This window comes from Corynebacterium haematomassiliense (assembly GCF_013978595.1).
In the GTDB taxonomy this organism is placed as follows: Bacteria; Actinomycetota; Actinomycetes; order Mycobacteriales; family Mycobacteriaceae; genus Corynebacterium; species Corynebacterium lehmanniae.
Map to the genome: position 1 here is coordinate 1 of NZ_JACDTZ010000002.1, position 55,667 is coordinate 55,667.

The 55,667-nt window shown below is 67.0% G+C and carries 55 protein-coding genes and 2 pseudogenes (1 of these 57 running past the window's edge); 40 read left to right on the forward strand and 17 right to left on the reverse strand.

The window, feature by feature from the left end:
• Positions 1–97 precede the first annotated feature (97 nt).
• A complete protein-coding gene (locus tag H0193_RS09285) occupies positions 98–562 on the reverse strand; it encodes an SRPBCC family protein (RefSeq protein ID WP_181889682.1) in 465 nt (154 codons plus the stop codon).
• A 265-nt stretch (positions 563–827) separates the two neighbouring features.
• On the opposite strand from H0193_RS09285, the gene H0193_RS09290 reads away from it, so the two are divergent.
• The 7 genes from H0193_RS09290 (at position 828) to H0193_RS09320 (ending at position 7,156) form a co-directional block, all read left to right on the forward strand.
• Positions 828–1,601, forward strand: a complete 774-nt coding sequence (locus H0193_RS09290) for a succinate dehydrogenase cytochrome b subunit (RefSeq protein ID WP_181889683.1) — start codon at positions 828–830, stop codon at positions 1,599–1,601.
• A 21-nt stretch (positions 1,602–1,622) separates the two neighbouring features.
• A complete protein-coding gene (locus tag H0193_RS09295; protein ID WP_181889684.1) occupies positions 1,623–3,701 on the forward strand; it encodes a fumarate reductase/succinate dehydrogenase flavoprotein subunit in 2,079 nt (692 codons plus the stop codon).
• Positions 3,701–4,450, forward strand: a complete 750-nt coding sequence (locus H0193_RS09300; protein WP_181889685.1) for a succinate dehydrogenase/fumarate reductase iron-sulfur subunit — start codon at positions 3,701–3,703, stop codon at positions 4,448–4,450. Before H0193_RS09295 ends, H0193_RS09300 begins: the two co-directional genes overlap by 1 nt.
• Before the next feature lie 87 nt (positions 4,451–4,537).
• Positions 4,538–4,906 carry a hypothetical protein gene (locus H0193_RS09305; RefSeq protein WP_181889686.1) on the forward strand — a complete coding sequence of 123 codons (369 nt, stop codon included), beginning with the start codon at positions 4,538–4,540 and terminating at the stop codon, positions 4,904–4,906.
• An 89-nt stretch (positions 4,907–4,995) separates the two neighbouring features.
• A complete protein-coding gene (locus H0193_RS09310) occupies positions 4,996–6,279 on the forward strand; it encodes a DUF445 domain-containing protein (protein WP_181889687.1) in 1,284 nt (427 codons plus the stop codon).
• A gap of 14 nt (positions 6,280–6,293) precedes the next feature.
• Positions 6,294–6,836, forward strand: coding sequence for a CGLAU_01105 family protein (locus H0193_RS09315; RefSeq protein ID WP_181889688.1), 543 nt, complete (start codon positions 6,294–6,296; stop codon positions 6,834–6,836).
• Between the two features lie 44 nt (positions 6,837–6,880).
• The gene (locus H0193_RS09320; protein WP_181890039.1) at positions 6,881–7,156 is read left to right on the forward strand and encodes a DUF2516 family protein; all 276 of its coding nucleotides are present in this window, start codon (positions 6,881–6,883) and stop codon (positions 7,154–7,156) included.
• An 18-nt stretch (positions 7,157–7,174) separates the two neighbouring features.
• Here the strand turns inward: H0193_RS09320 and H0193_RS09325 are convergent, their stop codons facing one another.
• The 3 genes from H0193_RS09325 to H0193_RS09335 are packed head-to-tail and all read right to left on the reverse strand — an operon-like array spanning position 7,175 to position 9,277.
• Positions 7,175–7,966, reverse strand: a complete 792-nt coding sequence (locus H0193_RS09325) for an LmeA family phospholipid-binding protein (protein ID WP_181889689.1) — start codon at positions 7,964–7,966, stop codon at positions 7,175–7,177.
• Between the two features lie 10 nt (positions 7,967–7,976).
• Positions 7,977–8,786 carry a class I SAM-dependent methyltransferase gene (locus H0193_RS09330; RefSeq protein WP_181890040.1) on the reverse strand — a complete coding sequence of 270 codons (810 nt, stop codon included), beginning with the start codon at positions 8,784–8,786 and terminating at the stop codon, positions 7,977–7,979.
• Positions 8,786–9,277 carry a DUF2505 domain-containing protein gene (locus tag H0193_RS09335; protein ID WP_034997073.1) on the reverse strand — a complete coding sequence of 164 codons (492 nt, stop codon included), beginning with the start codon at positions 9,275–9,277 and terminating at the stop codon, positions 8,786–8,788. The genes H0193_RS09330 and H0193_RS09335 overlap by 1 nt, the downstream gene beginning before the upstream one ends.
• A gap of 24 nt (positions 9,278–9,301) precedes the next feature.
• Here H0193_RS09335 and H0193_RS09340 point away from each other — a divergent pair, with 24 nt between their 5' ends.
• A complete protein-coding gene (locus H0193_RS09340; protein ID WP_338026644.1) occupies positions 9,302–10,303 on the forward strand; it encodes a UDP-N-acetylmuramate dehydrogenase in 1,002 nt (333 codons plus the stop codon).
• 63 nt (positions 10,304–10,366) lie between these two features.
• Here the strand turns inward: H0193_RS09340 and H0193_RS09345 are convergent, their stop codons facing one another.
• Both H0193_RS09345 and H0193_RS09350 read right to left on the reverse strand, forming a co-directional pair.
• Complete coding sequence (locus H0193_RS09345; RefSeq protein WP_181889690.1) at positions 10,367–12,103, reverse strand: long-chain-fatty-acid--CoA ligase; 1,737 nt, start codon at positions 12,101–12,103, stop codon at positions 10,367–10,369.
• 33 nt (positions 12,104–12,136) lie between these two features.
• Positions 12,137–13,831, reverse strand: coding sequence for a long-chain-fatty-acid--CoA ligase (locus H0193_RS09350; protein WP_181889691.1), 1,695 nt, complete (start codon positions 13,829–13,831; stop codon positions 12,137–12,139).
• Positions 13,832–13,974: 143 nt separating this feature from the next.
• On the opposite strand from H0193_RS09350, the gene H0193_RS09355 reads away from it, so the two are divergent.
• Both H0193_RS09355 and mshA read left to right on the forward strand, forming a co-directional pair.
• Positions 13,975–14,961, forward strand: a complete 987-nt coding sequence (locus H0193_RS09355; protein WP_181889692.1) for a MinD/ParA family ATP-binding protein — start codon at positions 13,975–13,977, stop codon at positions 14,959–14,961.
• A gap of 148 nt (positions 14,962–15,109) precedes the next feature.
• Positions 15,110–16,372, forward strand: coding sequence for a D-inositol-3-phosphate glycosyltransferase (gene mshA, locus H0193_RS09360; protein ID WP_181889693.1), 1,263 nt, complete (start codon positions 15,110–15,112; stop codon positions 16,370–16,372).
• Here the strand turns inward: mshA and H0193_RS09365 are convergent, their stop codons facing one another.
• The 3 genes from H0193_RS09365 to H0193_RS09375 are packed head-to-tail and all read right to left on the reverse strand — an operon-like array spanning position 16,373 to position 19,818.
• Positions 16,373–17,470 carry a chymotrypsin family serine protease gene (locus H0193_RS09365; RefSeq protein ID WP_181889694.1) on the reverse strand — a complete coding sequence of 366 codons (1,098 nt, stop codon included), beginning with the start codon at positions 17,468–17,470 and terminating at the stop codon, positions 16,373–16,375. It lies immediately after the preceding gene.
• Between the two features lie 58 nt (positions 17,471–17,528).
• Positions 17,529–18,641 carry a chymotrypsin family serine protease gene (locus H0193_RS09370; protein WP_181889695.1) on the reverse strand — a complete coding sequence of 371 codons (1,113 nt, stop codon included), beginning with the start codon at positions 18,639–18,641 and terminating at the stop codon, positions 17,529–17,531.
• A gap of 52 nt (positions 18,642–18,693) precedes the next feature.
• On the reverse strand, positions 18,694–19,818 hold the full coding sequence (locus H0193_RS09375) for a chymotrypsin family serine protease (protein ID WP_181889696.1): 1,125 nt from the start codon (positions 19,816–19,818) through the stop codon (positions 18,694–18,696).
• A 66-nt stretch (positions 19,819–19,884) separates the two neighbouring features.
• On the opposite strand from H0193_RS09375, the gene H0193_RS09380 reads away from it, so the two are divergent.
• The 3 genes from H0193_RS09380 to H0193_RS09390 are packed head-to-tail and all read left to right on the forward strand — an operon-like array spanning position 19,885 to position 22,507.
• Positions 19,885–20,631, forward strand: coding sequence for a phosphoglyceromutase (locus tag H0193_RS09380; protein WP_181889697.1), 747 nt, complete (start codon positions 19,885–19,887; stop codon positions 20,629–20,631).
• A gap of 15 nt (positions 20,632–20,646) precedes the next feature.
• Positions 20,647–21,816 (forward strand): ATP-binding protein, encoded by a 1,170-nt coding sequence (locus H0193_RS09385; RefSeq protein WP_181889698.1) that lies wholly within the window; start codon positions 20,647–20,649, stop codon positions 21,814–21,816.
• Position 21,817: 1 nt separating this feature from the next.
• Positions 21,818–22,507, forward strand: coding sequence for a response regulator transcription factor (locus H0193_RS09390; RefSeq protein ID WP_181889699.1), 690 nt, complete (start codon positions 21,818–21,820; stop codon positions 22,505–22,507).
• A gap of 6 nt (positions 22,508–22,513) precedes the next feature.
• Here the strand turns inward: H0193_RS09390 and H0193_RS09395 are convergent, their stop codons facing one another.
• Positions 22,514–23,428, reverse strand: coding sequence for a DUF3109 family protein (locus H0193_RS09395; RefSeq protein WP_181889700.1), 915 nt, complete (start codon positions 23,426–23,428; stop codon positions 22,514–22,516).
• Positions 23,429–23,461: 33 nt separating this feature from the next.
• On the opposite strand from H0193_RS09395, the gene H0193_RS09400 reads away from it, so the two are divergent.
• The 5 genes and pseudogenes from H0193_RS09400 (at position 23,462) to H0193_RS09420 (ending at position 26,939) form a co-directional block, all read left to right on the forward strand.
• Positions 23,462–24,427, forward strand: a complete 966-nt coding sequence (locus H0193_RS09400) for a Ppx/GppA family phosphatase (protein ID WP_181889701.1) — start codon at positions 23,462–23,464, stop codon at positions 24,425–24,427.
• Positions 24,427–25,419 (forward strand): hypothetical protein, encoded by a 993-nt coding sequence (locus tag H0193_RS09405; protein ID WP_181889702.1) that lies wholly within the window; start codon positions 24,427–24,429, stop codon positions 25,417–25,419. Before H0193_RS09400 ends, H0193_RS09405 begins: the two co-directional genes overlap by 1 nt.
• Positions 25,420–25,436: 17 nt before the next feature.
• Positions 25,437–26,258: pseudogene (proC, locus tag H0193_RS09410) on the forward strand (pyrroline-5-carboxylate reductase); the annotation flags it as partial.
• 177 nt (positions 26,259–26,435) lie between these two features.
• Positions 26,436–26,627 carry a helix-turn-helix domain-containing protein gene (locus H0193_RS09415; RefSeq protein WP_034997092.1) on the forward strand — a complete coding sequence of 64 codons (192 nt, stop codon included), beginning with the start codon at positions 26,436–26,438 and terminating at the stop codon, positions 26,625–26,627.
• Positions 26,628–26,837: 210 nt separating this feature from the next.
• Positions 26,838–26,939 carry a 30S ribosomal protein bS22 gene (locus tag H0193_RS09420; protein WP_003855542.1) on the forward strand — a complete coding sequence of 34 codons (102 nt, stop codon included), beginning with the start codon at positions 26,838–26,840 and terminating at the stop codon, positions 26,937–26,939.
• 190 nt (positions 26,940–27,129) lie between these two features.
• On the opposite strand, the gene H0193_RS09425 is transcribed toward H0193_RS09420, so the two are convergent.
• On the reverse strand, positions 27,130–28,137 hold the full coding sequence (locus H0193_RS09425) for an HAD family hydrolase (RefSeq protein ID WP_181889704.1): 1,008 nt from the start codon (positions 28,135–28,137) through the stop codon (positions 27,130–27,132).
• An 84-nt stretch (positions 28,138–28,221) separates the two neighbouring features.
• On the opposite strand from H0193_RS09425, the gene H0193_RS09430 reads away from it, so the two are divergent.
• From H0193_RS09430 to H0193_RS09475, 10 genes are all read left to right on the forward strand, one after another.
• Positions 28,222–28,458, forward strand: coding sequence for a glutaredoxin family protein (locus H0193_RS09430; protein WP_070475288.1), 237 nt, complete (start codon positions 28,222–28,224; stop codon positions 28,456–28,458).
• A 45-nt stretch (positions 28,459–28,503) separates the two neighbouring features.
• Positions 28,504–29,829 carry a glutamyl-tRNA reductase gene (locus tag H0193_RS09435; protein ID WP_181889705.1) on the forward strand — a complete coding sequence of 442 codons (1,326 nt, stop codon included), beginning with the start codon at positions 28,504–28,506 and terminating at the stop codon, positions 29,827–29,829.
• The gene (gene hemC / locus H0193_RS09440) at positions 29,830–30,711 is read left to right on the forward strand and encodes a hydroxymethylbilane synthase (protein WP_181889706.1); all 882 of its coding nucleotides are present in this window, start codon (positions 29,830–29,832) and stop codon (positions 30,709–30,711) included.
• A gap of 352 nt (positions 30,712–31,063) precedes the next feature.
• Positions 31,064–32,800: a uroporphyrinogen-III synthase gene (locus H0193_RS09445; protein ID WP_181889707.1), complete on the forward strand. Its 1,737-nt coding sequence runs from the start codon at positions 31,064–31,066 to the stop codon at positions 32,798–32,800.
• A 48-nt stretch (positions 32,801–32,848) separates the two neighbouring features.
• A complete protein-coding gene (gene hemB, locus H0193_RS09450; RefSeq protein ID WP_370642067.1) occupies positions 32,849–33,850 on the forward strand; it encodes a porphobilinogen synthase in 1,002 nt (333 codons plus the stop codon).
• A gap of 10 nt (positions 33,851–33,860) precedes the next feature.
• On the forward strand, positions 33,861–34,466 hold the full coding sequence (locus tag H0193_RS09455; protein WP_181889709.1) for a hypothetical protein: 606 nt from the start codon (positions 33,861–33,863) through the stop codon (positions 34,464–34,466).
• A gap of 3 nt (positions 34,467–34,469) precedes the next feature.
• The gene (locus H0193_RS09460; RefSeq protein ID WP_181889710.1) at positions 34,470–34,991 is read left to right on the forward strand and encodes a hypothetical protein; all 522 of its coding nucleotides are present in this window, start codon (positions 34,470–34,472) and stop codon (positions 34,989–34,991) included.
• On the forward strand, positions 34,988–37,594 hold the full coding sequence (locus H0193_RS09465; protein ID WP_181889711.1) for a heavy metal translocating P-type ATPase: 2,607 nt from the start codon (positions 34,988–34,990) through the stop codon (positions 37,592–37,594). Before H0193_RS09460 ends, H0193_RS09465 begins: the two co-directional genes overlap by 4 nt.
• Before the next feature lie 11 nt (positions 37,595–37,605).
• Entirely contained in the window at positions 37,606–38,655 is a 1,050-nt protein-coding gene (gene hemE, locus H0193_RS09470; RefSeq protein ID WP_181889712.1) for a uroporphyrinogen decarboxylase, read from the forward strand.
• Positions 38,655–40,091, forward strand: a complete 1,437-nt coding sequence (locus tag H0193_RS09475) for a protoporphyrinogen oxidase (RefSeq protein WP_181889713.1) — start codon at positions 38,655–38,657, stop codon at positions 40,089–40,091. Before hemE ends, H0193_RS09475 begins: the two co-directional genes overlap by 1 nt.
• Here the strand turns inward: H0193_RS09475 and H0193_RS09480 are convergent.
• The gene (locus H0193_RS09480; protein ID WP_181889714.1) at positions 40,088–40,234 is read right to left on the reverse strand and encodes a hypothetical protein; all 147 of its coding nucleotides are present in this window, start codon (positions 40,232–40,234) and stop codon (positions 40,088–40,090) included. The two genes, H0193_RS09475 and H0193_RS09480, sit on opposite strands and share 4 nt — an antisense overlap.
• Positions 40,235–40,332: 98 nt before the next feature.
• Here H0193_RS09480 and H0193_RS09485 point away from each other — a divergent pair, with 98 nt between their 5' ends.
• A complete protein-coding gene (locus H0193_RS09485; protein WP_181889715.1) occupies positions 40,333–41,106 on the forward strand; it encodes a DedA family protein in 774 nt (257 codons plus the stop codon).
• Positions 41,107–41,306: 200 nt separating this feature from the next.
• On the opposite strand, the gene H0193_RS09490 is transcribed toward H0193_RS09485, so the two are convergent.
• The gene (locus H0193_RS09490) at positions 41,307–42,143 is read right to left on the reverse strand and encodes an NAD(P)-dependent oxidoreductase (RefSeq protein WP_181889716.1); all 837 of its coding nucleotides are present in this window, start codon (positions 42,141–42,143) and stop codon (positions 41,307–41,309) included.
• A gap of 20 nt (positions 42,144–42,163) precedes the next feature.
• On the opposite strand from H0193_RS09490, the gene hemL reads away from it, so the two are divergent.
• The 8 genes and pseudogenes from hemL to H0193_RS12390 form a co-directional block, all read left to right on the forward strand.
• Positions 42,164–43,489, forward strand: coding sequence for a glutamate-1-semialdehyde 2,1-aminomutase (gene hemL / locus H0193_RS09495; RefSeq protein WP_181889717.1), 1,326 nt, complete (start codon positions 42,164–42,166; stop codon positions 43,487–43,489).
• The gene (locus H0193_RS09500; protein ID WP_181889718.1) at positions 43,490–44,092 is read left to right on the forward strand and encodes a histidine phosphatase family protein; all 603 of its coding nucleotides are present in this window, start codon (positions 43,490–43,492) and stop codon (positions 44,090–44,092) included. It begins immediately after the preceding gene.
• Positions 44,093–44,100: 8 nt separating this feature from the next.
• Positions 44,101–44,673 (forward strand): TlpA family protein disulfide reductase, encoded by a 573-nt coding sequence (locus H0193_RS09505; protein WP_070475275.1) that lies wholly within the window; start codon positions 44,101–44,103, stop codon positions 44,671–44,673.
• A complete protein-coding gene (locus tag H0193_RS09510) occupies positions 44,674–45,447 on the forward strand; it encodes a cytochrome c biogenesis protein CcdA (RefSeq protein WP_181889719.1) in 774 nt (257 codons plus the stop codon). It abuts the gene before it with no gap.
• Positions 45,448–47,097 (forward strand): cytochrome c biogenesis protein ResB, encoded by a 1,650-nt coding sequence (gene resB, locus H0193_RS09515; protein WP_181889720.1) that lies wholly within the window; start codon positions 45,448–45,450, stop codon positions 47,095–47,097.
• A 30-nt stretch (positions 47,098–47,127) separates the two neighbouring features.
• Positions 47,128–48,105 carry a c-type cytochrome biogenesis protein CcsB gene (gene ccsB, locus H0193_RS09520; protein ID WP_181889721.1) on the forward strand — a complete coding sequence of 326 codons (978 nt, stop codon included), beginning with the start codon at positions 47,128–47,130 and terminating at the stop codon, positions 48,103–48,105.
• A complete protein-coding gene (gene galE, locus H0193_RS09525) occupies positions 48,105–49,124 on the forward strand; it encodes a UDP-glucose 4-epimerase GalE (protein WP_181889722.1) in 1,020 nt (339 codons plus the stop codon). Before ccsB ends, galE begins: the two co-directional genes overlap by 1 nt.
• Positions 49,121–49,366: pseudogene (locus H0193_RS12390) on the forward strand (helix-turn-helix domain-containing protein); the annotation flags it as partial. The gene galE and the pseudogene H0193_RS12390, both read left to right, overlap by 4 nt.
• Before the next feature lie 324 nt (positions 49,367–49,690).
• Here H0193_RS12390 and H0193_RS09535 read toward each other — a convergent pair.
• Positions 49,691–49,963: a hypothetical protein gene (locus H0193_RS09535; protein ID WP_181889724.1), complete on the reverse strand. Its 273-nt coding sequence runs from the start codon at positions 49,961–49,963 to the stop codon at positions 49,691–49,693.
• Positions 49,964–50,003: 40 nt separating this feature from the next.
• On the opposite strand from H0193_RS09535, the gene H0193_RS09540 reads away from it, so the two are divergent.
• Positions 50,004–50,315, forward strand: coding sequence for a DUF4229 domain-containing protein (locus H0193_RS09540; protein ID WP_083290284.1), 312 nt, complete (start codon positions 50,004–50,006; stop codon positions 50,313–50,315).
• A gap of 24 nt (positions 50,316–50,339) precedes the next feature.
• Here H0193_RS09540 and H0193_RS09545 read toward each other — a convergent pair whose 3' ends face one another.
• Genes H0193_RS09545 through H0193_RS09555 form a run of 3 tightly spaced genes read right to left on the reverse strand, consistent with a single transcriptional unit; the run spans position 50,340 to position 53,113 of the window.
• Positions 50,340–51,101: an ATP-binding cassette domain-containing protein gene (locus H0193_RS09545; RefSeq protein ID WP_181889725.1), complete on the reverse strand. Its 762-nt coding sequence runs from the start codon at positions 51,099–51,101 to the stop codon at positions 50,340–50,342.
• Entirely contained in the window at positions 51,102–52,118 is a 1,017-nt protein-coding gene (locus tag H0193_RS09550; RefSeq protein ID WP_085956873.1) for an ABC transporter permease, read from the reverse strand.
• Positions 52,115–53,113, reverse strand: a complete 999-nt coding sequence (locus tag H0193_RS09555) for a substrate-binding domain-containing protein (RefSeq protein WP_181889726.1) — start codon at positions 53,111–53,113, stop codon at positions 52,115–52,117. Before H0193_RS09555 ends, H0193_RS09550 begins: the two co-directional genes overlap by 4 nt.
• A gap of 252 nt (positions 53,114–53,365) precedes the next feature.
• Here H0193_RS09555 and H0193_RS09560 point away from each other — a divergent pair, with 252 nt between their 5' ends.
• Together H0193_RS09560 and H0193_RS09565 are read left to right on the forward strand one after the other, a co-directional pair.
• Positions 53,366–55,018: an ABC-F family ATP-binding cassette domain-containing protein gene (locus H0193_RS09560; protein ID WP_070475266.1), complete on the forward strand. Its 1,653-nt coding sequence runs from the start codon at positions 53,366–53,368 to the stop codon at positions 55,016–55,018.
• Positions 55,015–55,667: the 5' portion of an MFS transporter gene (locus tag H0193_RS09565; RefSeq protein ID WP_181889727.1), read on the forward strand. Its footprint extends 589 nt past the window's final position; only the first 653 of its 1,242 coding nucleotides appear in the window; it begins with the start codon at positions 55,015–55,017; its stop codon lies off the right edge, out of view. Before H0193_RS09560 ends, H0193_RS09565 begins: the two co-directional genes overlap by 4 nt.

Genomic DNA, 55,667 nt, shown 5'->3' on the forward strand with positions numbered 1-55,667 from the left:
GTCTCGGGCGGGGCGGGGGCGTCGCGGGCATGCGAAAGGCGGCCGGCCGGGCGCTGGGTCCGGCGGGCCGCCTTTGGTGACGTCGAGAAGCGAAGGCTTATGCGCCTGCGACTGCCTCTGCGAGGGAGTCGAGGGACTTGGCCAGGAAGTCGTCGTCGAACTTCTCGGTCATGGCGAGGAGGTTCTCCTCCAGCTCATCGCGCTGGTAGGTGAGGGTGACGCTGGTGTTGTCAGCGTCGATCGGCTCGAGCTCGTAGAGCCACTTCGCGCCGACCTTCACCTCTGCGGTGGTGTTCTCCACGTTCTTCCAGCCGATGATGCGGTCGTCCTGGATGGCGAAGACCTCGTTGACGGTCTGGTAGTCGCCGTCCTCCTTGGTCATGTTCATGGTGAAGGTGTCGCCGACGTTCTTCAGGCGCTCGCCCTGGTCCGCGGAGACGACCATGCCGGAGTTGTCCGTCTCGGCGTGGCGCTCGGGGTTGGAGAGGATGTCGAAAATCTCGGCTGCGGGAGCGTCGATCTGGCGGGTTGCTTTGTTTTCAGTGTTCTTGTCGATAGCCATGGCAGCCAGGGTACCGATTTTCGGCTCATAGGGTCGCGCTGGAAGTAAGGGTGAACTAACCAACCAATGATTGACACTTAAAGGGGTGGAGAATGTGGGGTCTAAGGTGGATCGGCAATGCGGTGACGAAGGTCACATTCAATGTGGTGCGCTGGATGAAGGGCTCAAGTGGGGGTTGAGGCTAGGGGGTGTCTCGGGCAACCTGGCAATCCGGTGTGTATGAGCGGGGGCTATCTCTTAGAGTATTAGCGACACTGGAGGTGCCATGACTGTACAAAACGCAGACCGTGAAGCCATTCGTCACGGAAAAATTACTGAGAAGCCGCTGCGCGAGCGGCCGTCCTACCCCACGTGGGCCGTCAAGCTGACCATGGCGATCACTGGCCTGATCTTCGGCCTGTTCGTCCTCGGCCACATGGTGGGCAACCTGAAGATCTTCATGCCGCTGAACGCCGACGGCTCCGCGCCGATCGACGACTACGGCGAGTTCCTGCGCACGATCGGCGAGCCGCTGTTCCCACGCGAGGGCTTCCTGTGGATTCTCCGCATCATCCTGCTGGCCTGCCTGGTGCTGCACGTGTGGGGCGCATTCACCCTGCGCGCCCGCTCCAACGCGTCCCGCGGCCGCTTCAAGCGCACCAACCTGATGGGCGGGTGGCAGTCCACCGCCACGAAGTCGATGATCTGGACCGGCATCATCCTGCTGCTGTTCATCATCTTCCACCTGCTGGACCTGACTCTCGGCCAGGCTGTCGCCTCCGACGAGTTCGTCCAGGGTGCGGTGCGCAACAACCTGCTCGCCACCTTTGCCCCGGGCCGCTGGTGGGTCACGCTGGTGTACGTGGTTGCCAACCTGGCGCTGCTGCTGCACCTGACGCACGGTATCTACCTTGCGGTGTCCGACCTCGGTTGGCTGGGCAAGCGCGGCGAGGGCCTGATGGTCATCCTCGCGTACATCCTCCCGTTCATCGTTGTCGCAGGCAACGTTGTCATGCCGCTCGCCATCGCGTTCGGCTGGGTCCCGGATTTTTCCAGGTAACGGCTTTTTAGGAGAACAACTATGACTACCTCTATTTCCGGTCTTTCCGGGGCCCAGGGTTCCAACGGCGGGGAGCAGACCTCCGCTGAGGCACAGGGCCCGCAGAGCACCGGCGGCTTCCGCCAGCCCGAGTCTGCAGCTGCAGGCGTGACCCCGGGCAACGTCCTCGAGTCCAACGAGCCGAACCGCGACGAGGTTCGCATGAAGGACATGTGGCAGCACCAGAAGGACCACATGAACCTGGTCTCGCCGCTGAACCGCCGCAAGTTCACCGTCCTGGTGGTCGGCACCGGCCTCTCCGGCGGCGCCGCGGCCGCGGCACTGGGCGAGCTCGGCTACAACGTCAAGGCCTTTACCTACCACGACGCCCCGCGCCGTGCGCACTCCATTGCGGCCCAGGGCGGCGTGAACTCCGCCCGCGGCAAGAAGGTGGACAACGACGGCGCCTACCGCCACACCAAGGACACCGTCAAGGGCGGCGACTACCGCTGCCGCGAGTCCGACTGCTGGCGCCTGGCCGTCGAGTCTGTCCGCGTGATCGACCACATGAACGCCATCGGCGCTCCGTTCGCCCGCGAGTACGGCGGCACCCTGGCCACCCGCTCCTTCGGCGGCGTGCAGGTCTCCCGCACCTACTACACCCGCGGCCAAACAGGCCAGCAGCTGCAGCTGTCCACCGCGTCTTCGCTGCAGCGTCAGATCCACCTGGGCAACGTGGAGATCTTCACCCACCACGACCTGATGGACCTGATCATCACCGAGAAGGACGGCAAGAAGCACTGCGAGGGCATTGTCACTCGCAACCTGATCAACGGTGAGATCGCGCCGTTCACCGGCCACGCTGTCATCCTCGCCACCGGCGGTTACGGCAACGTGTACCACAAGACCACGCTGGCGAAGAACTCCAACTCTTCCGCCATGATGCGCGCGTACGAGCGTGGCGCGTACCTCGCGTCCCCGTGCTTTGTGCAGTTCCACCCGACCGGCCTGCCGGTCAACGCGAAGTGGCAGGCGAAGACGACGCTGATGTCGGAGTCCCTGCGTAACGACGGCCGCATCTGGACCCCGAAGGAAAAGGGTGACGACCGCGACCCGAACACCATCCCGGAGGAGGAGCGCGACTACTTCCTGGAGCGCCGCTACCCGGCCTTCGGCAACCTCGTGCCTCGCGACGTGGCTTCGCGCGCGATCTCCCAGCAGCTCAACGCCGGTTTCGGCGTGGGCCCGCTGCACAACTCCGCGTACCTGGACTTCAAGGATGCCATCGAGCGCCTCGGCGAGGACACCATCCGCGAGCGCTACTCCAACCTGTTCGAGATGTACGAGGACTCCACCGGCGAGGACCCGTACAAGGCTCCGATGCGCATCGCCCCGACCGTCCACTTCACCATGGGCGGCCTGTGGACGGACTTCAACGAGATGACCTCCATCGACGGCCTGTTCGCCGCCGGCGAGTGCTCCTGGACCTACCACGGCGCGAACCGCCTGGGCGCGAACTCGCTGCTGTCCGCTTCTGTGGACGGCTGGTTCACCCTGCCGTTCACGGTGCCGAACTACCTGGCCGACCACCTCGGCGAGGAGAAGCTGGCCGAGGATTCCCGCGAAGCCCAGGACGTGGTGGCTGACGTCACCGAGCGCATCGAGCGCATCATGTCCATCCGCGGCCCGGAGCCGCACGGCCCGGAGCACTTCCACGAGCAGCTCGGCGACATCCTCTACGAGCACTGCGGCGTGTCCCGCACGGTGGAGGGCCTGCAGGAGGGCATCCGCAAGATCCGCGCCCTGCGCGAGGACTTCTGGACCAACATCTCCATCCCGGGTTCCCCGAACGACATGAACCAGACGCTGGAGGCTGCACTGCGCCTCGTCGACTACATCAACCTCGGCGAGCTCATGTGCATCGACGCCCTGGACCGCGACGAGTCCTGCGGTGCGCACTACCGTATGGACCACCTCACCGATGACGGCGAGGCAGAGCGTGACGACGACAACTGGTGCTTCGTGTCGGCCTGGGAGCCGGCCGGAGAAGGCCAGTTCATCCGCCACGCAGAACCCCTGCACTTTGATTCGATCCCGCTGATGGCAAGGAACTACAAGTAATGAAACTGACACTTGAAATCTGGCGCCAGGCTGGTCCTGACACCGAGGGCAGCTTCGAGACCGTTCAGGTCGATGACGCTGTGGAGCAGATGTCCATCCTGGAGCTGCTCGACCACGTGAACGAGACCTACGTCGAGCAGGGCAAGGAGCCGTTCGTCTTCGCCTCCGACTGCCGCGAGGGCATCTGCGGCACCTGCGGCCTGCTGGTCAACGGTCGCCCGCACGGCGCAGGCCAGAACACCACTGCCTGCCTGCAGCGCCTGTTCAACTACAAGGACGGCGACACCCTGAAGATCGAGCCGTTCCGCTCCGGCGCGTTCCCGGTGATCAAGGACCTCGCCGTGGACCGCTCCGCGCTGGACCGCGTGATGGAGCAGGGCGGCTACGTCTCCGTCAACGCCGGCACTGCACCGGACGCTGACACCCTGCTGGTCAACCACCACGACGCGGAGACCGCGCTCGACTACGCGGCCTGCATCGGCTGCGGCGCGTGCGTGGCTGCGTGCCCGAACGGCGCTGCGCACCTGTTCACCGGCGCGAAGCTGAAGCACCTGAAGCTGCTGCCGCTGGGTAAGCAGGAGCGTTCCCGCCGCGCCCGCAAGATGGTCGACGAGCTGGAGACCAACTTCGGCCACTGCTCGCTGTACGGCGAGTGCGCCGACGTGTGCCCGGCTGGTATCCCGCTGGATGCGGTCGGCGCAATCAATGCCGAGCGCGCCCGCGCCGCCTTCAAGGGCGGCGACGACTAGGGACGACCACGCGTCCTGTCGTATACTCGAACCATCGCAGCAGCTCACGCTGAAGTCACACCGAAGCTGAAGAAGGAAACAAGAACAATGGGTTCCACCGCAGTTGCAGATATCCGCAACGAGTCCTACCCGGAGTACGTCGGCCGCATCGATGACACCTACATCGACGGCTACGACCCGGTGTCGCTGAGTGCTCCGCACTCTTCCCTGACCCGGAACTCCACCTGGGTTGCAATGGGCCTGATCCTGTCCACCCTCTTCGGCATCGGTCTGGCCGTGTGGGGTGCCGGCGCGATGGTCTACGGTTTCGGCTCCCAGACCCACGACCTGGCCCAGCGCCTGCTGATCCTCGGCATCGTCGAGGCAGTGGTCACCGCCATCCTCGGCGCCATCCTGATCGTCGTGGGCCGCAAGGACTACAAGGCCTACCGCAAGCGCACCGGCCGCGTGAACTAGCCGCGTAGCGCTTCCCGCAAAATGCCCTCTCCACCTGCGGAGGGGGCATTTTTCGTGCCCGTGTCGGCACGCCTGCTTTAATCATGGGCATGAGCGAGCAGCTTTCCATGATGCCCACCCCCACAAACGAGGACGAGCGCCGCCGCGTGCTGCGCAAGCACAAGATCGCGGTGACCAGTCTTCTGGGCCTGATGGCGGTGGTGTTCCTGTCGTGCTCGTGGGCGCAGTCCCAGGGCAACGGCGCGGCCTGGATCGGCTACGTCCGCGCCGCCGCGGAGGCGGGCATGGTCGGCGGTTTGGCGGACTGGTTCGCCGTCACCGCGCTGTTTACGTACCCGATGGGCATCCCCATCCCGCACACCGCGATCATCCCGCGGAAGAAGGACCAGGTCGCCGGGGTGCTCAGCGACTTTGTGTCCGAGAACTTCCTCAACGCCCGCACGATTACCGACAAGGTCATGGCTGCCGGCATCCCGGAGCGGGTGGGGCGCTGGCTTGCCAAGCCGGAGAACGCGGAGCGTGTCAGCGAGGAGGCCGGCAAGTTCACCGTCCGCATGGTCGAGGGCATCGATCCGAAGGAGGCGGAGGCGTTCATCAACACCCAGCTCATCGACCGTTTGGCCGAGCCGATCTGGGGCCCGCCGTTGGGCCGCACCCTGGAGGGGCTGATCGCGGACGGCAAGGTGGATCCGGTGGTGGACGACATTGTCGCCTGGGGGCGCCGCAAGGTCGACGGCATGGAAGAGACCGTGGTCACCATGATCGACGAGCGGATGCCGCGCTGGGCCCCGCGTTTTGCCAAGGAGCTGGTGGGCCAGCGCGTCTACGACGAGATGGTCGCGTTCATGGAGGACGTGGACACGAACCCGCACCACGAGGCGCGCCGGGCGATCCGCCGCCAGATCAACCAGTTCGCCCAGGACCTCCAGTTCGACGGCGAGATGATCTCGCGGGTGGAGGCGCTCAAGGCCGACATCATGGGCTCCGGCGCGGTCACGTCCGCGGCGGGCAGCATCTGGGAGCAAATCTCGGCGTCGATTGTGGCGCAAGCGTCGGATGGGCGAAGCGGGCTTCGTCGTAAAGCTGCTGCTTCGGCGCGCGAGTGGGGGCGAAAGCTTGTCGACGACCCTGCGGTGCGCGCCGACGCAGAGCGGGCCCTGGAGAAGGCCACGCACTTCGCCGCGGACAACGGCGCCGACCAGATCGTGGGCATCATTGCGGAGACCATCGAGCGCTGGGACGGCGAGGAAGCGGCGGAGAAAATTGAGCTCATGGTGGGCAAAGACCTGCAGTTCATCCGCCTCAACGGCACAATCGTCGGTGCACTGGCCGGGCTAGCTATTTACACTGGTTCGCAACTGATCTTCTACTAGCGAAGGAGCGAATGATGACCGAGAACACCAACCTCAACAACAACACCGAAAACAACACAGGCGACGAGGTGCGCAACAACCTCCGCGAGGCCGGCGACGCGCTGCTGTCCGCTGGCTCCGCTATCGGTGCGGCGCTGACGAGGGCCACCGGCGAGCTGTCGGACCGCTTTAAGACCGCCACGGAGGACGCGCGCCAGAACCTGAGCAACGCGAACACCGAGGGCGAGGTGCGCGGCGCCGCCACCAACTTCACGGACGAGGCGGAGAAGCTCTTCAACAGCCTGCGCGAGCGCGACCTGCAGTTCACCGACGACGTGAAGGCGAAGCTGCGCAGCACTATCGACGATGCGCGCGCCGCGTTCAACGAGCGCCTCGACAGCACCCAGGCCGAGGGCATTGAGGGCACCGTGGACGACCTGCGCGCCCGCTTCGAGGGCCTGGTGCAGCGCGTCCAGGACCAGTTCGCTGGCGAGAAGACCGGCGGCGATATCATCGACGGCGAAGTTGTGGACAACACCAAGAACGACACCACCGTCAACGTCGAGGACCTGAAGTAAACGCCATGGATACCGCCGCTGTCAGCCAAATTCACCAGATCATGATGCTGCCGTCCCGCGTCGGGATGGTGCTGATGGTGGTGGTGGGCATCGCCGGCATCGTCGGGGCTGTCATGGCGGCCACCACGCGCGCTGACGCCTTCGAGGCGGCGAACCGTCAGTCCAAGGGCGCCTGGGTGGGCATCCTGGTGCTGGCGGCGTTGGCGTGCCTGCTGCGCTTCCCGTTCATCGCGTGGTTCGGCGCAGTGGCCATCGGCATCTACTTCTTCGACGTACGCCCGCAGATCCAGCGCATCGTAAACGGCGACTACGGCTGGTAAAGCGCGCCGCAGCGGCGGTTACGCCGGCTGCGACTCGGGTTGCTGGGGCTGCTGGAGCGCCTGCTCCGGCTGGCCCGGCAGCTGCTGGGACTGCTGCATGTCCTGCAGCTCCTTGAAGTTGACGTTCTCGCCCGAAACCGTGACCCGGAGGCCACCGGGGATGACCGTGAAGTCTTCCACGCTCATCCCGCCGGTGGCCTCTTGCGCGACACCCTGGGACATGGCGGAGCTGATGGCGTCGGCGACGTCGCCAGGCAGGGCGAAGCCGAACAACTCGGTGCTGCGGGCCTTGAACGTCAGCTGGCCGTCCCGCATCTCCGGCTGCAGCTCAATCCCCGCCGCGCCTGAGGTGAACACGATGGAGAACGTGCCGGCGTCCTCGTTGGACACCACGTCGGAAACGGTGATCACGTTGGCGAGGAAGTTGTCGCCGATCTGATCCTGGATCTGCTGGTTCAGCATGGCGCGCACGAAGTCGTTGGGCAGCTCCGTGGTCAGGCGCACGGACTCAGCCACGGGTTCGCCGTTGTTGAGGCGCACGTTGTCCATGTCCACCACGGACGCCGGGTTGCCGGTGATCTGGTCGCCGTTGATCTGGAGGTCGGACTGCTGGTCCACCGTCATGTGGGGGAACTTGCCGCCGAGCAGGCCGATGGTCACGGGGCTGGCGCCGAAGGACACGGACGTGCCCTCCGGGGCCTGGGAGGTGACCTGGTGGGCGACGAACGCCCGGATGCCTGCCTCCGCCACGATGAACAGCAGCAGCACCGCCACGATGATCGATAGGACAACTCTCCACGCAGTTTTCATGCGGGCCAGTTTACGAAGCAGGAGCGACTGCCAGCCAATCCACAGTGACAAAGTTGTCCGCCAGGCGGCGCCGCTGGGGGTGCACCGGCCAGTCCCGGGCCAGGTCTTCCAGCGCGTGGCGCCACCGCACGCGCGGGCCGTGCGGGTCCCAGCCGCTGGCGCGCTCCCAGGCCGCGTCCGCATCAACCAGGAACTGGTGGATCGGCTCGCCCGGCACGTTGCGGTGGATCAGCGCCTTGGGCAGCCGCTCCGCCACGTCCGAGGGCTTGACGGTGTGGAAGGGGGCCCAGGACAAGGTCAGCGTGCGGGGACCGGAGGCGTCGAGAAGCAGCCATGCGCAGCGCCGCCCCAGCTCGTCGCAGGTGCCCTCGATGAAGAGGCCGCCGGGGGCGAGCCCCGCGCACACCGTGCGCCACACGTCCGGGACCTGGTCTACGTCGTATTGACGCAGCACGTTGAACGCGCGCACGAGGTGGGGGCGGTAGCCGGCGAGTTCGAAGCCGCCGAGTTCGAAGCGGACGCCGTCGCGAGGCGGCAGGACGCGCTCCGGGTTGATCTCCAGCCCCACGACCTCGATGTCGGGGCGGATTTGGCGTAGCCACCCGGCCCACTCCACGGTGGTGGTGTGCGACGCGCCGTAGCCCACGTCCACCGCCAGCGGCGCGGCGGCGGAGCGCAAAAGGGACTGGACCCGCGGGTTAAAGCGGGTCCAGCGGTCTGACCTGCGCAAACGATTCACCCCGGTGGTGCCGCGGGTGATCACCCCGTAGGGCTTGCCGGCGGCACCCGGGGTGGCGCGCAGGTTGTGGTAGTGGGGAATTAGAGGTTCTCGCTAATCCACTGTTCGGTCAGCTTCGCCTCGTTTTCCACGATTTCCTCGAGCGCGTCGGCCACCTTCGGCTCCAGCGCGGCACCCATGAACGGGATGTTCACCTTCGCCTCGAGTTCGTAGTCCAGCTTGGTGTTGTCGCCGTCGCGGGTGGCGGTGTACTCGGCGCCCAGGTCCACCGGGGTGCCCTTCACGTCGCCGGTCATGGTGTGCTTGGCGGTGTCGCCGTCCAGCTCGCCGACGGTAACCACGCGCTTGAGCTTCAGGTCCTGGGAGACCATGGCCTGCGCGGCCTCCGGGAGGATGGACTTGGGCAGGATCTCAAACAGGGTGGCGGTGTTGTCCGCGAACTCGTTGAGCTCGCCCGGCTCCGGGGAAAGTTTCTCGGCGATGAACTCCCAGTATTCGCGGGTGCTGTAGGCCTGCGCGACCTTCTCGATCGGCTGGTTGATGGTCACAGTGATCTCACTACGTGCAGTCATGGCTCACAGACTACCGTTGTGGACGTGATTGCCCCATCATTCGCCTCCCTGACCACGCTGCGCGTCGGCGGTACCCCGGCCGCGGCCTACGAGTGCCATAGTGCCGACGAGCTCGCCGAAACCGTGGCCAAGCTCGACCGCGACGGCACCCCGCTGCTGGTCGTCGGCGGCGGCTCCAACCTGGTCGTCGCGGACGGTGATCTCGACCTCGCGGCGGTGCTTGTGCGCAACGAGGGCATCTCGCTTATCGACGACCTCCGGTTGCGCGCCCAAGCCGGCACCGAATGGGACGCAGTTGTCGCCTACGCGGTGGAGCACGGACTCGGCGGCATCGAGGCCCTGTCCGGCATCCCTGGCTCCGCCGGGGCGACCCCGGTGCAGAACGTGGGAGCCTACGGCGCGGAGATCGCCGACGTGCTCACCCGCGTACGGCTGTGGAACCGCGAGACGGGCGTGGACGAGTGGGTGCCTGCGTCCTCGTTGAAGCTGGCGTACCGGTACTCCAACCTGAAGTTCACCTCGCGGGCCGTGGTGCTGGAGATCGAGCTGCAGCTCGAGCGCACCGACGAGTCCATCCCCTTGCGCCACCTGGGCGGGGCGCGCGTGCCGCTGGCCGAGGCCCGCGAGTCCGTGCTGGAGACGCGCCGGGCAAAGGGCATGGTGCTGGACGCGGAAGACCACGACACGTGGTCCGCCGGCTCGTTTTTTACCAACCCCGTGGTGCCGTCCGCGCTTGCCGACGACATCGCCGCCCAAGTCGGGGAGGAGGCGATGCCGCGCTTCGTCGCCGGCGACGGCAAGGAGAAGCTGTCGGCGGCCTGGCTCATCGAGCGCGCCGGCTGCCACCGCGGCTTCCCCGGCGAGGATGCCCCGGCGCGCCTGTCCACCAAGCACACCCTCGCCCTGACCAACCGCGGCAACGCCAGCGCCGCCGACATCGTCGAGCTCGCCCGCCGCGTGCAGGCCCAGGTCCGCGACGCCTTCGGGGTGGAGCTGCACCCCGAGCCCGTCTGGGTCGGCCTCTAGGCGTCGGGCCCAGCCCGCTCCGTGCTCCAGCCCCGCCTCCGCCGCGGCCGCGCCGCTGAAGCGCTAGCGCTCGGCGAGCTTGGACAGCAGGTCGTCGCGCACCTCGCGGCGGCGGATCTTGCCCATCTGGTCCTTCGCCAGCTCGTCGAAGTGGTAGAACGTGCGCGGGACCTTGTAGCGGGTGAGGCGCTCGCGGGCGAAGTCTTTGAGGCCGTCGGGGTCGAGGGCGGAGCCGTCGTTAAGCACGATGCATGCGACGACATCCTCGGAACCGTCGGCGCGCGGGCGGCCCACGACCGCGACATCAGCGACGTCCGGGTGGGTGCGGATGACTTCCTCGACCTCGGCCGGGTAGACGTTGAAGCCGCCGGTGATGATGAGCTCCTTGATGCGGGAGACCAGCTTGATAAAGCCGTCTTCCTCCATGATCCCCATGTCGCCGGTGCGGAACCAGCCGTCGTGGAAGACCTTTTCGGTGGCCTCCGGGTTGTTGAAGTAGCCGGAGAAGACCTGGGGGCCCTTGGCCAGGATTTCGCCGGCCTCGCCGAACGGCATGTCCTCGTCCGGGTTGTCGGGGTTGACGATGCGGATCTGCGTGTCGGGGAAGGGGATGCCGATGTAGCCGGGGCGGCGGTCGCCGGATTCGGGGTTGCCCACGATGATGGGGGAGGTTTCGGTGAGCCCGTAGCCCTCGACGAGGTGGCCGCCGGTGGCGCGCTCCCATTCCTCGATGACGTCGGCGGGCAGCGAGGATGCGCCGGAGAAGCCGATCTTGATGTCGGAAAGGTCGGCGTTTTTCTTCTTCGCCGTTTTCACGATGCGCTCAAAGACGGTGGGCACGCCCGGGACGAAGGTGGGCGGGGTGATGCGGATGGCCTTCATGATCAGGTCCATCTTCGGCGCGGGCAGGAGCACGAGCTCGGAGCCGACCAGCATGGTCAGCGTCAGCGAGAACGTCAGGCCGTAGGCGTGGAAGAACGGCAGGGTGGCCAGCATGCGCTGGTTGCCTTCCTGCAGCTCCTTGACCCAGGCCTGGCCCTGCAGCGGGTTGGCGATGAGGTTGCGGTGCGACAGCGCCGCGCCCTTTGGGGTGCCGGTGGTGCCGGAGGTGTAGAGGATCACGGCGGGCGAATCCGCGGTGACGTCCTCGGGCGTTTTCAGGTCTGCACCTAGACCCCCGATGGCGGAGCTGGTCAGCGACTCCCAGGGCACCGTGTGCAGGGAGGTGTTCTTGCTGGTGGCGGTGAGCGCTCCACGGGCCTCCAGGATCTTGGGCAGCGGGATGCGCAGGGCGAGCTGCTGGGCGCGCGGCATGGCCTTGGTCATGTTGACGCTGACCACGGTTTCCAGCGCGGTGTCCGCGCGCAGTTTCTCCAGCGTGTCGGCGGCTTTGTCCCAGGCGATGGCGACGCGGGCGCCGTGGTCGATGAACTGGGGGCGCAGCTCGTGGGCGGTGTAGAGGGGGTTGTGCTCCACCACCACGCCGCCGATCATCTGCACGGCGAAGAAGGCGGCGACGTGCTGGGGGCAGTTGGGCAGCATGATGGCGACGCGGTCGCCGGGTCGCACGCCGAATGCTTTCAGCCCGGCGGCGGCGCGGCGCACTTCGCGGTCGAGCTCGCCGAAGGTTTGGGTGCGGCCGAAGAAGCGGGTGGCGATCCGGGAGACGTTCTTTGCAAGGTTGTCTTTGTACAGCTCGCCCAGAGTTTTCTCGCCGTATTCCAGCGAGTGCGCGGTCCACTCGGGGTAGTACTGCAGCCAGGGTTTGACGTCGTTGACGTTGGATGGGGTGAGAGCCATGCGCACCACCCTACGCGCTTTGCCGCCCGTAACCTACGGTTGCGTAAGCAACTGCAGTAGCGTGTCGCGCACTTCCCTCCGCCTGATCTTGCCGGTCTGGTCCCTGTTGAGCTGGTCAAAGTGGTAGAAGTCGCGCGGGACCTTGTAGCGGGTCAAGCGCTGCCGGGCGTAGGCCTTGAGGCCGTCGGGGTCGAGGGCGGAGCCGTCGATAAGCGTGATGCAGGCGACGACATCCTCGGAGCCGTCCGGGCGCGGGCGGCCCACGACTGCGATGTCCTCGATGTCCGGGTGGTTGCGCATCACGCCTTCGACCTCGTCGGGGTAGACGTTGAAGCCGCCGGTGATGATCATTTCCTTGATGCGCGCGACCAGTTTGATCCAGCCGTCCGGCTCCATCACCGCCATGTCGCCGGTGCGGAACCAGCCGTCGTGGAACGCGCGCTCGTTGGCTTCGGGGCTGTTGAGGTAGCCGGAAAAGACCTGGGGCCCGCGCGCGAGCAGCTCGCCGGGTTCGCCGTCGGGCATGGTGCGCGACGGGTCGTCGGGGTCGGCGATGCGGATCTCGGTGTTGGGAAACGGCAGGCCGATGTAGCCGGGCCGCCGCGTGCCGTCGAGGGGGTTGCCGGCCAGGATCGGGGCGGTTTCGGTCAGCCCGTAGCCCTCGATCAGGCGCCCGCCGGTGGCGTTTTCCCAGCGCTCGATGGTTTCCACGGGCAGGGTGGACGCGCCGGAGACGGAGGTGTGGATGGACGACAGGTCCGCGTTGGTTTCCACCGCCCACTCGACAATCTTGTCGTAGAGGGTGGGCACGCCCGGCAGCACTGTGGGGCGCGTTTTGGTGATCGCGGCCTGGTAGAGCTTCGGTTTCGGCGCCGGCACAAGCACCATTTCCGCGCCGATGCTCAGCGGCAGCGCGTAGTTCAGCGCGAGGCCGTAGATGTGGAACATTGGCAGCACGCCGAGGACCTTCTCGCGCACCGCGCCCCAATCCTCCATCCACTCCATGCCGGCCTTGAGCACCGCGATGATGTTGCCGTGCGTCAGCGGCGCGCCCTTGGGCCTGCCCGAGGTGCCGGAGGTGTAAAGGATGAACGCGGTGGCGTCCTGAGTGATCTGCGGGAAGTGCACGGAGCGGGAGCGCTGGCGCATGAACTCGCGCCACGGCATCGCGCCGGGGGCGGGTTTGGTCAGCTCGGCGCGCAGCTTGGTCACCGGCGGAATGGGCAGCGCGAGCGCCGCGCGCAGGTGCAGCGGGGTTTCCTCGAGCATGTTCACTGCCACCACGGTCTCAAGCTGGGTGCTTTTGCTTAACGACGAAAACGTCTCCGCCACCCTGTCAAAGACAATCGCTACCCGCGCCCCGTGGTCTTCGAATTGCGGCTGCAGTTCTGCCGCGGTGTAGAGCGGGTTGTGCTCCACCACGGTCGCACCGAGGCGCAGGATGGCGGTGACGGCGATGACGTGCTGCGGGCAATTCGGCAGCGCGACGGCCACGCGGTCTCCGCGGCGCACGCCGAGTTGCGTTAGTGCTGCGGCGGCGCGGGCGACCTGCTCGTTGAGCTGGCTGTAGGTAAGCGTTTTGCCCATGAACCAGGTGGCGGTGCTCTTCGGCTGCATGGCCACCGCCTGGTTGAACCAGCTGACCAGGGTGTCCGTCCCGATGTCGGGGTTGGGGTCGGTCCACTCGGCGTAGTGGTCGATCCAGGCTTTGGTGTCAAAGGCTCCCACGGAAATCCTCCTTGTTGTTAGTTGGGCAAAACAAGTTGGCGACAAGTGTAACCTACGTTGCGGTAAGTTTGTTGCGCTGCAGGGTGGGCGGGTTTGCTCTAGGCTGTGGCGCGAAACCATTCGAGGGGGAATTGGGGGAAACCATGACTACCTATTTCGAGCCGTCCATCGACACCGATGCCGGGTTTGAGCTCACACCGCCCGCAGTGCTGGACCAGTCCAACCTGGTGGACCCGGTGAAGGCGCCGCCCAAGCAGGGCTGGCGCAAACTCATCCACTCCGCCACGCGCGGCCGCATCAACCCGGGAGGCTCCCGGCGGGAGCTGGAGCAGCAGCAGCTTTTCGACGCCATCCGGGCACCCCTGCGCGGCGACTACCGCATCGCCGTGATGAGCCTGAAAGGCGGCGTGGGCAAAACCACCACCACGGTCGCGCTCGGCGGCGTGTTCGCGCAGACCCGCGGCGACCGCGTCATCGCCATCGACGCCAACCCGGACCTGGGCACCCTGGCCCAGCGCGCTGCCACCGCGCCGCCGGCGACCATCCGCGACCTGCTGCAGGCGCCGGGCACGGAGCGCTACCCCCAGGTGCGCGCCTACACCAACCAGGCATCCTCGCGCCTGGAAGTCATCGGCTCCGAGCGCGACCCGGCCGTCAGCGAGGCGTTCTCTGAGGACGACTACCGCCGCGCCATCGACATCCTGCAGCACCACTACAACGTCATCCTCACCGACTGCGGCACAGGCCTGATGCACTCCGCCATGGCCGGCGTGCTCGATCTGGCCAACGCGCTGGTGCTGGTGACCTCGCCGGCGCTCGACGGGGCCCAGTCCGCCTCCGCCACCCTGGACTGGCTGAACTTGCACGGCTACGACCAGCTCGCCGCCAACGCCGTGGTGGTCATCTCCGCCTCCGCGCCGGGCAAGCCGACCATCGACATGGGCAAAGTCGCCGACCACTTCGCCTCCCGTGCCCGCGCGGTGCACACCATCCCGTACGACCGCCACCTCGCCGAAGGCGCCGTGGTGGACCTGGAGCGCGTCTCCCCAGCGACGTTGAAGGCCTACCAGCACCTCGCGGCCACGGTCGCCGCGGACTTCGGCTCCTGGCACCGCCACGCCGCGCTCTGACGGGCGCGGTTCTGGCTCACCTCAACCGCGACCCAGACACTTCGCGGCCGAATCTGTCAGCCGGGCCCTATCTGTCCAGGTCGGCGCAAACGGCCGCCGTGATCTGTCAGGAACCTAGGTGAAACCCGTGTGCGCTAGTCTTGCCCGCATGCGCGTCGCCATGATTTCCATGCACACCTCCCCGCTCGAGCAGCCGGGGACGGGTGATGCCGGCGGCATGAACGTCTACGTCCACAACACCGCCACCCAGCTGGCCCGCAAGGGCACCACGGTGGACGTGTTTACCCGCGCGACCCGCCCCAGCCAGGGCGAGGTGGTGGAGGTGGAGCCCGGCTACCGGGTTATCAACGTGGTGGCCGGGCCCTACGAGGGGCTGGAGAAAGACGACTTGCCCACCCAGCTCGCCGCCTTTTCCGGCGGGGTGGTGCAGTTCGCCCGCACGAACGACGAAAACTACGACCTGATCCACTCCCACTACTGGCTCTCCGGCCAGGTGGGGTGGCTGTTGGCGGATCTGGCCGGCATCCCGCTGGTGCACACCGGGCACACCTGGGCAGCGGTGAAAAACGCCTACGCCACGGACGCTTCCGAGTCGGAGGCGCGCCGCATCTGCGAGCAGCAGTTGGTGGACAACGCCGAGGTCTTAGTGGTCAACACCGAGGACGAGACGAGCGAGCTCGCCCGCTTCTACGACGTGGACCCGGCGAAAATTTCCGTGGTCAGCCCGGGTGCGGACACGGAGCTGTTCACCCCCGGCACGAACCGCAACACGGAGCTTGCGCGCCGCCACCTGGGCATTCCGCTGCACGCGAAGGTGGTGGCGTTTGTGGGCCGTCTGCAGGATTTCAAGGGCCCGCAGGTGCTGATCCAGGCGATGGGCGAGGTGGTGCGCCGCGGCCGGGTCGACGGCCCGTTGCGCGTGATCATTTGCGGCGGCGCGAGCGGCGCGGGCTCGTCGGTGGAGCGCTACCGCGAGCTTGCGGTGTCGGAAGGCATTGGCGGCTGCACCCGTTTCCTCGGGCCGCGGCCGCCGGAGGAGCTGGTGAGCATCTACCAGGCCGCGGACATCGTCGCCGTGCCCAGCTACAACGAAAGTTTCGGGCTCGTGGCGGTGGAGGCGCAGGCCGCGGGCACTCCTGTCGTCGCGGCGCGCGTCGGGGGCCTCCCGCTCGCGGTCGCGGACGGTCAGACGGGCCTGCTCGTCAACGGCCACGGCACGGAGGCGTGGGCGCAAGCACTGGAGCAATTGCTTATCGACGATCCCACGCGCATCCACATGGGCGAACAGGCCGTCAGCCACGCAAAAGCGTTCAGCTGGGCCGCCTCGGCGGACAAACTGATAGAGGTCTACACCGACACCCTGTCCGGCTACGTCCCGGGCGAGGCCACCCGAGACGCCGGCGGGATGTAGCTAGAGGCGCTTGCCGATCTCCTCGCCGAGGGATGCCCCGCCCCAGTAGCCGATGCGGTCGGAGTGGTATCCGATGGCGCGGTTGATCTCCGCCGGGTCGAACTGGCCCTGCGAGGCCTTCTGCGCCAGGCCGGCGGCTTCCTGCTGGGCGTTGTCGACGGCCTTGCGGAGCTCGTCGCGAGGCACCGGCTGCTTGAAGTCGGGGTTAAGGCGCTTGATTTCGGCCGCGACGCGTTCTTCCTCATCGCCGGAGGTGGTGAAGTTCTCGCGCGGCGCGGTGGAGTCGGTGGGGGTGAACACTTCGTTGACGTGGCCGTCGGGGATGCCGTAGGCGTCCTCGATTATGCGGTCCACCGGCTGCGCCTTGCCGAGCGGCCCGAGCGTCATGGAGGACACGCCGATGGCGGCGCCGTCGCGGGGGTCGAAGTTCACGCCGCCGGAGTCGCCCTGCACGTAGTTCAGCCCCCAGCTGTAGATGCCGTTTCTTGTGCGGCCGATCTGCTTGGCGCAGGTGCGGCCCGTGGTGGCGCCGTCCTTGCAGATGGGCTGGCCGAAGTTGTCGACCGAGACCTCACCCGGAGCAAGCGTGCGGAAGTCGCGCACATGCGTGATCTTCACCGGTTCGCCCTGCACGCCGCCGTTGAAGTCGCGGGAGTGGGACAGGCCGGTTTCGGTCACGCCGTCGTCGATGCGCACCACGCCCCAGTCGGCAGTGCGGATGGACTGCATCGGGTCGCTCAGGTTCATGGCTTCCGGGGTGACGTGGTTGGACGCCACGCGCTCGCCGAAGCGCTTGTACTCGGTGCCCACGGGGGCGTAGAACTCGTTTTTCACCTCCGGGAAGCCGGGCATGGTGTTCACGCAATGGGAGACAGTGAGCATCACACGCTGCGGTTCCTCGCCAGGCAGGTGCAGGGTGCCGTTGGGGCCTTGGGAGCAGGTGCCGGCCCAGCCGTCGCGCGGCATGGTCAGTTTCTGGCCGTTGGGCAGGTCGATTGTTTTCGGCGGGTCCTGGGGGAACCCTCGCATCGGCGCGCCGGGTGCGACGAGCGCGGGCGCGGCTTCCGCCGGCGCGGGGAGGGCCTGAAGTGCGAGCATGCTGGCTGCTGCAAGTGCTGTTGCTGGTGTTCGAAGGCTGAATCGCATGAGAATTACCTTAACGTGCAAACCCGGCCCATAGGGCGATATCGTTGCCATGCTTTTCGACGAGCCGCTGAACCTCACCAGCGTCCACCCCGCCACGCAGCGCCCGGCGCGCGGTTTCGTGGGCGGCTTGGCCCGCCTCGTTTACGGCGCGGCGCAGCTCCGTCTTCGGGTTCGGCGGGACGTACCCGGGGTTGAGCTCGCGCGTGGCCCGGTCGATGCGTTCGCGTTCCGCGCCACTGGTGGTGAACTCCGCGCGCGGGGCGGTGCCTGCGATCTGGAACGCCTGGTTGACCTGGCCGTCGGGGATGCCGTAGGCGTCCTCGAGCGCGCGGTCCGCGGCCTGGGAGACGAACAGCGGCCCGATCACGCCATGGGAGGTGCCGATGACGGCGCCGTCACGCGGGTCGAAGTTCACCCCGCCCGAATCGCCCATTTCCGCCGCGACGCCGACGCTGTAGACGGTGTCGCGGCCGCGGGCGATCTGCCTTCCGCAGGACCGTCCGGTGGTGGCGCCGTCTTTGCAGATCGGTTGGCCGAAGTTGTCCACCGAGTACTCGCCGGGGCGAAGCGTGCGGTAGTCGCGGATGCCGGTGAGCTGCACAGGGGCACCCGCAGAACCGCCGGCGGCGTCGCGGGAGTGGGAGAGGTCCGTGGCGGTGGCGGAGTCGTCGATACGCACGAACGCCCAGTCGGGTTCCGTGAGCGCTGCGGGCAGATCGGCGAGCGAGTGGGTCTCAGTGGTGGGCCCGCTATTCGGGCCGCGGGTGCCGATGCGGGTGTAGCCGTCGCCGATTGGCACGTTGATTGTCGATGACGGCTCAGGCATGCCCGGGATCCGGTTCACGCAATGCGAGGCGGTGAGCATCACACGCTGCGGGCCCGTCGGGGTGGCGACGGTGCCGGACGGGCCCTGAGAGCAGGTGACGGTGTAGAGCTCCGGGGGCACGTTGAGCCGCTCACCCCACGGCGTGGCCGCCTGCGCGGGCGGGTTGACGGCGGGGACGCGGAAGGGGGCGCCAGGGGCGGCGAGCGCAGGCTCCGCGGCCTGTGCCGTGAATGTGGTTAGCGGCGCCGCCAGGGACAACAACAGCGCTGCGGCGGCGAGAGACGCAGGGGTTTTCATACCTCCAGTGTAAATCCGCCGCGCCCGCGTTTCAGGTGGTCAGCGGTGTGATCTAGCGCAGGAACGCGTCGACGGCGCCGCGCACATCGCCCGCGTGCTGCTGCGCCGCCGCGTTCGCGCGGCCGGCGAGGTCTTGCGCCGCCGCGACTGGATCCTCAGCCTGCGGCAGCTGCGCGGCTTCCGCGCTGAACCGCGCCGCGTCCGCCTGCGCGCCCATGACGGCGCGGTCGAGCAGCTCGCGTGGCTGGGGGCCGTCGACAAGCTGCGGTGCATTGTTGGGCGAGAAATTCGCGACCTCCTCGTACAGCGGCGCGAAGTCGGCGCGCGGGGCAGGGGCCGCCGGGGTGAACGCCTCGTTGACCTGGCCGTCGGGGATGCCGTAGGCGTCCTCAAGTGCGCGATCCACCTGCTGCGAGTTGCCGAACGGGCCGAAGCCGATGATGCTCAGCCCCACAGCCTCGCCGGTGCGCGGGTCGTAGTTGATGCCGCCGGAATCGCCCGACTCGTAACCCACGCCGAAGTGCCACACGAAGTTCTGGGTGCGGAACATCTGCACGCCGCACGAGCGGCCGGTGCGCATCCCGTCCTTGCAAATGGGTTGGCCGGCGTTGTCGAAGCTGATCAGCTCGTCGCCGCGCAGGTTGCGGTAGTCCTTCACCCCCGTGATCGTCGCCGGCGCGGACGGGCCGCGGCCCTTCTGATCCACCGACGACGACGCGCCTGACGCCTCCACGCCGGGAGCGAGACGCACCGTGACCCAATCGGGCTCGTCGATGATGCGGTAGAAGTCCATCAACTCGCCGTTGCCCAGCTCAAACGGGGTGCGTTGCCTATCGACGTCCCCCACCCGCGGGTAGGCCACCTTCCCGCCTTCGCGCAGCGGCGCGAACACGACCGGGCGGACAGTCTTGCTCTTGGACTCCATGCAGTGCGCCGCAGTGACCATCACCTGCTTCGTCTCACCGTCCGGGGTGCGCACGGTACCAACCGGGCCCTGGCTGCACCGCGCGGTGTGGACGAAGGAATCGGAGCCTTCGTCGAGCATGGCGATCGGCGCGCCGGGAGCGGCGAGCGCGGGGGCTGCCGCGGCGGCGGTGGGCGCGGCGGGGGAGGCGAGGGCGACGCAGGCGGCGGCGAGGCTGGCGGCGAGGGCGGAAGCGGAGCGGGGTGAAAACATGCCTTTAGACTCTAAACCCCCGACAAACCCCCGACAGTTTCGCCCATCCGTGGCATGCTTGAAGGCATGGGTAACGGAAAGCTGATTCTCGTTCGCCACGGGCAGAGCGAGTGGAACAAGTCGAACCAGTTCACCGGCTGGGTCGATGTGGACCTGACCGAACAGGGCGAGGCCGAAGCCGTCAACGCCGGCAAGCTCATGGAAGAAAAGGGTGTCCTGCCGGACATCCTGTTCACTTCGCTGCTGCGCCGCGCGATCCGCACTGCGAACATCTCGCTGAACGCGGCTGACCGCCACTGGATCCCGGTGGAGCGCAGCTGGCGCCTCAACGAGCGCCACTACGGCAAGCTCCAGGGCCTGAACAAGGCGGAGATTCGCGAGGAGTTTGGCGAGGAGCAGTTCATGCAGTGGCGCCGCTCCTACGACACCCCGCCGCCGGAGATTGACACGGACAACGAGTACGCGCAGACCAACGACCCGCGCTACGCCTTCCTGCCTGAGGTGCCGCGCACCGAGTGCCTCAAGGACGTGGTGGAGCGCTTCCTGCCGTACTACATCGACGTCATCGCGCCGCACGCCATGGCAGGTAAGAACGTGATGGTCGCCGCGCACGGCAACTCGCTGCGCGCGCTGGTGAAGTACCTGGACAACATCTCCGACGAGGAGATCGCCGGGCTGAACATCCCCACTGGCATGCCGCTGGTGTACGAGATCGATGAAAACGGCAAGGTGCTCAACCCGGGCGGCACCTACCTGGACCCGGAGGCCGCTGAGGCTGGCGCCGCTGCTGTGGCGAACCAGGGGCAGAAGTAAGCCTCGAATCACACCGTGACGCCGATTCTCGCTTTTTTCATCGGCGCCGCGCTGACCGTGCCCGCTGTGCTGCTCGGCCAGCGGGCGCTTCGTTGGCGCGCCCGCAACCGGGCGGATGACGGCGGGCAGGACGACACCGCAGCCGCAGTGAGCCAGGTCCTTCACCTGGTTACGCAGGGCTCGCCGACCGGAATCGCTGTCATCAACCGCGCCGGCAACGTGATGCTGTCCAACGCGCGCGCCCACGACATGTCCATCGTGCACGACGGTAGCGTCAACCCGCGTGTGCTCGAGGTGGCCGAAGAGGTGCTTGAGCAGCAGGAAGAGCAGGTGCTGGACCTGGATTTGCCGCAGCGCACCACGGGCAGCCGCATCCGCAATGTGCGCGCGCTGATTGCGCCGCTGATGCTGACGGACAACTCCTACGCCATCGTGTACGGCTCTGACGAGTCTGAAAACGTGCGCATGGAAAACGCGCGCCGCGACTTCGTGGCAAACGTCTCCCACGAACTGAAAACCCCGGTCGGAGGCATAGCGCTTCTTGCCGAGGCACTGCTGCAGGACCCGACGGACCCGGAGATGGTGGACTACTTCGGCACCAAGCTGCACAAGGAGGCCCACCGCATGGGGGAGATGATCACGGATCTGATCTCCCTGTCCAAGCTTCAGGGCGCGGAGGCGCTGCCGGACATGGCGCCGGTGCGTGTGGACGACATCGTGGACGACGCGGTTGCCCGCAACCTGGTCGCCGCTGAAAACCACGGCATTGAACTCACCCGCGGCCAGCGTTTGGGGCTGCGGGTGATGGGGGATCGGGCGATGCTCACCGTGGCGGTGTCCAACCTGATCACCAACGCGATCAACTATTCGCCGAGCGGGCAGCCGGTGAGCGTGACACAGAAGCCGGTGCGCGACAATGTGGTGCTGATCCGGGTCACGGACCGCGGCATCGGCATCGCGCCGGAGGACCAGAAGCGCGTGTTCGAGCGGTTCTACAGGGTGGATAAGGCGCGCTCGCGTTCCACGGGCGGCACGGGGCTGGGTTTGGCCATCGTGAAGCACGTGGTGGCGAACCATGGCGGTAGCATTACGTTGTGGTCGAGGCCTGGGACGGGCTCCACGTTCACCATTGAGCTGCCCCTGTATGACCCCGAGGCCGCCGGCAGAGCAGAAAAGGAAGAGTGAAGTGACGACCATTCTCATCGTTGAAGACGAGGAATCGCTGTCCGACCCTTTGGCCTACCTGTTGCGCAAGGAAGGCTTCGAGGCGGTTGTGGCCGCAGACGGGCAGGCGGGGCTGGACCTGTTCGCCTCCCAGGACATCGACCTGGTGCTGCTGGACCTGATGCTGCCGGGGATGAGCGGCACGGAGGTGTGCAAGAAGCTGCGCGCCGAGTCTTCGGTGCCGATCATCATGGTCACCGCCCGCGACAGCGAGATCGACAAGGTTGTGGGCCTGGAGCTGGGCGCGGACGATTACGTGACTAAGCCGTACTCCACCCGCGAGCTGGTGGCCCGCATCCGCGCGGTGCTGCGCCGCGGCCCGGAGACCGAGGTGGTCGAGGAAGACGACGAGCAGCTGCTGCAGGGCGGCCGCGTGACCATGGACGTGGAGCGCCACACGGTGCTTGTGGACGGCCAGCCGGTGCCCATGCCGCTCAAAGAGTTCGACCTGCTGGAGTACCTGCTGCGCAACGCGGGCCGGGTGCTCACGCGCGGCCAGCTGATCGACCGTATCTGGGGCGCCGATTACGTCGGCGACACCAAGACCCTGGACGTGCACGTCAAGCGCCTGCGCACGAAGATCGAGGCGCAGCCGTCGCGACCCACCCAGCTCGTCACTGTGCGCGGCCTGGGCTACAAATTCGAAGCGTAAGCGCGGCTACTCGCGCGCGGCTTGGGTTGCTGGGTGGGTGGCCCGGAGGTCGTCGCTAAGCTGGGCGCGCTTTTCGCAATGCTTGGCGACGACACGGTACGGCTTTTCGCCGATCAGCGCGACAAGCTCGTCTTTCATCGACTGCCAAATCGGCGTGCCACCGGTGTGGCACGCGGGGGCGGAGGTGCACCACCAGTCGAAGTCCTCTCCGCCGCCGCCCCACTGACGGCGGTGGTACTCGCCGATGGTGGTGCGCAGAATCTCCTGGCCGTCTGAGCGCTCCTCCCAGGCGTCCTCGCGGGAAAACGGCACCTGCCAGCACACCTCCGGTTTGGTGCCCACGATGTTGCGCCCTTCCGCCATGGCGAACTGGTGGAACGCGCAGCCCGCGCCGGTGGGGTGGCCGGGGCGGTTGGCGAAGATGCAGGCGCCGTCGACGACCTTGGTTTTGATGTGGGGGCCGGCCTCCTCGTCGTCGGGGTCGGGCTCGAGCGCGTTGTCGTCCTCTTCCTCGTCCCACTCCAGCCACGGCTCGAGCCACGTCGGGTCGTTGGCCGCGAAGTAGGCGTCCGTCTCTGCGGGCCGCAGCTGCCAGTACTTCGCCGGCATGTCCTTCACCGCGTTGTAGACGGTGTCGCGGTCTTCCTCGTCCGCGATGTAGGCGCCGTGGATGCAGCAGCCCACGGCCGGGTTGGATTCGTCGATGCCGTGGCACTCAGGGGTGCCGAAGCGGCAGGACCAGGTGGCCTCCGCCCAGGTCAGGTCGATGGAGAAGATGTGGTTCGGGTCGTCCGGGTGGACGAACTCGAACCATTCGCGCGGGAAATCGGGGCGGGTTTCGCGGCCCGCCAGGATGGAGCGGCCGGCTGGCGAGTCCGCCGGGAAGCCGAGAAAAACGGGTTTCGGGGCTGGTTGATTCACACCTGGACACGGTAGACCCGTTACCCTGGGGTGGTGCGATTAGGTGTATTAGATGTCGGCAGCAACACGATCCATCTCGTGGCGGTCGACGCGTACAGCGGTAGCCGGCCGACGCCGATGAGCGATTGGAAGCAGCCGCTGCGTCTCGTTGAGCTGCTGGACAAAAAGGGCAATATCGAGGACAAGGGCGTGGACAAGCTCGTCGACGCTGGCCAGGAGGCCTCCGACCTCGCGGACAACCTCAAGTGCGAGGAGCTCGTGGCGTTCGCCACCTCCGCGGTCCGCTCGGCCACCAACTCCGCGGACGTGCTCAAGCGCGTGGAGAAGAAGACCGGCGTGAAGCTGAACATCCTCTCCGGCGAGGAGGAAGCGCGGCTGACGTTTTTGGCGGCGCGCCGCTGGCACGGCTGGTCCGCAGGCCGCATCACCAACTTCGACATCGGCGGCGGCTCCCTGGAGATCTCCACGGGCACCGAGGAGATGCCGGACCTGGCGGTGTCCCTGGACCTGGGCGCGGGGCGCTTGACCCACGAGTGGTTCGACACCGACCCGCCGGAGCGCAAGAAGATCAACATGCTGCGCGACTACATCGACGCGGAACTCGCCGGTCCTGCCGAGCAGTTCAAGGCGATGGGGGAGACCGGTCTGGCCGTGGGCACGTCCAAGACGTTCCGTTCCCTGGCCCGCCTCACGGGTGCTGCGCCGTCGTCCGCCGGCCCGTTCGTGCAGCGCACGCTTACCGCGCCGGGTCTGCGCCAGCTCATCGCGTTCATTTCCCGCATGACGGCGGCGGACCGCGCGGAGCTCGAGGGCATCAACTCGGACCGCTCCCACCAGATCGTCGCAGGTGCGCTGGTGGCGGAAGCTGCGATGCGTGCGTTGAATGTTGATAAGTTAGAGATCTGCCCGTGGGCCTTGCGTGAAGGTGTGATTCTCAAGCGCATCGACAAGGGGTCTTTGGACGCTGAGATTCAAGCCAAAAAAGGAGACGACAACTAATGGCCGACAAACAGCTCACAGTTGCCGAGCTCCTCGCGCGCGCCGAAAAGGAAAACCCGTCCGGCGCGCGCCGCCCGCGTCGCCGCCGCAGCCTCGAGGACGGCGGCGTTTCCGTCGCCGAGCTGACCGACTCGTTTAAGAAGGTCGAGGCCAAGCCGACGGAGGTGAAGCACTCCAGCGTGCCTATCGACGCACCTTCGGATACCCCCAAAAAGACCCCCACCCAGGCGCCGAAACCTGAGCCGACGCCGGCCGCGCAGAAGCCGGCGTCGAAGACCGAGCCGAAGCCGGTGTCGAAGGTGGCTCCGAAGCCGGTGCCAGAGGCCGAGACGAAGGTGGCGCCGAAGCTGGCTGACAAGCCCGCGCAGGCGGAGTCCGTGAAACTGCGTCCGGCAGCCAAGCCGGCTGAGCAGGCTCCCAAGCCGGTGGAAAAGCCGGCCACTGCACCTGTGTCGAAGCCGGTATCCAAGCCTGTAGAGAAGCCCGCCCCGGCGCCCGCGGCTTCCACCACCACGAAGGTTCAGCCGGCCAGCGACGACACGACGGTGCTGCGCAAGGTCGAAGCTGAGCCCGAGGACGAAGCTAAGCCCGAGGGCAAGGCGGAGCCCGTCGTAAAGCAAGAGCTCGCGCAGTCGGACGACACGGGCGAGATCCGCACCGTCGACGCGCCGGAGCCGCAGGCGCGCGAGGACTCCCTCGACGCCCCTGAGGCCGAATACGACACCGACTACGAGGTCGAGGAGGCGTCGGTCAACCCGATCCTGCTGGTCCTGCTGGTGTTCTTCGGCGTGCTGCTGGGTGTGCTGGGCTTCCTGGCGTTCAAGTGGCTGTGGGCCAACACGATGGCGATTGTGGCGGTACTCGTCGGCGTCGCCGCGGTGGCAGCGGCGGTCGCCGCCGTCGGTGCGATGGCTGGCAGCCGCGACAAGGTCACCATGATCATCGCCGGCCTGGCTGCCGCGGTGGTGGCCTTCGGCCCGGCACTGCTGTAAAACGCGCAACGACTTTTCAAAGGAGCGACATGGAACGCATCGCCGTCATTGGTGCAGGCAATATCGGCGAGGCTTTCATCTCGGGCCTCGTTGCCAATGGGGTGGAGCCGGGGTCTATTACGGCGACGAACCGGTCCTCGTCGAGAAGCGGTGAGCTCGCGGAGCGCTACGGGGTGCGCACCACCTCCGACAACCGCGAGGCCGTCCGCGACGCGGACGTGGCGCTGCTGTGCATCAAACCCGCGCAGATCCTGGACGTCATCGCGGAGGTCGGCGAGGAGCTCACCGACTCCGGCTCCGCCACCGTGCTGGTCTCCATGGCAGCGGGCGTGACCCTCGCCGCGATGGAGGATGCCGTCTCCGCCGCCGGCACCCCGATCGTGCGCGTCATGCCGAATACGCCGATGCTGGTGGGCAAGGGTGTCCTCGCCGCCGCCTGTGGACGCTTCGTCAGCGACGAGCAGCGCGAAGCCGTCGTGGAGCTGCTGTCCGCCGCGGGGCAGGTCGTGGAGGTTGCCGAATCCCAGATGGATGCCGTGACCGCGATCTCCGGTTCCGGCCCGGCGTACTTCTTCCTGGTGGCTGAGGCGCTTGTGGACGCGGGCGTGTCCCTCGGCCTGCCGCGCGACCTGGCCGAGCGGCTCGCCTGCGCTACCGCCGCCGGCGCTGGCGCGATGCTCGAGGGCGGGGACAGCCCCGTGCAGCTGCGGGCGAACGTCTCCTCGCCGGCCGGCACCACGGTGCGCGCAATCCGCGAGCTGGAGGAGTCCGGCCTGCGCGGCGCGTTCTACCGCGCCACCGAGATCTGCGCGGAGCGCTCGGACGAGCTGGGCAAGTAGCCCAAATCCCAACTTTCACAACCGTTTCTGTGGGTTCACTGCCTGCACTTTGAAAATTTTCTTCCACTTAAGTCGCACTCGACGCTGGTTTCACGTTAGGGTGGTTCAAGCACGTGCGTGTTCGTCCTGCGGGAGGGGAAGCCTGCAGCGCGTTTGCGTGCCGAGAGGTATGAATTAGTGGTTAACGAAGATAAAGGAAAGTTCCTGACGGTTGCCGAGGTCGCGGAGATCATGCGCGTATCCAAGATGACCGTCTACCGCCTCGTTCACTCCGGCGAGCTGCCCGCCGTCCGCGTGGGCCGCTCCTTCCGCGTGAACGAGACGGCAGTGAGCGAGTACCTGGAGTCCTCCGTCTACGACGTGGGATAGTCCAAGGGTCTCATTTACAGGACCTCGAGAACACACCCGCCGCACCGGTTTTCCGGTGCGGCGGGTGTTTTTGGCCCTGAAAAGCCCTGCCGGTATGCTTTGAACGATCAGGTCGGCCACTTCCTGTGGGAGTGTGCACCTCCCACGAACCGCGGAAGCGGTTGCGCCGGCCGCGTACGTACGCACTTTGAACAGGAAAGAGGTAGCCCAATGGGTTCAGTGATTAAGAAGCGCCGCAAGCGCATGTCCAAGAAGAAGCACCGCAAGATGCTCCGCCGCACCCGCGTGCAGCGTCGTAAGCTCGGCAAGTAAGCCGCGAGCGTTCACCCGCCTCCGTTTCGGGAGGCGGGTTTTTCGTGTCCGCGGCAGGATGACCGTCCGAGGATGCTTACTTCTAAACGCTTACTTCTCGACGAACACCCGGCCGCGACCGCCGCGTCACTCGAGAAGTAAGCATCCTGGGGTAAGCATCTAGCGCCGGTAAGCATCCTGGGGTAAGCATCTAGCCCCGCCGGCGCCACCACCACACACCGGCCACAGCCAACACGGCCGGAACCACGCCGGCGCGCACCACCCGGCGCACGGAGCGGTAGTCGCGCACCGCCCAGCCCTGGGCCTTGGCGTGCTTGCGCAGTGCCCGGTCCGGGTTGATCGCCACCGGCGAGCCGACCATTTCCAGCATGGGCAGGTCGTTGATGCTGTCGGAGTAGGCGGTGCACTTGGACAGGTCCAGCTGCTGCAGCGCGGCCAGCGCCGCCACGGCGTGCTTCTTGCCGGGGCCGTGGAGGATGTCGCCGACGAGGCGGCCGGTGAACTTGCCGTCTTTTTCCTCCGCCACGGTGCCCAGCGCGCCGGTGAAGCCGAGCGTTTCGGCGAGTGCTTGGCCGATCTGCACCGGGGTGGCGGATACCAGCCACACCTGCTGCCCGGCGGCGAGGTGCATGGCGGCCAGCTCGATGGTGTCGGCGTAGGACTTCTCCAGCATCCGGTTGTCCACGATCTCCCGGCACGCCTGCTTGAGCTCCGCCACGCTCTTGCCCTTCACAACAGCCAGGGCCTGCTCGCGGCCCTCGGCGATGTCGTCGGCGTTTTCGGAACCGGAGACGCGGTAGCGGATCTGCTTGTGTAGCGCAGGGGCGAGCTCGGACAGGGTGATAAACCGCTTCTTAAACAGCCCCTGCGCCAAAAGGATCAGCGATGAGCCCTGGATGAGCGTGTTGTCCACATCGAAAAACGCGGCGGCTTCGGTGTCCTGGGGGATCTCCGGATCGGGCGGGGTGATCTTCTGGCGGCCGGCGGTTTCGAAGGCGCCGCCGACGGAGTCCACGCCGAGCGCGAAGTCGTCGATGTTGATGCCGAAGGTCTCTTCCACCGCGGCGGCTGCGGCGGCGCGGCCGGCGGTGCGCTGCGCGTCGTCGTCGAGCGGGGGCATCACGCGCTCCTCTAAGAAGCGGCGCAGGTTGCCCTGGGATTGGGACCACTGCGCGAGGATTTCGCGCTGATCAGACATGGAACTACGGGCCCTTTCGGGTGGGGGTGTTAGCGTGTGCAATCGTACAACGCCCTGGCAATGGCACTCACAGGAGGAGCGGGGATGAAAAAGGTGGAGCTGATGGTCCGGTCCACGTGCGGTTCGTGCGAGCGGGTGGCGGGCCAGATCGCGCCTGTCGTCGCAAAGCATGGCGTTCAGCTCGCGCTTGTGGACGTGGACCAAGACCCCGAGTTGGCCGCGGAGTACGGCGACCGCGTGCCTGTGGTTGTCATTGACGGCGAGGAGTTTGCCTGCTGGGAAGTGGACAACGACGACCTCGACGCGGAGCTGTCCAACTAAAGGACTATTCTCTAGTGTGATTTTCAACTGACTGGAGGGTTTTGCGTGAGTGTTCTGCTTGTGGGGATGTCGCACAGGTCGGCGCCTGTGGCCCTGCTGGAGCGGCTCAGCATGGACGCGGAGGTCCAAAACGGCACGGCGGGCGCCCTCATCGCGAAGCCGTCGCTGTCTGAGGCGATGATTATCTCCACGTGCAACCGCCTGGAGGTCTACACCGTCACCAACGCGTTCCACGCCGGGGTGGAGGATGTGCTGCGGGTGCTTGCGGACGTCTCCGGGGTCGACGCGGCTGAACTGCGCCGTTATCTCTACGTGCGCTACTCGGACGCGGCCGCGGAGCACATTTTCACGGTGGCGTCCGGCCTGGACTCGATGGTGGTGGGCGAGCAGCAGATCATCGGCCAGGTGCGTTCCGCCTACGTCGACGCCGTGGAGCGCGGCACCGTGGGCCCGAGCCTGCACTCGCTGGCCCAGGCGGCGCTGCACACCGGCAAGCGCGTCCACTCCGAGACGGGCATCGACGATTCGGGCGCGTCCATGGTCACCGTCGCGCTCGAGGAGGCGATGGAGCGAATGCTTGTCGACGACCTCCGGGGCAAAACCGCCCTCGTCCTAGGCGCCGGCGCGATGAGCTCGCTGGCCGCAACGCATCTGGGCAAGAAGGGCATTGACAAGCTGGTGCTGGCCAACCGCACCCGCGACCGCGCGGAGCGCCTCGCCGAGCACTCCCGCGAGGCCGGCGTGCCCGCCGAGGTGGTGGACTTCGCCGACCGCGCCTCGGTGCTGGACCGCGTGGACCTGGTGGTCTCCGCCACCGCCTCCGACGAGTTCACCATCACCCCGGCCGACATCCCCGGCCCGCTGGTGCTGGCGGATTTGTCGCTGCCGCGCGACATCGACGACGCGGTGACGGACATCGACGGTGTGCACCTGGTCAACATCGAGTCGCTGCACGAGAAGATGCGCGGCAGCGACGACGAGGACTCCCGGGCGCTGCGCCGCGCCGAGGAGATCGTGGCCGAAGAGGTGGACACGTTCGGCTCGGAGCAGCGCGTGCGCGAGGTCGCCCCGGCGGTGACGCGGTTGCGCCGCAACGCCGCGGAGATTTCCGGCCAGGAGCTGCAGCGCCTGCGCACCCGTCTGCCGAAGATGTCCGAGGACGACTTTGATCAGGTCAGCCGCATGGTCAAGCGTGTCGTCGATAAGCTTTTGCACCAGCCGACAGTGAAGATCAAGGAGCTGGCGGCAGCGTCGGAGACGGTGAGCGTGGAAGAGGCGGTCACCGAATTGTTCGGGCTGGAAAGCCCCTCCGTGGCGGTGGACGCGCAGAAGCTGCCGCTGCCCGAGGAACTGCACGGCAAGGAGAAGTAGATGTTCAAAATTGGCACACGCGGATCCCACCTGGCCACCACCCAGACCGGGCACGTCCGCGACGCGCTGGGCGAGCACGGTCACGCGGCCGAACTGCAGATCGTGACCACCCCGGGCGACTTGTCCCAAGCGCCCGTGGAGCGCATCGGCGTCGGCGTGTTCACCTCCGCGCTGCGCGACGCGCTGTTTCACGGCGAGGTCGACATCGCCGTCCACTCGTTCAAGGACCTGCCCACTGCCGACGAGCCGCGCGCCCACATGATCATCCCCGTGCGCGAGGACAGCCGCGAAGCACTCATCGCCCGCGACGGCCTGACCCTGGCCGAGCTGCCCGAAGGCGCGCGCGTGGGCACCTCCGCGCCACGCCGCGTCTCCCAGCTCAAGGCCGTGCGCCCCGACCTGGACATCCGCCCGCTACGCGGCAACATTGAGCGCCGCATGTCGTATGTGGAAGACGGCGAGCTGGACGCGATCATCCTGGCCTACGCAGGCCTCGTGCGCGGCGGATACGGCGACCGCGCCACCGAAGTCTTCTCGCCCGAGGTGTTCATGCCGGCTCCCGCCCAGGGCGCGCTGGCCGTGGAGTGCCGCTTCGACGACGCCGTGGCGCGCGAGGCGATTGACACACTTATCGACGCCTCCGCCACCGCCGAATCCACCGCCGAGCGCGCCGTGCTGGCCCGTTTGGAGGCGGGTTGCACCGCGCCGGTCGCCGCCTCGGCGGTGTTCGACGGCTCGGGCGTGACCCTGCGTGCCGGCGTGTTCGCCCTGGACGGCTCCCGCCAGCTGGTGGAGGAAGCCCAGGGGGCAGACCCGGCCGAGCTGGGCCGCAAGGTCGCCGAGGTGCTGCTGGAGCGCGGCGCCGCCGACCTGATGGAGTAGCGCTGGAGCGGCAGCTTTGCGGATCGTCTAGCAGTCTCGCTCGTGCTGCTAGACGATCCGCCTGCGCGCGAGGCATTTCCCCAGGTGATATTGGAAATGCTTCTCGGCAGCGGCGAGATCGTCTAGCAGAGTTACTGCGCTGCTAGACGATCCGGGGGTTGAGGCTCCGGGCGGTGCGGACGGAGCGGAATACAGCGCTGGTTTTGTTCTCGGGCTGAAGCATTTTATGGTGGAGATACCATACGTTCAATACCCTCCGCGCAATCGGGTCGGTGGGCCGTTGTGAGGCCGATCAACACCGCGAACCCAGCCGCGCGGGGGCGGTTTATTTGTGCCTAGAAGAGATTTCTCCATGACAGAGCCCACTCACACCCCCCAGCCGGGGAAGGTGATCTTCGTTGGTGCTGGACCGGGTAACCCTGAATTGCTCACGGTTCGCGCTCGCGAAGTAATGGAATCCAATTCTATCGCCCTCGTGGACCCTGAGGTGTCAGCGGGGGTCCGAAGTGTCGTCGCGGCGGCGCTGCCAGTGCCGAAAGCCAAGATGGACGCGGCCAACGAGCGCTACGAGAAAATGTGCGCGGAGGCGAAAGAGGCTGGCGCGCGGCGCAAGCCGCCCCGCCCAGAGGACCCGACTGCTGCGGAGTTGCAGGAGGTTGGGCTGGACGGCGGAGTGATCGTCGAGAAGCTGAAGCTCGCGCTTAACGACGCCGCGGAAGCGGTGGAGCGCGGCGAAGCCGGCGACGGCGACGTCATCCGCCTGGTATGCGGCAACCCGCTGACGCGCGACTCAGTGATGGAGGAGATCTCCGCGGTGGCCGCCGAGGGCATGGAGTTCCAGGTGGTGCCGGGGATGTCGCTGCCGTCGACGGTGCCGTCGTTCGCCGGAATCGCGCTGGGATCGACGTACACGGAAGCCGACCTCAACAACGGCGGCGTGGACTGGGACCAGCTCGCATCCGCTCCGCAGCCGCTGGTGTTCCAGGCGAACCAGGAGCACCTGGCGGAGATGGTGGAGCAGCTCACGCAGCGAGGCTTCCAGGCGTCCACCCCGGTGACGGTGACCACGCGCGGTACCACCCGCCTGCAGCGCACGTTCGACGCGACGCTGGGTACCGTGGGCAAGCTCGACGCAGAGCTGGAGGGCCCGCTGGTGGTCACCCTCGGCACCGCGGCGGACGACCGCTCGAAGTACTCGTGGTGGGAAAACCGGCCGCTGTACGGCTGGCGCGTGCTTGTGCCGCGCGCGAAGTCGCAGGCAGGGGTGATGAACGCCCGCCTGTCGCAGCACGGCGCGATCCCGCAGTCCGTGCCCACGATCTCGCTGGAGCCGCCGCGCAACCCGGCGCAGATGGACCGCGCGATCAAGGGCATCGTGGAGGGCCGCTACCAGTGGATCCTGTTCACCTCGGTCAATGCCGTCGATGCCGTGTGGTCGAAGTTTGAGGAGCTGGGCCTGGACGCCCGCTCGTTCGCCGGCGTGCACCTGGGCGCGGTGGGGCAGAAGACCGCCGACGCGCTGATCGCCCGCGGCATGCAGCCGGAGCTTGTGCCGCACCGCACGAAGCAGAACGCGGCCGGTCTGGCGGAGGCGTTCCCGGAGTACGTCGAGGACATCGACCCGGTTTCGCGCGTGCTGCTGCCGCGCGCGGACCTCGGCTCCGACGTGCTGGTGGACGGCCTGCAGGAGAAGGGCTGGGAGGTCGACGACGTGGTCGCCTACCGCACCGTGCGCGCCGCCCCGCCGCCGCCGGAGACGCGCGACATGATCAAGACCGGCGGCTTCGACGCCGTGTGCTTCACGTCCCCGTCGACGGTGAAGAACCTCGTGGGTATTGCGGGCAAGCCGCACTCGCGCACGATCATCGCCTGCATCGGCCCGGTCACCGAGGCGGAGGCGCGGGAGCAAGGCTTGCGTGTCGACGTCGTCCCGGAGGTCGCCGACATCCCCAACCTCGTCGACGCCCTGGCCGACCACGTGGCAGGGCTGCGCGCGTCGGGGCAGTTGCCGCCGCCGCGCAAGAAGCGTCGGAAGGCAGCGAAGGCTGAGAAGAGCGCCGGCGGGGACACCGCGGCCGCAGCCGGCTAGAAACGCGCCGGCTGGGTCGTGTCGGGTGCGCGTTCTAAGATGTGGCGCATGGCTGATTACGACTTGATTCGACGCCCCCGCCGCTTGCGACAAACCCCCGCTCTCCGTGAGTTTGTCACGGAGACGCGCCTGCACCCGGCCGACTTCATCCTCCCGCTGTTCATCGCCGACGGCATCGACGCTCCGCGCGAGATCCCGTCGATGCCGGGCGTGTACCAGCACACCCCGGAATCGCTGGTAGAGATCTGCCGCGAGGCGCTCGACGCCGGAGTGAAGTGTGTGGACCTGTTCGGCGTGCCGCGCGAGGAGGACAAGGACGCCACCGGCTCCGTCGCCGTTGCCGAAGACGGCGTGCTTAACCGCGCGATTGCGCTGCTGCGCAAGGAGTTCGGCGACGAGCTGATCATCATGGCGGACACCTGCCTGGACGAGTTCACGGACCACGGCCACTGCGGCGTGCTCACCACCGACGCGCACGGCAGGGAAGTGGTGGACAACGACCCCACCGTGGAGATCTACTGCGACATGGCGGTGGCTCAGGCGCGCGCGGGCGCGCACATTGTCAGCCCGTCCGGCATGATGGACGGCCAGATCGAGCAAATTCGCAGGGCGCTTGATCGCGCGGGTTTCGCCGACGTCGCCATCATGGCCTACTCCGCGAAGTACGCCTCCAAGTTCTTCGGGCCGTTCCGCGACGCGGTCGGCTCCTCGCTGAAGGGCGACCGCCGCACCTACCAGCAAGACCCGGCGAACGTGCGCGAGTCGCTTTTGGAAACGGAGCTGGACATCGCCGAAGGCGCGGACTTTGTCATGGTCAAGCCCGCGCTGCCGTACCTGGACGTGCTGGCCAAGATCGCGGAGATGTCCCCGGTGCCGGTGGCCGCCTACCAAGTCTCCGGCGAGTACGCCATGCTCAACGCGGCCGGTCAGAACGGCTGGATCGACTACGAGGAGACGATGATGGAAGCACTGATGTCCATCAAGCGCGCCGGGGCAGACCAAATTTTCACCTACTACGCCATCGAGGCAGCAAAGAGGCTCAATGGTTAGCTTGCCCCCAATGAATCCGGGATCACCGAGCCGGGTGGGACCGGAGGCCGTCGAGAAGCACAAGGGCTCCATGCCCGAAGCTGTGCGCTACATGCTCGCGGCCTGGACCGTGATGATCGGCGGGGAACTACTGCACCAGATCTTCGCCGTGGCGGCGAGCGTGATCGACCCGTCCGCGCTGCGCGAGGTGGCCAAGGAGCGCGCCACCAACGGCGACGGCGAGGTCTCCGAGGCGCTGATGAACGCCAGCGTGTACGGCTCGATCTTCATCATGGCGCTGCTGCAGCTCGGCGTGATCCTGCTGTTCGTCTTCGCGCTGCGCGCGGTACAAAAACAGGCGAAATGGGCGGAAAACGCCCGCAGGCTGCTGCAGATCTTCTCCGTCTTCTTCGCCCTGCGCATGGTCACGCTGTTCATGATGGTGCCGGCCTCCACCGCGGTGCCGACGGCCATGTTCGGCATAGACGGCGTCATCCAGATCATCCTTGGTGTTGCGGGCATCCTGGGCATCATCTATTCAGTTGACAAGGATTCCGTGGCGTGGACCAAGCCGCCCAAGGACAAAACCAGCGGTAATGCTGATGCGGCGGGAGCGCCGGAGAAGAAGGAGAGCTAAGCGGTGGCAGGGATGTTCCCAACCATGGTGTCGGACCCGAACGACAGGAACCGGCGCTTCACCGGCGAGGTCGGCCCGGCGTGGCCGAAGCCGCTGAAAATCGGCTACTACCTGTGCCTTACCGCGGCGGTGCTGATGTTCGTCATCGCGTTTTTGACCATGGCCAACGGGGTGCCGGACCGGCTACCGGATACGTGGATGATTGAGGGGGCCGACGAGGAGCTCATTGATAGATTCGCGCGCAACCTGCGGGTCTACACCTGGGGCAGCATCATCCTCGGCGCACTCATTACCTCGTGCTGCGCCTACCTGCCAAAAGGCTCGAAGGTGGCGCGTCGCTGGCTGGCCGGGTTCATCGGCCTGGCGGTGTTTTTGCAGCTGGCCAGCTTCTTCGTCGGCGTGGCCGGCTGGGCCGCGTTCGTGGTGGTCGGCGTGCTGGTCTTCGCCCTGTTCTTCATGTTCCGCCCGGCCGCCAACGCGTTTGTAGATAAGCGCAGCGGCGACGTCTGGGAAGGCGTGGAATGAGCAAATACGAGGGCGGGGACCTGGAAAAGCTCAGCACCACCGGGCGCGAAGGCGCCAAGTTGGAGCAGCTGAGCGGCGAGGAGCTCGACAACTACATCGAGGCGGCCCGCGACGCCGCCCGCCAAGCTGGCATCGACCCAGCCACGGCACGGCGCGACCTGGACGGCGAGCTCGTGCGCCCCAACGCCTCCTACGCCTTCGAACTGCGGGGAGTGGAAGACGGCCCGCAGCTGACGGAGATCGAGGACGCCCTGGAATCTATGGAAGGCGTCTCCGCCCGCCTGGTGTACCCCACCCGCATGGCGTGGGTGACCGCACCGGCGACCATGCCGCCGCACCACCTGATCAAGATCATCGAACAATTCGGCGTTACCGCAGTGATCACGGACTCCACGCTGCAACGCCGCGCGCACGGCCGGTACTGGTCGGAGCACCCGATGCCGCGCCGCGCCAAGCACCACCGCAAGGAAGAAGCGGCACACCTGCTCGCCCGCGCCCAAGGATTCGTGCAGAACAAGCCCCGTACGGGGCGCCGCAGCGGCGACGTGCTGTTTACCGCCCGCGACTTGGTTACCCCGGGAAGGCTTTGGCTGGCGGTGGTGCTGACCATACCGGTACTGCTGCTCACCTACGTGCCCGCCCTCGGGTTCCCCGGCTGGCAGTGGGTAGCGTTCGCCCTGACCACCCCGGTGGCGCTGTGGTGCGCCTCCCCGTTCCACCGCGCGATGGCCGGCGGCGTGCGCCGCGGCCTTTCGGCACTGGACGGCGCGAGTTCCATCGCTATCTTGGCGGCCTACCTGTGGTCATTCGCCGTGCTGCTGTTCACTGAGGCGGGCCACATTGGCTACGAGTCCAGCGGCGCCTGGGCGCCGCTGGAGATCGGCCGCGGCCCGGAGCTCTACCTCGAGGTCGCCTGCACCGTGACCACGTTGCTGCTGCTCGGCCGCTTCTTCTCGATACGCGTGCGCACAAACCTGCTGGACGAGCTGGAGGCGCGCCGCCCCGGCGCGGAGTCCCTTTACGAGGTCACCCACCGCAAGAAGGGCGGCGGCTGCGAGCGGCTCCCGGCCACAGAGATCATGCGTGGCGACGACGTCCGTGTGCGCGCCGGGCAGGTCATCCCCGTCGACGGAGAGGTCGTCGGTGGCTCCGGCGAAATCGGCTGGGAGCTGGTGAACACCCACGACAGTCCGCAGATAAAGGTAGGCAAGCGCGTGGTCGCCGGGTCCGTGGTGCGCGAAGGCGACATCAAGGTCCGCGCCGTCCGCGTCGGCCACACCACGCTGTTGACCGCTGTGCAACGTTGGCTGGAGGAGGCGTCGCGCCATCAAAACGCCGCGACGATGGTCTCCACCCGGTCTGCCAGCATGCTCATCCCGGCCGCGTACGCGATTGCCGTGCTGGACTTCGGCCTGTGGCTGCTGTTTACGGGCAACGTCAACACCGCGGCGTCGACAGCCTTGGCGATCCTGATCGTGGTCGCCCCGTTCAGTTTGGCCATTTCGCCGGCGCTGGCCATCCGCCAGGGCATCGAGGCTGCCGTGCGCAACGGCGTGCTCATGCGCGACGGCAACGCGCTGCGGATTCTGTCCAAGGTGGACACGGTGGTGTTCAACCGCGTGGGCACGCTCGTGCTGCCGGAGATGCACGTGGAAACGGTCACCGCCGCAGCCGGGGAAAGCAGCGAGCTGGTGCTGCGCATCGCCGGCGTGCTGTCCGCGGACTCGGACCACCCGGCCTCCCGCGCCATTGTGAAGGCGGCCCGCGAAGTGCGCGACGCCCGCACCGGGGACCCGCGCCTGCCGGACTGGATCGAAGTCAGCGACGACACGATCACCCCGGACGGCGAGTTCGGCGGCCGCGTCACCGCCACCTGGGGTAACGGCGATAACGCCCGCACGCAAACGTACGACGCCTCCCTGTGGCGCCCGACCAACCTCTCCCAGCTCAAAGGCAAGCTGTCGGTGGCCGCCACCACCGGCGGCACCCCGGTGGTGGTGCGCTGGGACGGCAAGGACCGCGGCGTGATCACCTTGTTCGACCCCGCCAAGGAAGACGCCATTGAGGCGGTGGACACCCTGGAATCCATGGGCGTGGAAACCGTGATGCTCTCGCGCGACACCTACCCGGTGGCGCGCCGCTTCGCGGACTTTTTGGGCATCTCGCAGGTGCTCGCCGGCATCCGCTCCAATGAGAAACCCGCCGCGGTGCGCGCCCTGCACACCCAGGGCGGCATCGTGGCCATGGTGTGCGATTCCAGCGTGCTGCCGGTGCTGCGCGTGGCGGACTCCGGCATCCTCTACGCCGGCGAGGACCTCTACAGCACCAAGGTGCCGAACTGGAACAACGTCAGCGACGTCGTGCTTATCCGCAACGACGTCATGGCTGTGCCCCAGGCCATCGAGCACGCCCGCCGCGTCAACCGCATCGCCGACAGGAACCTGTGGTTCGCCGGAATCTACAACGCGGCCGCCATCATCCTCGCGGCCGCGGGCGTGCTGCCGCCAGTGGGCGCGACCCTGCTCATGCTGGGAAGTTCCCTGCTTGTGGAGTACAGCTCCCGCCGCGCCAGCCGGTTCCGGGTTCACGGCCTGCGCCGGTAGGCTTGAGTGCCATGACCAGACGCGACCTCCCCAACGCACCACTGCTCGAGGCGGCCCACGGCCGCACCCCCTCGCGCACCCCGGTGTGGTTCATGCGCCAGGCCGGCCGCTCCCTGCCCGAGTATCGCGAAGTGCGCGAAGGCATCCCCATGCTGGACTCGTGCTTCATGCCGGAGCTGCTCGCGGAGATCACGCTGCAGCCGGTGCGCCGCCACGACGTCGACGCCGCGATCCTGTTTTCCGACATCGTGGTCCCGCTCAAGGCGGCGGGCGTGGACGTGGAGATCGTGCCCGGCCGCGGCCCGGTGATGGGGGAGGCGGTGAGGGGGCGGAGTGACGTCGAGAAGCTGCCTGTGCTTGACGACGAAGTCGCCGCCGTGTCCGATGGCATCCGCATCATCCTCGACGAACTGAGCGACACCCAAGCCTTGATCGGGTTTGTCGGCGCGCCGTTTACGCTGGCCAGCTACCTCGTCGAGGGCGGACCGAGCAAGAACCACGAGAAGACCAAGGCGATGATGCACGCCGAGCCGGAGACCTGGCACGCGCTGATGCGCCGCTTGGTGCCCACCATCGTCGCCTTTCTGCGCACGCAGGTCGAAGCCGGCATCGACGCGATGCAGCTGTTCGACTCCTGGGCGGGTTTCCTCACCGAAGCGGACTACCGCGAATTCGTTCTGCCGTACTCGGTGGAAATCCTCGAATCCGTGGCAGGAGAGATCCCGCGCATCCACTTCGGCGTGACCACCGGCGAACTGCTCGGCGCGATGTCCGAGGCCGGCAGCGAGGTCATGGGTGTGGACTGGCGCGTGCCGCTGGACACGGCCGCGACGCGGTTCGCCTCCCCGCGCGTGCTGCAGGGCAACCTGGACCCGGCCATGCTGTTCGCCGGCACCAACGTGGTGCGCGGCGAGGTCGCGCGCATCAAAGCCGAGGCCGCGCGTGCCATTGCAGCTGGCGACGCTACCGGGCACATCTTCAACCTCGGCCACGGCGTATTGCCCACCACCGACGCGGACGCGATCACCGAAGCCGTAGCGATCATCCACGAGGAGAGCTAATGAACATTGCCATCATCGGCGCAGGTCTTGCGGGGCTGACCGCCGCATACGAGCTTCGCAGCACGGGCTCCGCCCGCGCAGGGGAAGAAGACGACCTCAAGGTCGACGTCTACGAGGCCACCGACCGCCTCGGCGGCAAGCTCCACACCGTCGCCTTCGAGGCCGGCCCCACCGACATGGGCGCCGAGGCGTTCCTGGCGCGCCGCCAGGACGCCGTGGAATTCTTCACCGAGCTCGGCCTCACCGACTCCCTGGTGGAGCCCTCCGGCCTGCGCTCGCTGGTGTGGGTCGACGGCGAGGCGCGCGCGCTGCCCACCGGTGGGGTGATGGGCATCCCGTCCACCTCCGAGACTGTCAAGCACCTGGTCAGCGAGGACACCGCGCAGCGCATCGACACCGAGGCCGACCGCGAAGGCTTCGACTGGGAAGTCGGCGGCGACGTCAACGTCGGCAAGCTTGTGCGCGAGCGTTACGGCGACGAAGTGGTGGACAACATCGTCTCCTCCCTGCTCGGCGGTGTGTACTCCTGCATCGCCGACGACCTCGGCGTGCGCGCGACCATCCCGCAGCTAGCGGAGGAGTTCGACCGCCTCGCCGCCGACGGGCCAGTGCACCTGTCCACCGCCGTGGCCAACCTGGAGCGCTCCCGCCGCGAGATGCCCACCGGCCAGGGCGCGGTGTTCAAGACGTTCCGCGACGGCTACCAGGAGCTCTACGAAACCCTTGCCGAAAAATCCGGCGCCGACATCTACATCGACGCGTTTATTTCGGCCATCAGTCTCGAAGGCTCGGCTGAGGCCCCGAAGTACCGCCTCAAAGGCGGGGAGGACAAGGCCTACGACCACGTCATCCTCGCCGTACCCGCCCCCACCGCGGCGCTGCTGCTCAAGGACATTGCGCCCGAGGCCTCCGAGGCGCTGAAAACCGTGAAGCTGGCCAACTCGGCGGTGGTGGGCATGCGCTTTGCCACCGACGAGGGCCTGCCGCAGAACTCCGGCGTCCTCGTATCCACCGGCGCCGAGGACGTCCACGCGAAGGCGTTCACGTTCTCCTCGCGCAAGTGGCCGCACCTCGCCGAGCGCGGCGGGGCACTGGTGCGCGCCAGCTTCGGCCGCTTCGGCGACAACGTCGCCATCACCGCCTCCGAGGACGACCTCGTGGACTGGGCCCTCGACGACCTCGAAACCATCACCGGCTTCGACGGCCGCGCCGCCGGCCTCGAGGAAATCTACGTCCAACGCTGGCTCGGCGGCCTGCCCCGCTTCGACGAGAACCACCTCGCCACCGTGTCCAAGGTGCGCAGCCTGCTTCTCGACGAACCAAAGGCCTCCCACATCTCCCTCACCGGCGCGTGGGCCGGTGGGGTCGGCGTGCCGGCGGTTATTTCCGATGCGAGGGCCGTGGCGGCAGCTGCCGTCGCAAAGCAAAAGCCCTAAACCAGCGGGAGGTCCCGGCTGCCAGTGCGCTCTGGAAGCTCGAAGTTGTCGAAGCCGCCGTATTCCCGTGAAAGCTCGTAGATGAGCCGGCCGGCATCGACAGGGCGTGTGCCTCGGTCGGATTCGTTTTGTGGTGTTTCCATGTTGCGCCTCCTCTCTGAGTCGCGTGCACGCAGAACCTAGCACCTCATTCTCCGCTTGGGTAGGGGGTGCGGGCGGATGTGCACTAGGTTGATCACCTATGGAAGAACACGCGGATCCACGCGAGAGGGCTGCCGAGCCTGCTGAGCCTGCCGAGAAGGAATGGTGGGAAGAAGACGGCCTGCCTTGGAACGGCAAACCCACCAAAGCCGACTACTGGTGCCTGGGCTGGTTCGGCTTCGTCGGCATCTTCGGCCTGGCCATGATCCCGCTGCGGGCGTGGCTTTTGGGCCTGGACCCGCCGATCATGCTGGCGCTGACAGGCTCACGCGTCGGCGCCGCGTCCACCGGTGCGCTCGCCGCGGTGGGGGAGGCGCCGCACTGGCTGCTGTTCCTGCTCATCGGCTCGATCGTGAACATCAAGTTCGACTGGATCTACTGGTGGGCCGGCAAACTCTGGGGCCGCGGGATCCTCGACGTGCAGGCCGCGAACTCGCCGCGCGCCGCGAAAAACATCGAGCGCGTGGAGAAGTGGGCCATCAAGCTGGGCTGGCTGGGCATCTTCCTCGCCTACGTGCCCATCCCGCTGCCGATCGCGTTCGTGGTGTTCGTGCTCATGGGCATGACCGGGATGCCGCTGTGGAAGTTCATGGTCCTGGACTTCATTTCCAAAACCATCTGGTCCTTCCTCTACCTGGGCCTGGGCTGGTGGATCGGTGAGCCGGTCGTGATGGTGCTGGAGCAGTACGCCAAGGTGGCCAACTGGATCGCCATCGCGCTGCTGGTGGTGGTGTTCTACGGCATCTTCCGCAACCAGGGGAAGAAAAAGCCCGAAGCCGAGGTCGTGGGCAACGAGATCGAGGCCGGGAGGTAGGGCGGCCGGGCGGCGCCGAAAGTCGAGCGGCGGAGGTCGAGTTCGCCCTGTTTTAGGCCCGGACTCGACCTCCCGGACTCGACTTTCGCGTCGCCGGACCGAAGGGGGCCTGACAGATTCCGCCGGGCGTCTGCGCCGACCTGGGGCGATGGGGGCAGCCTGACAGATTCCGCCGCGAAGTGCCGGGCACCAGGGCGCGGCTAACGGTTGACCACGACGGTGGAGAAGTCCTCGTCGCCGTGGCCGGCGTCCTGCTGCGCCTCCAACGACGCCAGGGCGGCGGAGACGGCGGGCAGGTCCTGGTCAGCGGACGCGAGCATCAGGCGGGCGTCCTTGGCGATGGCGTCGGCGGTGAAGTCGCCGGGCGAGGTAGAGCGCTCGCCAAGCAGGAACGGCGACTTCATGTTCACAATGAACTCCAGGCCGGTGGAGTCGAGCATGTCCACCACCTGCTCTTCCGACAACCCCTGGGATTCGCCCAACACCAGCGCTTCCTTGAACCCTTCGATGGTGACGGCCAGGGCGAGGTTGGCAAGCAGTTTGCCCACGGCGGCGCCGGCGGCGGTGTCCACCTCCTTCAGCCGCTCAGGGTTGGCGGCGGCCCAGGGGGCAACGACGTCGGCGACTTTAGAGCGTCGAGAGGCATCGGCGCCCCCGACGTACACGCCGAGCTTGCCGGCGCGCGCGGGCGGGAGCGAGCCGACGACCGGGGTGTGCACGTAGCCGGGCACGGCGTCGGCGAAGGCGGCGGCGTCCGCGGGCGAGATGGTGGTGGCGTCGGCCCAGGTCACGCCCTCGGGGATCAAACCTGGCTCGATCACCACCTCACGCACGATGTCGGGGCCGAACAGGCAGGTGATCACCAGCTCGGCGCCCTCGACGGCTTCCGCGGGGGAAGACGCAGCCTGAGCCCCGCGCGAGACCAACGGCTCGGTCTTCTCGGCGGTGCGGTTCCATACGGTCAGTTCGTGGTCGTCGACAAGCTTGAGCGCGAGCTCCGTGCCCATGCGGCCGAGGCCTAAAAACGCGATTTTCATATGGCCTAGGATAGACAACCATGACTGCGGAAAAGCCGACTTCAGCTAACACCCAGCGCTCGCACGAACTGTTCGAGCGGGCGCAGAAAACCACCCCGGGCGGCGTGAACTCGCCGGTGCGCGGCTTCGGCTCGGTGGGCGGGCAAACCCGCTTCATCCAGAGCGCGCACGGCTCGAAGCTTGTGGACGTGGACGGCAACTCGTACGTGGACCTGGTGTGCTCCTGGGGCCCGATGGTGCACGGCAACGCCCACCCGAAGATCGTCGAGGCCGTGGAGAAGGCCCTGCGCAACGGCCTGAGCTTCGGCGCGCCCACGGAGGCGGAGATCGAGATCGCGGAGCACATTGTGAAGCGCACGTCGGTGGAGGAGGTGCGCATGGTCAACTCCGGCACGGAGGCCACCATGTCCGCCGTCCGCCTGGCGCGCGGGTTCACGGGCCGGCCGAAGATCCTCAAGTTCGAAGGCTGCTACCACGGCCACGTGGACGCGCTGCTGGCGTCTGCGGGCTCCGGCATCGCCACGTTCTCCCTGCCGGATTCCCCGGGTGTCACTGGCGCGCAGGCGAAGGACACCATCGTGGTGCCGTACAACGACATCGAGGCGGTGGAGCGCGCGTTCCGCGAGAACGAGGGCGAGATCGCCGCGGTCATCGCCGAGGCGGCCGCGGGCAACATGGGCACCGTCGCCCCGCAGAACGACTTCAACGCCAAGCTCAAGGAGCTCGCGCATCTCAACGGCGCGCTGCTGATCCTCGACGAGGTCATGACCGGTTTCCGCACCTCCTACGCCGGCTGGTACGGCGTTGACAACGTTGCGGGCGACCTGACCACCTTTGGCAAGGTCGTCTCAGGCGGCCTGCCCGCCGCGGCGTTCGGCGGCCGCCGCGACATCATGGAGCACCTCGCGCCGAACGGCCCCGTCTACCAGGCGGGCACCCTGTCCGGTAACCCGGTGGCGATGGCGTCCGGCCTGGCCTCGCTCGAGCTGGCCAGCGAGGACATCTACCCGACGCTGAACAAGAACGCGGATCTGCTGGAGCGTTTGCTTCACGACGCCCTCACGGCCGAAGGCGTCACCCACCACATCCAACGCGCGGCGACCATGCTCTCCGTCCGGTTCGGGGAGGGCGAGGGCCACAACTTCGCCGACATGCAGGCCGCCGACACGTTCCGCTACGCCCCGTTCTTCCACGCCCTGCTGGACGCTGGCGTGTACGCGCCGCCGAGCGCGTTTGAGACCTGGTTCGTCTCCACCGCTCTGACGGACGAGGACTTCGGCCGCATCGAGGACGCGCTGCGCTCCGCCGCGAAGGCCGCCGCGGCGGCGAAACCCGCGGAGGCCTAAATGACCAGGACGACGGTGCACCTGGTGCGCCACGGCGAGGTGTACAACCCGAAGAAGATCCTCTACGGGCGCATGCCGGGCTACCACCTGTCTTCCCGCGGCAACTCCATGGCCGTGGCCACCTCAAAGTTTTTCCGCGGCCGCGATGTGGTCTACCTTGCGGCGAGCCCGCTTGAGCGCGCGCAGGAAACAGCCCGCCCGATCGCGGAGGTCACCGGCTGCGAGGTGGACACCCGCGAGGACATCCTGGAGGCCGGCAACACCTTTGAAGGCCTGCGCACGAAGGGGTGGCGCTCGCAGCTGATCAACCCGATCCGCTGGCGGCACATGACCAACCCGTTCGAGCCGAGCTGGGGCGAGCCCTACCAGGAGATCTTCGAGCGCATGTGGTCCGCCGTCGAGGATGCCCGCGACAAGGCCGAAGGCCACGAGGCCGTGATGGTCAGCCACCAGCTGCCGATTGTCACCGTGCAGCGCCACGTGCAGGGCAAGCGCCTGGCGCACGCGAGCCGCAACTGCGACCTGGCGAGTGTGACCTCACTTGTGTTTGACGGCGGCAGTGTTGTTGACTGGGCCTACAGCACTCCTGCCCAGCACATTTGAGAGGTACTATGCGCAAGCTTTTCGCCGCGCCGCTTTGTGCGGCCGCGCTTTTGCTGACAGCCTGCTCCGGCGCGGACAACGGCGGCAACTTCGCGTTCCACTCGCCGGGCGGGCAGACTGAAATCTTCTACGAGGAGGCGGACCGCAAGCCCCTGGCCGGCTTCGAGGGCGAGTCGCTTCTCGACGAAGGCCAGACCATCGCCCTGAGTGATTTCGAGGGCGAGATCGTTGTGCTCAACGCGTGGGGCCAGTGGTGCGCGCCGTGCCGCGCGGAAGTGGACGACTTGCAGCAGGTGCACGAGCATTTGCAGGAGCAGAACTCCGGCACGGTGCTGGGCATCAACGTACGCGACCCGAACCCGCAGATCGCGCGGGATTTCCTGGCGGATAACGGGGTGACCTACCCGTCCATCTACGACCCGCCGTTTAAGACCGCCGCCAACTTGGGCGGCGTGCCGTCCTCGGTGATCCCGACGACGATCGTGCTGGACAAGCAGCACCGCCCGGCGGCGGTGTTCCTCCGTGAGATCACCGCGGACGATCTGCTCGAGGTCATCGACCGCCTCGACGGGGAGGCCTAGGTGGGCTTCGCCGATTTTGTCGCCGATGGCCCGCTGCTGCTCGGCCTGCTCGCCGCCGCGGTTGCCGGGTTAGTCTCGTTCGCCTCGCCGTGCGTGATCCCGCTGGTGCCGGGCTACATCTCGTATCTGACCGGCGTGGTCGGCGGCGAGATGACGCTGGATGAAAAGGGCGCGCGCGTGTCCCGCAAGCACTGGGCGGTCGCCGGTGCTGCCCTGCTGTTCATCGCCGGGTTCACCGTGGTGTTTCTGCTTGCCACCGTCACGGTGTTCGGCGCGGTCAGCGCCATCGCGCTCAACGCGCAAACGCTCACCCGCATCGGCGGGGTGGTCACCATCCTCATGGGCCTGGTGTTCATGGGGGCTGTGCCCGCGCTGCAAAAAGACACCCGCTTCCAGCCGAAAAAGTGGACCACCATCATCGGTGCGCCCCTGCTCGGCGGGATCTTTGCACTCGGCTGGACACCGTGCCTGGGTCCCACACTGACCGCCATCGTCTCGGTGTCAGTGGGCACCCAGGGCTTCACCGCGGCGCGCGGCGTGCTGCTCGTCATCGCGTACTGCATCGGGCTGGGCTTGCCGTTTCTGCTTGTCGCGTTCGGCTCGTCAAAGGCCGTGCGCAGCATCGACGTGCTGCGCCGCCACTCCCGCGGCATCCAGATCGCTGGCGGCGTCGCCATGATCGTTGTCGGCATCATGCTGCTCACCGGCGCCTGGGACGTGTTTATCGGTTGGTCGCGCCAACTCGTCGACGGATTCGGAGGGACGATCATCTAAATGAAGACGGCACAGACCTGGCTGAAAAAGGCGTGGCACTGGCTCACCAGCATGCGCACCGCGCTGATGCTGCTGTTCGTGCTGGCCGTGGCGTCCATCCCAGGCGCGCTTCTGCCGCAGCGCACCGTGTCGTCCTCGCTGGTGGACGACTACCTCAAGGCCAACCCCACCACCGGCCCCATCTACGACAAGCTGCAGCTTTTCGACGTCTTCCAGTCTACGTGGTTCCTCGCCATCATCCTGCTGCTGACCATCTCCCTGGTCGGCTGCATCATCCCGCGCTCCATCGACCACTGGCGCGCCTACAAGGCCAAGCCGACGCGCGCGCCCAAGTACTTGGGGCGCATGCCGCACCACGTGGAGGGGGAGGTTGCGGGGGCGCCGGAGGACGTCGAGAAGCAGTTGCGCAAGCAGCTGAAACGCTGGCACGTGGCGTCCTACAAACCGGACGAGGACCGCGCCGGGGCGTTCTCGATCTCCGCGGAGCGCGGCTACACCCGCGAGCTGATGAACCTGATTTTCCACATCGGCATCGTCGCCATGATCCTCACCTTCGTGGCCGGCCGCATGGTCTTCTACGAAGGCCAGGTCATCGTGGTCACCAACTCCGAGGCCGAATCCGCGGTGCCGGTGGAGCAATCGCGGGTGTTCTGCAACACTTCGCCCGCCAACTTCGACGTCTTCCGGGCAGGCCCGCTTTTCGACGGCACCGGCCTGACCCCGTTTTGCTTCGAATCCCAGAACTTCTCGGCCACCTACCTGAATAACGGGCAGGCCAACGAGTTCTCCTCCGACATCACCTACACCGACGACCTGTCGGTCCCGCAGGAGGAGTGGACGCCCACGAGCCTGGCGGTGAACCACCCGCTGCGCGTGAGCGGCGACCGTGTCTACCTGCAGGGCCACGGCTTCGCCCCGCAAGTAACCATCACGTGGCCGAACGGGGAGACCCGCACGCAGATGATGCAGTTTCGGCCCACTGACGTGTTCACGTTCCTGTCCTCCGGCGTGATGCGCTTCGACCCGCCCGCCGGCATGTACCCGGACCTGGCGGAGCGCCGCCAGCACCAGATCGCCATCGAGGGCAACTTCGCGCCCACCGCCCGCTGGGCCGGGCCGAACGGCGACCAGCTGCAGTCCGCGTTCCCCTCCATGGACGACCCGGCAGTGTCCGTGGACGTCTACGTCGGCGACGCAGGCCTGGACACCGGCCGGCCGCAAAACATCTTCGTGCTGGACCAGTCCCTGGTGGCCGACGGGCGCCTGGAAAAGGTCTCCCGCGTCCAGCTCACCCCCGGCTCCGAGGCCACCGTGGACACCGGCGACGGCGAGGTGAAGGTGCGCTTCGACGGCGCCGCCGAGTACGCCAACTACCAGATCTCCCGCGACCCGATGCAGGTGTGGGCGCTGGTCTCCACCGCGATCATGCTCGGTGCGCTCGCCGGCTCGTTGGCCATCAAGCGCCGCCGCGTGTGGGTAAGAATTCGCCCGGGTACCTCGGGCCACACCCACGTCGAAATCGCCGGGCTCGCCCGCACCGACCGCGCCGGGTGGGGCCGTGAATTCGACGACATCGCCGCCGCCATCCTCGGGCTCGACCCCGACGACGATGAGGGCGAGCAGGGGGAGTTCAACCCCTATGACCTTTGATAACGCCTGCTAGTGGGGTAGGTTATGGGCATGCTCGTCAACACAACCATGGCGGAGCTGTCTGACCTGACGTTCCGCACCGCATTCATCGTCTACATCGTGGCGCTGATTCTGGCGTTCATCTACTACGGCCGCGTCAACAGCGTCATCGAGGCGCGCCGCGAGGCCCTGGCGGAGCAGAAGGTGCTGGTTGGCGCTGGGGGACCGGAGGTCGTCGAGAAGCAAAAGTCCGACGAGGACATGATCGCCAACGCCCGCAAATGGGCCGGCATGACCCAGGCGCTTGTCTGGGTCGGCGTGGCGCTGCACCTGGTGGCGTTTGTCACCCGCGGGCTCGCCGCCGGGCGGTTCCCGCTGGGCAACCTGTACGAGTACATCCTGTTCATGACCGCCGTGATCATGGTCGTCGCCGCCGTGGTGGTGCAGCGCAAGAACTGGCACACCGTCTGGCCGTGGCTCCTGTTCCCCATGGTCATCGCGATGTTCTTGAACTCCACGGTGTTCCACATGCAGGCCGCGCCCGTGGTGCCCGCGCTGCAGTCCTACTGGATGCCAGTGCACGTGTCTACGGTGTCCATCGGCGCGTCCGTGGGCCTGGTCTCCGGCGCGTTCGCCCTGCTGTACCTGCTGCGCATGCGCCAGCCGCGCGGCGAAGAACACGGATTCCTGGGTGCGATCCTCCGCCCGCTGCCGGACGCGAAAACGCTGGACCAGATCGCGTACAAAACCGCGGTGGTGACGCTGCCGCTGTTCGGCATCGGCATCGTCTTCGGTGCCATCTGGGCCGAGGTGGCCTGGGGCCGTTTCTGGGGCTGGGACGCCAAGGAAACCGTCTCCATGATCACCTGGATCCTCTACGCCGCCTACCTCCACGCGCGTGCCACGGCCGGCTGGAAGTCCACCGCCGCCGCCTGGATCAACGTATTCGCCATGGCCATGACGATCTTTAACATGACTTACGTCAACACCGTGATCGCCGGCCTGCACTCCTACGCGGGGCTGAACTAGTGAAGGTCCTGATCACCGGCGGGGCCGGCTACATCGGCTCCACTATTGCGTCGTGCTGCGCGGACGCCGGGATCACCCCGGTGATTCTGGACGATTTCTCCACCGGCCTGCGCGTCTTCGGGCAGCGCTTCGCCTGCTACGAGGGCGACGTCGCCGACGTGGACTTGCTGGAGCGGGTGTTCGCGGAGCACCCGGACATCGACGCGGTGATCCACTGCGCCGCCAAAATCGTCGTGCCCGAGTCCGTGGAGCAGCCGCTGGTCTACTACGACAACAACGTGGGCAAGGCCATCACGTTGCTGCAGGTGTTGGCGCGGCACGGCGTGCGCCGGTTCGTGCTGTCCTCCACGGCGTCGATGTACGAGCCGGGCGAGGACTACATGGTGGACGAGACCAGCGCCGTGGATCCCCAGAGCCCGTACGCGGCGTCGAAGTGGCTGCTTGAGCGGGTGCTTCGCGACGAATCCGCCACCGGCCGCCTCGGCGTTGTCGCCCTGCGCTACTTCAACCCGATCGGCGCCGACCCCGCGCTACGCACCGGCCTGCAGAACCCGCACCCCACCCACGCCATGGGCAAAATGATCGAGGCCCACGCCGCCGGCGAGCCGTTCACCGTCACCGGCGTGGACTGGCCCACCCGCGACGGCTCCGGCCTGCGCGATTACATCCACGTCTGGGACCTCGCCCGCGCGCACGTGGCGGTGCTGCAGCGCTTCGACTCCGTGGTGGGGGATTCCGGCTACGACGTGATCAACCTCGGCACCGGCCACGGCACCACCGTCTTCGAGCTCGCCGAGGCGTTCGGCGAAGCCACCGGCACACCGCTCGAGGTCCGCACCGGCCCCGCCCGCCCCGGCGACGTCGTCGGCAGCGCGTCGCGCACCGACAAAGCGAAGTCTGTCCTGGGGTGGTCCGCGGAGCGCTCGCTTGTCGACGGCGTCCGCGACGCCCTCGCCTGGTCCGAGAAACTGCCCGCAGTGCTCGCCGAGGAAGAGGGCCTGAAGGAGGCCGGCCGATGAGCGACGCCCACCACAAACCCCGCAACAAGCAGGGCAAACCCGCAAGCGACGACCCGGTGCTGCTGGCGCTGGGCGAGCAGATCGCCTTACGACGCCGCTCCGCCGGCCGCCTCCAACAAGACGTCGCCGACGCCGCCGGGGTCTCCCGCTCCACCCTGCACACCATCGAGCACGGCGGCGCCGGCGTGCGCTGGGAGAAGGTCATCGCCGTCGCGGCCGAGCTCGGCCTGCGCGTGGGGTTCACCGAGGGGTGGGGGGTCCCGCCGGCCGCCGCGCCGGGGCCTCCCGGCCGCGTTCCCCCCCCGCCGCTGACACTCCGCGGCGGAATCTGTCAGAGTGGCCCTATCTGCCCAGGTCGGCGCAAACGTCTGCCGTGATCTGTCAGGAACCCGGCGCCTTTTCGAAATTTGTTCACTCTCAGGCTCGTCCCGGGTGAACAAATTCCGGGCGACCGGGTAGCGACCTGGGGGAATGAAGCTCGCCGCCCCGAGAAATGGGCCCAAAACCCGAATTTGTTCACTGAGCTAGTGAACAAATCTGGACAGGGGCCGCCTAGCCCCAAATATCTAGCTGTCGTCGCGGCGCCGGCGGCGTTCTTCTTCCTCCCGGCGCTTGCGCTCGGCCTCTTCACGCGCGCGGCGCTCCTTGAACCGGTTCTTTTCGATGTTCCAGAGGAACTCTTCGTCGTCGTCAGGCCCCTTGATCACGGGTTTCTGCTCGACCTGCCGCTGCGAACCGCCGCGCAGCGACCCGTAGCGCTCGGCGGAGCCGGGGCCGAACGCGCGCCAGAGCAGCACGGCGGCCAGGACGACCAATGCGAGGAGTAGCAACCTTCCCATGGTTTTAAACATACTTGGCCACCGGATAGGGTGAACAACCGTGACTGATCAACGTTCTCCGCAGGTAGACCCCGGGGCGAAATCGAGGGCGAACAAGGCCGTGGCCATCTACGGCTTGGACCGCCTGCTTTTGTTCATCGCGCTGACGGTGGTGATCCAGCTCGCCGCGGTGCTCATTGGCGCGCCGGTGCCGGTGATTATGTCGGCGCTGCTGGCGCTGATTGTGGCGTTCCCGCTGTCGATGCTGCTGTTTAAGCGCCACCGCATTGAGGCGAATGAGGCTGTCGCGGAGCTGAAGCACCAGCGCCAGGCGCGCAAGGACTGGATTCAGTCCGAGCTCGCCGAACGCTAGCTCGCTAATCGACGCACCAAAGGTTTAGTCCCGCCTCAGCTCATGGCTGAGCGCCTCCAGCTCGCCGCCGCCGGCCATCTGGTGGGTCAGCTCCTCGAGGGTGACCTCGGAACGGGGCGCGTCGAGCTCCTGGTGGCCGAGCTTCAGGATGGTGAAGTGGTCGCCCACCAAGAAGGCGTGGTGGGGGTTGTGGGTGACTAGCACGACGGCGATGCCGCGATCGCGGGCGGCGGCGACCATGCGCAGCACCGCCCCGGACTGCTTCACGCCAAGCGCCGCGGTGGGCTCGTCAAGGATCAGCACGCGGGCGCCGAAGTAGACGGCACGGGCGATGGCGATGACCTGGCGTTGGCCGCCGGAGAGGTTGCCGGCCTCGACGTCCACGTCGGGGATGTCAATGCCCATCTCTAGGAGCTGCTCGGAGCAGATCCGCTTCATCTCGGCCTGGCGCAGCACACCGAGCGCGCTGGTGAGTTCTTGGCCGAGGAAGAAGTTGCGCCACACGCTGAGCTCGTCGACGATCGCCAGTGTCTGGTGGACGGTGGCGATGCCGGCGCTGATGGCGTCGCGGGGGGAGGTGAGGGTGGTGGCGGAGCCGTCGATAAGCATGGTGCCCGAAGTGGGCTGATGCAGGCCCGACAGGATTTTGATCAGGGTGGATTTGCCGGCGCCATTGTCGCCGAGCACGCAGGTGACTTCGCCTTCGCGCACGGCGAGGTTGACGCCGCGCAGCGCCTCGAAGCTGCCGTAGGACTTGGTGATGTTTTCCAGTTCGATGACAGCCACTTAGCGCCCCTTGGTGTATTTAGCGAAGGAGGTGTTGGCGAGCACCGCCACCAGCAGTGTCGCGCCGAGGAAGAACTTGAACCAGTCCGGGTTCCAGCCGGCGTAGACGATGCCCTGGTTGGTCATGCCGAAGATCAGCGCGCCGATGGCGGTGCCGACGGCGGTGCCGCGCCCGCCCGTCATGGCGCAGCCGCCGATGACCGCGGCGATGATGTAGAGAAATTCGTTGCCCACGCCCTGGCCGGCCTGGATGGAGTCGAAGGCGAACAGGGTGTGCATGCCGACGAACCACGCGGCGAAGCCGATGCCCATGAACAGCAGAATCTTCACGCGGCGCACCGGCACGCCGACGGCGCGGGCGGCGTCGGCGTTGCCGCCGACCGCGGTGATCCAGCCGCCGAGCTTGGTGCGGAACAGCACGAACGATGCCACGGCGACGAAGAAGATCCACCACAGGACGGTCACCGAGATGCGCACGTTGCCGATGTGGAACTCGCCGGCGAACACGGCGTGGGCGGACGGGAAGCCCTCCATGTCCGCGATGGTGGGGGTGGCCACCTGGCCGGTGACCAGCTTCGTCACCGCCAGGTTCAAGCCTTGGAGCATGAGGAAGGCCGCCAGGGTGATCAGGAAGGAATCGATGCCGGTGCGCGTGACCAAAAAGCCGTTGAGCGCGCCGATGGCCAGCGAGATCCCCAGCGCGAGGAACGCGCCCACCCACGAGTTCAGGTGCAGGTTGTAGTTCAGCATCGTCGCGGCCAGCGCGGCGGTGGTCACGGCGACACCGGAGGAGAGGTCGAACTCCCCGCCGATCATGAGCATGCCCACCGCAAGCGCCACGATGCCCAGGGTGGAGCTGGCGTACAGCGTGGTGGCCAGCGCCTCAAAGGAGCGAAACGCCGGCGCCACGGAGAGGAAGAAGACAAAGATAGCGATGAAGCCGAGGAGGCTGGCAAACTCCGGGCGGCGGATCAGGCGCGCGAACCCGGTGCGGGTTTTCAGGCGGTCGTCCCTCATCGCATGCCCGCTTTCGCGGCGTCTTCGACCTTGTCCACGTTAGTGGCGTCCACGAAGCTCGGGCCCGTGTAGACGGGGCGCCCGCCGCCGAGGGTGCCGCCGTTGCGTTTTGCAATCCACAGCGAGTCCACCGCCAGGTAGCCCTGCAGGTACGGCTGCTGGTCCACGGCCCACGCCACACGCCCGTCCGCGATGGCGCCAACGAGCTCCGCGTTGGTGTCGAAGGTGGACACCTGCGCCTGCGCGCCGGACTGGGCGACGGACTCCACGGCGCGCATCGCCACCGGCGCCTGCAGCGCAAACACGGTGTCGAAGGAGCGGTCCTGGGAAAGCTTCGAGGTGATGGTGGACTGCACGGCGGTGAGGTCCTGGCCGTTGACGTACAGCAGCTCCACCGCGTTTGAGTCGCCGCCGAGGCCGTCGCGCACACCGGCGCAGCGCGCCTCCTGCGAGGAGTTGCCCTGCTCGTGGATCACGCACAGCACCTTCTTCTTGCCTTCCTCCTTGAGGCGCTCGCCGGCGGCGCGGCCGGCCACGGTCTCGTCCTGGCCGAAGAAGCCGGTCAACCCGTAGTCCTGGTACGCGGTCATGCCGGCGTTCAGGCCGACCACGGGGATGCCGTGGTCCACGGCGTCGCGCGCCGCTGGGCCGATCGCCTCCGCATTCGGCATGGTCACGGCGATGCCGTCCACGCCCGCGTCCACCGCGGAGCGCACGAGGTTCGCCTGGTTGGGCGCCTGCGGGTCGGATGAGTAGCGCAGCTCGATGTTGTCCTTCTTCGCGGCGTCCTCGGCGCCCTTGCGCACGAGGTCCCAGTAGGTGTCGCCGGGCGCGCCGTGGGTGACCATCGCCACCACGTACCGCGGGGTGTCCACGCCGCCCGCCGTGCCGCCGCCGTCTTCGTTGCGGGGGGCTCCGCCTGTCGACGAGCATCCGCCCAACACCGCTGCCACCGTCAGTAGCGCGGCTGCCACAGTTTTCCGTGCCTTCCTCATTGCCAAAGTGTGAACCACTGCACTCGGGTGCGTCAAGCGGACTAGACGTATTGACCGGAGACGTCAATTAATTGGCTGAGATCCGCCACGCTGGGTAAACTCTGCCTCATGTACTCAGGCATCGCTTCCATGAAGCTGCGTTCCGCCCGCTGACGGCGGCGGGACCCCTTCTGATCTCTCGTCTGCCGTCCTGGCCATCTGCCGGGCGGTCATTTAGTGCTGCCCGGCTCCATGACGAGCTGAAAGTACGAAATGCCAATCACACCAACCTTGCGGTCATGTGTGTGGAACGGAACGCCCCGCGGGCCAGTCGCACACATCCGTGCCGAATCAATCCACATCACCTTGGGAGACAGGCACCTCCTGAACGGGCTGGATGTCACCGTCTCCGCCGGCTCACGCCTGGCGATCGTCGGCGACAACGGCCGTGGTAAGACCACCTTGCTCCATATCTTGGCGGGGCTCCTGACCCCTGACTCGGGAGTAGTGACCCAGATGGGTTCCCTCGTCCTGGTCAAGCAGGACATGCCCACCGAAGGCAACCGCACCGTCGGCGATCTCATCGCCGAAGCGACAGCTCCCTCCAGGGCTGCACTTGAGGCACTCGACGTGGCGAGCGCAGCACTCGCCGCAGGAAACGACGCGGCCGATGCCTATTCCGCAGCGCTCGAGACCGCCACGCTATTGGATGCCTGGGATGCAGAAAGGCGCGTGGACATCGCACTTGCAGGCCTTGACGCTTGCAGCGACCGCGCTCGCATACTGTCGACCTTGTCGGTCGGGCAACGGTACCGGGTCCGGCTTGCCGTCGCACTTGGATCGACCCCTGACCTGCTCCTGCTGGACGAGCCCACGAACCACCTCGACGCTGCAGGACTGTCCTTCCTAACCGAACGACTGCGTGATCACCCCGGTGGCCTGGCTCTGGTCAGTCACGACCGCGCTCTGCTGCGTGATGTGGCGACTACCTTCCTGGATCTCGACCCGACCCGAGATGGCGTGCCGCGAACCTACTCGGGCGGCTACCAAGGCTGGATTGAAGGCCGCCGACGAGAACGCCTCGTGTGGGAACAGGACCACGCCGCCCAGGTCGCCCGGCACAATGAACTGACACGCGCTGCAGCCGAGGCACGCTCCCGCCTGTCTCAGGGGGGATGGAGACCTGACAAGGGCACAGGCAAGCACCAACGCGCCACACGCGCTGCTGGAGTGGTCCAAGCCTTCAACCGACGTATAGAAGACCTGAAACGTCATGAGATCGACGTGCCGGCACCGCCACTGCGTCTAGCGTGGCCCGCCTCGACAACTCGTGCCGGGCAGAGCATCATGAACGCCACCGAAGTTACTGTGAAGGACCGGTTGGACACTCCGGTGTCGGTTGACGTGAACGGCGGTGACCGGTTGGTGGTCACCGGACCAAACGGCGCGGGAAAGTCCACCTTGTTGGCAGTTCTTGCACAGCGTCTGGCCCCCACCACGGGACATGTGCGAGTGAACCCGAGAGCACGCATCACTCTGCTGTCTCAAGAGGTCTCCGACTGGGATCACTCCAGCCCCGCACACGAGGTCTACGAGGCGTACCTAACAAAGCTGGGCCGCCGATCTCAGGCGCCTACTCTCGGCTCGCTCGGGCTGCTCGAGGCCTCTGCAACCAACACGCCCGTGGGGCGCCTGTCGCAAGGACAGCAACGCCGACTCCACCTGGCCATGTGTCTGGCACAGGACCCAGACCTGCTGCTCCTGGACGAACCCACCAATCATCTGTCATCGAACCTCGTCGACGACATCACCACCGAGCTCCAACAGGCCTCCTGCGCGGTGATCGTCGCCACCCATGACCGGCAGATGCTCCACGACTTTTCCGACTGGCCCCACCTGAACCTTGACTTGAAGGACATGCCATGAACCCGCTTCACCCCTTGACCATCCCCACGTACCGCCAGTTGTTCGCAGCGATGGTGCTGACCATCTTCGCCCAGGGCGCCTGGGCCCTCTACCTGACCATGCAGACCCTCGACCTGGGCGCCACGCCAGCCACCTTGTCGGGTGTCGTGGCCTGGAGCGGCATCGGCCTGCTTGCGGGATCCCTCCCAGCTGGCGTAATTGCCGACCGGATCCCCAACAAATCCGTCATCGTGGGTGTGCTCGCCCTGAATCTCGCCATCGCGACCGCGATGTCCACAGCAGCAATCCTCGACTTTGTCACCTTCTGGATGCTCGCGGTCTCCGCGTTCATCAGTGGCGCTTCAACCGCCTTCTTCTTCCCCGCCTACACGGCACTGGTGCCGGTCCTGGTGGATAGCGACGACCTCATGGCCGTCAACGGCCTCGAAGGCGCCCCCCGTCCCTTGGTCGGGCAGGCACTTGCGCCCGCTGTCGTCGGAGCGCTCATCGGCGCAAGCATGCCCGCCGCTGGCGGGTACCTCATCGCAGCAGCAATCGGACTTGGCCTGCTCGCGGCCCTGCGGCTTCCCACCCCCACCCGCGCCGAAACGGAGGCCAATGCCGACGCTGCGGCAGACTCACCGATCACCGATCTGCTCGATGGCTTCCG

What these genes read in the sequence shown, in the direction of transcription:
- H0193_RS09285 (WP_181889682.1), bottom strand. Translation starts at nt 562, where the DNA reads ATGGCTATCGACAAGAACACTGAAAACAAAGCAACCCGCCAGATCGAC.
- H0193_RS09290 (WP_181889683.1), top strand. Translation starts at nt 828, where the DNA reads ATGACTGTACAAAACGCAGACCGTGAAGCCATTCGTCACGGAAAAATT.
- H0193_RS09295 (WP_181889684.1), top strand. Translation starts at nt 1,623, where the DNA reads ATGACTACCTCTATTTCCGGTCTTTCCGGGGCCCAGGGTTCCAACGGC.
- H0193_RS09300 (WP_181889685.1), top strand. Translation starts at nt 3,701, where the DNA reads ATGAAACTGACACTTGAAATCTGGCGCCAGGCTGGTCCTGACACCGAG.
- H0193_RS09305 (WP_181889686.1), top strand. Translation starts at nt 4,538, where the DNA reads ATGGGTTCCACCGCAGTTGCAGATATCCGCAACGAGTCCTACCCGGAG.
- H0193_RS09310 (WP_181889687.1), top strand. Translation starts at nt 4,996, where the DNA reads ATGAGCGAGCAGCTTTCCATGATGCCCACCCCCACAAACGAGGACGAG.
- H0193_RS09315 (WP_181889688.1), top strand. Translation starts at nt 6,294, where the DNA reads ATGACCGAGAACACCAACCTCAACAACAACACCGAAAACAACACAGGC.
- H0193_RS09320 (WP_181890039.1), top strand. Translation starts at nt 6,881, where the DNA reads ATGCTGCCGTCCCGCGTCGGGATGGTGCTGATGGTGGTGGTGGGCATC.
- H0193_RS09325 (WP_181889689.1), bottom strand. Translation starts at nt 7,966, where the DNA reads ATGAAAACTGCGTGGAGAGTTGTCCTATCGATCATCGTGGCGGTGCTG.
- H0193_RS09335 (WP_034997073.1), bottom strand. Translation starts at nt 9,277, where the DNA reads ATGACTGCACGTAGTGAGATCACTGTGACCATCAACCAGCCGATCGAG.
- H0193_RS09345 (WP_181889690.1), bottom strand. Translation starts at nt 12,103, where the DNA reads ATGGCTCTCACCCCATCCAACGTCAACGACGTCAAACCCTGGCTGCAG.
- H0193_RS09355 (WP_181889692.1), top strand. Translation starts at nt 13,975, where the DNA reads ATGACTACCTATTTCGAGCCGTCCATCGACACCGATGCCGGGTTTGAG.
- mshA (WP_181889693.1), top strand. Translation starts at nt 15,110, where the DNA reads ATGCGCGTCGCCATGATTTCCATGCACACCTCCCCGCTCGAGCAGCCG.
- H0193_RS09365 (WP_181889694.1), bottom strand. Translation starts at nt 17,470, where the DNA reads ATGCTCGCACTTCAGGCCCTCCCCGCGCCGGCGGAAGCCGCGCCCGCG.
- H0193_RS09370 (WP_181889695.1), bottom strand. Translation starts at nt 18,641, where the DNA reads ATGAAAACCCCTGCGTCTCTCGCCGCCGCAGCGCTGTTGTTGTCCCTG.
- H0193_RS09375 (WP_181889696.1), bottom strand. Translation starts at nt 19,818, where the DNA reads ATGTTTTCACCCCGCTCCGCTTCCGCCCTCGCCGCCAGCCTCGCCGCC.
- H0193_RS09380 (WP_181889697.1), top strand. Translation starts at nt 19,885, where the DNA reads ATGGGTAACGGAAAGCTGATTCTCGTTCGCCACGGGCAGAGCGAGTGG.
- H0193_RS09405 (WP_181889702.1), top strand. Translation starts at nt 24,427, where the DNA reads ATGGCCGACAAACAGCTCACAGTTGCCGAGCTCCTCGCGCGCGCCGAA.
- H0193_RS09420 (WP_003855542.1), top strand. Translation starts at nt 26,838, where the DNA reads ATGGGTTCAGTGATTAAGAAGCGCCGCAAGCGCATGTCCAAGAAGAAG.
- H0193_RS09425 (WP_181889704.1), bottom strand. Translation starts at nt 28,137, where the DNA reads ATGTCTGATCAGCGCGAAATCCTCGCGCAGTGGTCCCAATCCCAGGGC.
- H0193_RS09430 (WP_070475288.1), top strand. Translation starts at nt 28,222, where the DNA reads ATGAAAAAGGTGGAGCTGATGGTCCGGTCCACGTGCGGTTCGTGCGAG.
- hemC (WP_181889706.1), top strand. Translation starts at nt 29,830, where the DNA reads ATGTTCAAAATTGGCACACGCGGATCCCACCTGGCCACCACCCAGACC.
- H0193_RS09445 (WP_181889707.1), top strand. Translation starts at nt 31,064, where the DNA reads ATGACAGAGCCCACTCACACCCCCCAGCCGGGGAAGGTGATCTTCGTT.
- hemB (WP_370642067.1), top strand. Translation starts at nt 32,849, where the DNA reads ATGGCTGATTACGACTTGATTCGACGCCCCCGCCGCTTGCGACAAACC.
- H0193_RS09455 (WP_181889709.1), top strand. Translation starts at nt 33,861, where the DNA reads ATGAATCCGGGATCACCGAGCCGGGTGGGACCGGAGGCCGTCGAGAAG.
- H0193_RS09465 (WP_181889711.1), top strand. Translation starts at nt 34,988, where the DNA reads ATGAGCAAATACGAGGGCGGGGACCTGGAAAAGCTCAGCACCACCGGG.
- hemE (WP_181889712.1), top strand. Translation starts at nt 37,606, where the DNA reads ATGACCAGACGCGACCTCCCCAACGCACCACTGCTCGAGGCGGCCCAC.
- H0193_RS09475 (WP_181889713.1), top strand. Translation starts at nt 38,655, where the DNA reads ATGAACATTGCCATCATCGGCGCAGGTCTTGCGGGGCTGACCGCCGCA.
- H0193_RS09480 (WP_181889714.1), bottom strand. Translation starts at nt 40,234, where the DNA reads ATGGAAACACCACAAAACGAATCCGACCGAGGCACACGCCCTGTCGAT.
- H0193_RS09485 (WP_181889715.1), top strand. Translation starts at nt 40,333, where the DNA reads ATGGAAGAACACGCGGATCCACGCGAGAGGGCTGCCGAGCCTGCTGAG.
- H0193_RS09490 (WP_181889716.1), bottom strand. Translation starts at nt 42,143, where the DNA reads ATGAAAATCGCGTTTTTAGGCCTCGGCCGCATGGGCACGGAGCTCGCG.
- hemL (WP_181889717.1), top strand. Translation starts at nt 42,164, where the DNA reads ATGACTGCGGAAAAGCCGACTTCAGCTAACACCCAGCGCTCGCACGAA.
- H0193_RS09500 (WP_181889718.1), top strand. Translation starts at nt 43,490, where the DNA reads ATGACCAGGACGACGGTGCACCTGGTGCGCCACGGCGAGGTGTACAAC.
- H0193_RS09505 (WP_070475275.1), top strand. Translation starts at nt 44,101, where the DNA reads ATGCGCAAGCTTTTCGCCGCGCCGCTTTGTGCGGCCGCGCTTTTGCTG.
- resB (WP_181889720.1), top strand. Translation starts at nt 45,448, where the DNA reads ATGAAGACGGCACAGACCTGGCTGAAAAAGGCGTGGCACTGGCTCACC.
- ccsB (WP_181889721.1), top strand. Translation starts at nt 47,128, where the DNA reads ATGCTCGTCAACACAACCATGGCGGAGCTGTCTGACCTGACGTTCCGC.
- H0193_RS09535 (WP_181889724.1), bottom strand. Translation starts at nt 49,963, where the DNA reads ATGGGAAGGTTGCTACTCCTCGCATTGGTCGTCCTGGCCGCCGTGCTG.
- H0193_RS09550 (WP_085956873.1), bottom strand. Translation starts at nt 52,118, where the DNA reads ATGAGGGACGACCGCCTGAAAACCCGCACCGGGTTCGCGCGCCTGATC.
- H0193_RS09555 (WP_181889726.1), bottom strand. Translation starts at nt 53,113, where the DNA reads ATGAGGAAGGCACGGAAAACTGTGGCAGCCGCGCTACTGACGGTGGCA.
- H0193_RS09560 (WP_070475266.1), top strand. Translation starts at nt 53,366, where the DNA reads ATGCCAATCACACCAACCTTGCGGTCATGTGTGTGGAACGGAACGCCC.